This is a genomic window from Corynebacterium sp. HMSC068G04 (assembly GCF_001814885.1).
Lineage (GTDB): Bacteria > Actinomycetota > Actinomycetes > Mycobacteriales > Mycobacteriaceae > Corynebacterium > Corynebacterium hiratae.
Window position 1 is genome coordinate 75846 of the sequence record NZ_KV818319.1, and the last position, 47848, is coordinate 123693.

Genomic DNA, 47848 nt, shown 5'->3' on the forward strand with positions numbered 1-47848 from the left:
GTCCACGTGATGCGGCCGGCCTGTGTGTACTCGGTACCTAGGACCGCGACGAGTCCGAAGAACACGAAAACGGCGATTTCCCCGAACCCGCGGTAGCCGTAGGGGTTCTTGCCACCGGTGTAGAACCAGGCACCGGCGATACACACGGCGCCGACGAGGATGAACGAGGCGGCGTTGGCAGCTAGGGAGAGTGAGATGCCCGCGATAGCCGCCACGCCGAAGGAGGCGAAGGCGGCGAACTTGACGTGTTGCGGTTTGGCCAGCCCGCCGCCGGTAAGCCGCTGGGGGCCGGTGCGGTCATCATCGGTGCCGCGGATGCCATCGGAGTAGTCGTTGGCGTAGTTCACGCCGATGATAAGAGCCCAGGCCACGATGAGTGCCAGCAATGCGCGTCCCCAGTGCAGACCGTGGGCCGCGGCGGCGGCACCGGTACCAGCGATAACAGGAGCAAAAGCATTGGCCCAGGTGTGCGGGCGAGCACCCTGGAGCCAATCGGCAGGAGTGGCGGAATAGGCAGACATGCTCACTATTGTGCCACTGGTGTGGTGTGCTGCGGCAATGAGCTGGTGCGTTGGCGAAAGCGGTAGATGATGAGCACTGCAACGAAAATAACGGCATTGGTGACTGTCATTGCGGCAGAGGTAGCCGCGTCAAGGACATAGGCAACCCAAAATCCCACGACCGCGCTGATAGCGGCAACGCCACAGGCGGTCAACACCAGCGTGGGCACGCGCTGAGTAAGCAGCCGCGCGGTCATCGTCGGGAATACCATGAGAGCGATGACCAGCATGGCACCGGCAGCGTGAAAGGCGGCGGTGGCGGTGCAGGCAACCACGGTCATAAATATGATGTGAAGAACGCGCGTGGGCACCCCGCGTGCGGCACAAAAATCGGCGTCAAAAGTCGTGGCGGATAAACGCGGCAGTGTAAGGGCGAGGAAGAGAGCATTGATACCCAGCACTGCGGCCATGATGTAGCAATAGTTGGGATTGGAGAAGGCCGCGAGGTTGAGATCACCGACGAGAACGGCGTGGACATCAAGGTGCACGTGGCTCATGTGCGTAGAAATCAGGATGACTCCGGCGGCAAACAGGGCGGGAAAGACCAATCCGAGGGCGGAATCAGCAGTCACCAGCGGGCTGCGCTGTAGTGCGTCAGTTCCCAACGCCACCACCAAGGCGCCAGCGGCCGCGGTAACGAGCAAGATGGGTGAATCTAGATCTGCGGTAAAGAGGTAGCCGACGGCAATTCCGGGAAGGACGGCATGGCCGATGCCGTCGATCAGCATGGCCTGGCCTTTGAGGACAACAAAGGTGCCGGGGATAGCACAGGCCAAGGCGGTCAGGACGGCAAGGAGACAAGCGGTGGCGGCGAGGGTCATGAGGCGAGCTTTCTGCTGAGGAGGCTGATGGTGACGAGCGCCGCCTGAACCAAGACGATGACCGGACCGGTGGGCAGCGGGCCGTGTGCAATGGAGACATAGCAGCCGAGAGCAGCGGTGGCCGCGCCGAAGAACCCGGAGAGCGCGATGAAAGGTAGCAAGCGCGTGGTCCAGGGGCGGGCAGCGGCGGCAGGGCTGATGACCACGGCGACCATGAGCACTACGCCGACGACTTTGACGCCGAGCACCGTGATGGCGGTGAGGGCGAAGAAACTAGCCGCGTTGAGGAACGAGGTGCGGATGCCGGCTACCTGGGCAAAACTTGAATCAAAAGTGACTGCGGCCTGCCGGGTGTGAATGAGGAAAAGAAAAAGCAGCACGCAGCCACCGATGATGAGTGTGGACCGTACATCCGCGCGAGTGAGCGTGGAGGCATTTCCCAGCAAATAATCCTGGATTCCGGCCTTGCCAGGCAATGGTCGGCGGGAAATATACTGCATGAGCAGCATGCCCACCGAGAAAAATGTGGTTAGCGTGGCCGCCATCGCAGTGGTTTGCCCCAGGGGAGTTAACCGCGGGATGAGGTGAATGCACCCCACCGCGAGGGTTCCGGTGAGCAGGGCGCCGCAAGAAAGAAGCCAGACATTTCGCCCGTCCCAGCCAATGGCGGTGGCCACGAGGAAGGCGGTGAGCAGTCCAGGCAGGGAAGAATGCGAGATGGCATCGGCCAGCAGGCTGGTGCGGCGAACATATACCAGTGGGCCTAGCGCGCCAGCGCAGCCACCGATGAGCACGGTGCCCAGGAGTGCCTGGGTATAGGTGTAGTTCTGAAGAAGCTCGAGTGGGTTCATGATGGCAGGGAAAACATGTCGGCAATGGCGGACTCGGTAAGTACCTGCTCGGTGGGGCCAGCAGCAATGAGCCGGCCGTGGCCGACCATGAGGACCTCATCGCAAAAGTCGGCGACCTCCGCCAGGTTGTGATGCACCAGCAGGATGGTCACGCCGTTCTCGCGCAGTTCCTTGAGTACATCCATGATGGCGCGCTGACTCGCGGCATCGACACCAGCGAAGGGCTCGTCGAGGATGATGAATTCCGGCTCGCTAACGAGCGTGCGCGCCAACAACACGCGCTGGCGCTGACCACCAGACAGGGCGGAAATCGGCAGCTGCGCGTGTGCCTGCATTCCGGTGCGCGCAAGTGCTGCGTGGGCGGCGTCTTTGTCAGCGCGGCTGGGCCACTGCCACCAGCGCAGCCCGGCGGTGCGGCCCATCAGGGCGATGTCGAAGGCGGTGGCAGGGTAATTCCAGTCGATATCCGCATGTTGTGGCATATATCCGAGCCGCTGCCGAAAATGTGCCAGATCGACGCCATCGAAGGTCATCGACCCGCAGGCTAGAGGCGGAAGGAGCCCTACCAGCGTGCGGACCAGAGTAGACTTTCCCGACCCGTTCGCACCCACCAGCCCGGTGATAGTCGCGGGGGTGAGGGTGAAGGAGGCGTCGTGAAGCACCGGCGTGCGGGGATAGCCGGCGGTGAGGTTTCCTACGCTGAGCATTAGCTTAGTGCTTTCGCCACGGCGCTAGCGTTATGTTCGAAGGCTCCGAGGTAGGTATCGGTTGGGGCTTCCGGGCCGAGGGTATCGGCAAAGAGCTCTTCATCCGAGATGGTGACGGTCCAGTTGCGGGTTTCTACGGCTTCCTTGAGAGAAGTGATGGCCTGTGGGTTCGCCTGGTTATCTTGGAAGATAACGGGGACCTTCTTCTCCGCGATCGTATCCGCGAGCTCGGAGATCTCAGTGGCGGACTTGGTGGCTTCGGTGGTCACGAAGTCGGTGGCTTGGACTTCAAAGTCGAAGGTCTTGCCGAAGTAGTTGAAGGCGTCATGGCCGGTGATGAGGACGCGCGGGGAGGCGTTTTCGAGTTCCTTAGCCGCTTTGTCATGCGCGGCTGCAATCTTGTCTTCATATTCATCGGCGGCCGCGGCATAGTCTTCGGCATTGTCAGAGTCGATTTCGCCGAGTTTGGTGCCGATATGATCGACGACCTGGCTCCACAGCTCGGGGCTATTCCAGATGTGCGGGTCGTAGAGTTTTTCGCCCTTGTCACCTTGCTCGGGCCACGGCAGAAGGTCAGCAGTATCGAGCTGTTCGCCGACAGCTAGCTGCTTCTCACCGAGGGAGGAGAGCTGGTCCACCATTTGCGCCTCGAGGTGAAGGCCATTCCAGAGGACGAGGTCGGCGTCCTGCATCTTTTCAATATCGCGCGTGGTGGGCTGGTAGGTGTGCGGATCGCCGCCGGGACCGACCATGGTGGTGATGTCGGCGTCCGGGGCGATATTGGCGGCCGCATCAGCCAAGTAACCAGTCGTGGCGAAGATCGTCAGATTGTCGTCCTGGGCTTCGGCGGAGTCGCTGCTGGTGCAGGCAGTCAGCGCGGTGGCAGCCACGAGGGAAGCGAGGGGAAGCGCAATAAGTTTCTTCACGGGAAACCTCTCTTATTAAAAGTGAATGTCGATGTTCAATAGATTGAACTTGAAAGAGCATAAGACCTGAAACCTTTGGAAGCAATAGGCTGAACTACGATGGGGGTATGCACATCAGTGAGCTGCCCGAACGCACCCAGGATTACCTCAAGATCCTCTGGACCTATGAGGAGAAAGAGGGCGCTAATACCGCGATGCCGCTGGGGGACCTAGCTAAAGCGGCGGGGCAGAAGCTGCCCACCACGTCGGAGGCGGTCAAGCGCCTGGCCGCGAAGGGGCTGGTGGAACACGAACGCTACTTCGGTGTTCGGCTTGTTGAGGAAGGCCGGCGGCTGGCTGTGGCAATGGTGCGCCGGCATCGGCTCCTGGAAACCTTCCTCGTGCGCACTCTGGGCTATACCTGGGATGAGGTGCACGATGAGGCGGAAATGCTAGAGCACGCGACGTCCGACAGGCTCGTTGAACGCCTCGATTCTTTCCTGGGCAACCCCGCCCGCGATCCGCATGGTGATCCCATCCCTGCCCCGGATGGCACTGCCGAGCCGGTCTCGCGCATTACGCTTATCGACGTCCCCGCGCAGACCCCCGTCACCGTGGAGCAGGTCACTGACGCGGATGGCGAATTTCTGCGCTACCTGGATAAAAATGGAGTGCGGCCGGGAGTGGAATTGTCCGTCGTTGCCCCCTCGGTTGCGGGTGTGCTCGAGGTTGCCGTCGACGGCGGTGCGCACTTCCCCCTCGGGGAATCCGCTGCGCGCGGCATTGCCGTACGCAGCTTTGGCGAAGCGGAGGCTTAGCTGCCCCACGTGCGGGCGACGGCGAGGCGGTCAACCTTGCCGGGGCCGGTGGTGGGGAGTTCAGGCAGGCGCTTGAAATCCTTGGGGATGTGCCACCGGGGAAGGCCAACGTCATCGAGAGCCACGAGGATATCGCCGACATCCGCCCATCCGGTATAGGCGGCAACGATCATCTGCCCCAAGCGTGGGTGGGGGATGCCAACCACGCACACGCTCTCCACTCCCGGCACGCGCAGGATGTGCTGCTCGAGCTGCTCCGGGTGGAGCTTGAGCCCGCCGGTGTTCAGGATGTTGTCGAGGCGCCCGGTGACGGTGAGGTGGCCGTCGTGAAGCGCGCCGGCGTCGGAGGTAGCAAACCACGAGGTGCCGGATTCATCCACCATAAAGGCGTCTGAGTCCACGTTTCGGTAGCCCTGCGCAATCATGGGCCCGCCGAGGTAGATGCGGTTTTCCTCGCCGATGCGAACAAGAGCGCTATCGAGGGGACGGCCGTCGTAGACGCATCCACCGGAAGTTTCTGAGGAACCGTAGGTGGTGACGATATTGATGCGCAGCTTCTTCGCCGAATCCAATAGTTGCGGGTGGGTGGCAGCGCCCCCGACGAGGATGGCATCAAAGGTGCGCAGTGCCTCGATTCCCTCGAGAGAATCCATGGCCTTGGCCAGCTGCATGGGGGTCAGTCCCGTGTATGAGCGATCCCCGGTGGCGGCCAGCTCGTGCGCGGCGCGGGCGAAATTGGGGATGGAAAAACCTTCCGACAGGTCAAGGCAGAGCGGCTCCACGCCCGCGACGAGGGAGCGCACCAATACCTGGATGCCCGCGATGTGGGAGGCAGGCATGGCTAGCAGCCACTGGCCGGTGCCGCCGAGAGCCCGGTGCGTGGCATCGGCGCTGGAGACCAAGTTGGCAGCCGTGAGTTGCGCGCCCTTCGGTGTGCCCGTGGACCCAGAGGTGGCCACGACCAGCGCGATGGAGGAGTTAATGGGTTCTCCTGCGCGCATGTGGTTGCGCAGGAGCTGCGCGCGGGTGCAGTCCTCCGCCGGGACGGGCAGGAAGGTGGCTTGTCCTGCGATGGCCGCTTCCAGATCAGGGAGGATGGCGGCGGGGTCATGTGGATTGACAGGCAGAGGAGAGAGGATGGTCACGGTTAGCTAGGTTACCGCCCGCGGTGTTCGTAAGGGTTGATGAGCTCATCCTCCTGATCGAAGGGGCGCTCACCGTCCCTCTGAGCCTGCTGGATGCGGCGCAACATCCACACTCGAGACGCAATGACGGCAATGAGCGCGATGGCAGCGAGGGCAATGGCGAAATACAGCACTGTGGATTCTCCTCGAGGAATGACGATTAGTAGTAGTACGGGAAGTCATCCCAGTTGGGCTCGCGTTTTTCCAAGAAGGATTCCTTGCCCTCGACGGCTTCGTCGGTCATGTAGGCCAAGCGGGTGGCTTCTCCAGCGAAGACCTGCTGGCCCATGAGGCCATCATCGGTGAGGTTGAAGGCGAACTTGAGCATGCGCTGGGCGGTGGGGGACTTCATGTTGATTTCGCGCCCCATCTTGATGGCGGCGTCCTCCAGATCGGCGTGGTCAACCACCTCGTTGACCGCACCCATCTCGTACATGCGCTGTGCATCGTAGGTGCGGCCTAAGAAGAAGATCTCGCGGGCGTACTTTTGGCCCACCATCTTGGCCAGGTAAGCCGAGCCATAGCCGGCGTCGAAGGAACCGACGTCGGCGTCGGTCTGCTTGAAGCGGGCCTCCTGGCGGGATGCAATGGTCATATCGCACACCACGTGCAGGGAATGCCCGCCGCCGGCGGCCCAGCCGTTAACCACGGCGATGACCACCTTGGGCATGGTGCGGATGAGGCGCTGGACCTCCAAGATGTGCAGGCGGCCGCCCTCGACTTTCTCGCGGGCAGTGTCCACGGTGGATTCGTCGGCAGTTGCGTCATCATGCGCGTGCTCCGTGGCATAGCGGTAGCCGGAGCGGCCGCGGATGCGCTGGTCACCGCCGGAGCAAAACGCCCAGCCGCCGTCCTTCTGGGAAGGCCCGTTGCCGGTGAGAAGTATTGTTCCTACATCCGGAGTGCGGCGCGCGTGGTCCAGCGCGCGGTAAAGCTCATCTACCGTGTGCGGGCGAAACGCATTGCGCACCTCGGGGCGGTCGAAGGCGATGCGGACGATGCCGTCCTTGCGCTGGGGCTTTGGACCGTCACTGATGAGTCGGTGATAGGTGATATCCGTGAGATCCTCAAAGCCCTCGACGGGCTGCCAGAGCTCCGGCTTGAAAGGATTATCGGTGCTGTAGTTCTTCTGCTCGCTCATGGCACACCAGCTTAATTGGAAAGCGGTGCGCCGGAAGTATAGTCCCCATTCCCAACCCTCACCCACACTCTCGCCCAGCGCGGCGGTGATAAACAATAAACAATACTGCGGGATTATCCCCGTCAATGTGCACGTGTACTCCGTACCAGCGCGGTACACCATACAGTGGGACGGAATCGAACCTCCCTGCCTTCTTGCGCTACGAAGGCGCCTGAGAAGCACTGGACTTTTCCCTGCCCAGAAGGGGTGCGCTCGCTGCGAAAAGTGTGGGCTACCGTCGCGCGCGTGGCGCGCGACATGACGTGCCGCAAAAATGCGACACAAAGCGAAAGCGCCGCAAGAATGCGGCACAACTAGCGGCAGACCTTATTTAGTTATCAGTTCCGTATTCCAGTTCAGCTGCTGGATGCGGGTATCCAGTTCGCGGTACTGGCGGGCCAGATCATCGGCGCGCTCGCGCAACTTCGGCACGGGCACGGTGGCCACGAACTTGATCTCCGAGCGGGAGTAGCGGTCCTGGCGCGCACCCGCGCGCTCGGCCAATCCCTGGTAGATGCGGCGCTTGCGCAGCAGACCATCACGCAGCGCCAGCGCTTCCATGAGCGTGATCTCATCGTCGAACGCGGTGGCCGTGTTCGTGGCGTTGATGGCGATGACGAGCTCGTCGATGCGCTTGGTCACGCCCTCGAGTTCGCGGAGGAGATCCGTGGGGTTCTCATCCGGTTCGTCGCCTTCCTGTATGCGGACCGTCGCCGCGAGGCGGTCACTCAGCGAGTTGAGGCGCTCCTGCGCCTGGGCGCGCTCGGCCAAGGCTTCAGCAAGTAGCATGGTTCCTCCTTTAACCCTTAATGGGATTGATTGTCTGTGCAATTGTACGGCAGGCAGGAGGCTTCGCATTGGCGGCGTGACACTTCTAACAAATAGTGGCCGAAAACTTCGATGATCTGGGGCCTTATTTGATCGTTGTGTACGTTGCGCACGGTTGGTTGGTACGTTTTCGTAAATATGCCCGCAGTTTTTCGGATTTGGGGGACCTTATTTACCAAAACGTACCGCAGGCTCCGTGATTAACGTTGAGCCCGCGCGGAAACCGCTACCCAATAAACATGAACGCAAACAGCGTGTTGAGCACCGTCGCCACGATCATGGGCACGGAGGTGCGCTTGACCAGTTGGATGGGGTTGACCTTGATAGCGCCGGAGACAATGAGCACCGCGGCGTTGACCGGGGAGACCTGGCGCATCAGGTTGGAGGTACCCCAGATGGCGGTGAGCATCTGCGGGGCGTGGATGGAGGTCTGCGAAGCCAGGTTGGGCACCACCTCAGAGAAGGCGAAGTAGGGCGCGGTACCGGAACCGGTGAGTGCTGCCATCGCGGCGGTGGCAGCGACGAAGACAAGGACGATGAGGACGGCGGCGCCGGAGGAGCCCTCGGCGGCGTCGATGAGCATGTCGATGACACCCATCTGCGTAATACCCTCCACCAGGACAGCAGCAGCCACCAGCAGGGCCACGACGCCCGCAGCACCTTCGCCCATGCCTTTGAAGAAGCTGGAGATGGAATCCACAGCACTGGTGACGGTGCGCTTGCGGATGGACTCGATGATCATCGCGATGAACAGGGAGACCACGGTCACCGGGAGGATGCCGCCCTCAAAGGGGATGACACCCAAACGGTTAAGAATGGCGGAGATAATGATGAGCAGTAGCGGCATTAGCGGAAGCACGGCGTAGTAACCCGGCAGGGAGGCTGCGCGGGCGATGGCTTCCTCGGTAGCGTCATCGTGCATCGAATCGGCGCTGACCTCACCGGAGCTTTCGGCCTTGCGGGCATCCGCCTTATCGCAGTGGCGTTGCCACCACATGTGTACGAAGGCCGTGATGAGGAGCGTGGGCACCGTGGCGTAGGCGACGGCGCCGTAGACGAACTCGGTTGGCGTCATGTTGGTGAGATCGGCGCCCTGAATGAGGCCGGCCTCAAGCGGCGTGGGCACGATGGTGGAGGAGGTCACCACGATGGCGCCCACGGTCAGGGGTGTCAGGCCCGCGGCGATGAGTGCCGGCAGGAGCGTGGCCACGAGCAATAGGGATAGCGCTGCAGCCGAGGGGATCACCAGCGAGAGCAGCGTGCCCAAGATGAAGCCCACTGGAACCAGCCAGTAGGAGCCTTTGAAGCGCTTGAGCGGTGAGGAGAGCACCACGACCGTCTTGGCATCAGCACCAATGTGCCGCATATAGGACACGAAGCCGAAGAGCACCATAATCGCCATGCCGATGCCGGAGAAGCGTGCTTTGAATAGCGCATCCACGACGAGCAGCTGGTCATAGAAGGCATTGCCCGTGGCTTCGATTTCGGTGGTGCGGAAGTCCGCGCGCCCGGTGAGAGCGGCGAGCATGAGCAGGATTACGCCAACGGCGAAGATGGAGGCCGCGGCGTGGACTTTCTTATAGATGAGATAGACAACTGCGGCGATGGCCAGCAGTGCGATGAGAAGGTAAAGCATCTGAGGATCCTTCTTCTGGTTATATCCACTTACCGTTATAACCTAACACCGGCTATGACAGGTGTCGCGCTGAGCCCCCCACACGTACGATGAACCTCATGCATATTGATGACGTCCTCGACCGCGCCCACGTGGTATCCCTTCCACTCGCCGTGAAATTCCGCGGCATTACTACCCGGGAGGCGCTGCTTATCGACGGCCCCGCGGGTTGGGGCGAGTTCGCCCCCTTCCTGGAGTACGGGGCGGAGGAATCCGCCCGCTGGCTCGCCGCCGGACTGGAGGCGGCTTACGAGGGCTTTCCGACACCCGTGCGCGAGTGGGTAGAAGTCAACGGCACTATCCCCGCGGTCCCCGCCGAGCAGGTGCCCGAGGTCATGGCGCGCTACCCCGGTTGCCGCACCTTCAAGATCAAGGTGGCGGAGAAAGGGCAGAGCTTGGAGGATGACATCACCCGCGTGGCTGCCGTCCGCGCCCATATCGAAGCTCAGGGCCGCGTGCCGGTCTTGCGCGTCGACGCCAACTGCGGCTGGAGCGTCGAAGAAGCCGTTGTTGCGGCAAAGGAGATGATGCCGCTGGATTACATGGAGCAGCCGTGCAAGACCGTTGAGGAACTCAAGGAGGTGCGCACCCAGCTCATGCGCGCCGGGATTTTCGTGCGCGTGGCGGCCGATGAATCCATCCGTAAGGCCAGTGACCCTTACCGGGTGGCGGAGTTGCAGGCAGCGGACGTCGCCGTGGTCAAGCCCGCGCCACTGGGCGGTGTGCGCAAAGTACTCGAGGTAGCCTCCCACCTGCGCGAGCGCCACATGGACATCACGGTGGCCTCCGCCCTGGATACCTCGGTGGGAATCTCCATGGGGCTTGCCGCCGTGGCCGCCTTGCCGCAGATCTATGACGACGAAGACATCGACGTCACCCCGGCCGCCGCGGGCCTGGCCACCGGCTCGCTGTTCCTTGAGGATGTGACAGCACCACGCGAGCTTGTCGACGGTCACCTGCGCGCCGAAGCCCTTGCCCCCGACCCGGATCGCCTCAGCGCGCTCGCCGCGCCGGGCGAGCGCCGCGACTGGTGGTTTGAGCGCGTGCGCGAATGTTGGCCGCACCTTTAAAATCACAGCTCACGGTCCATGTCCGGAGGTCAGCGTAGGCTGGCGGGCATGACGATTTCCGTGAGAGATGCGCACCTGCACAACCTTCGCAACGTGGATGTGGACCTGCCGCGCGGCCAGCTCGTGGCCGTGACGGGGGTGTCCGGCTCCGGCAAGTCTTCGCTGGCCTTTGGCACTATTCATGGCGAAGGCCAGCGCCGCTACCTGGAATCTGTCGCGCCCTTTGCTCGACGCCTCATCGCTTCAGCGGTGGACCCGCAGGTCGGCCGCATCGAGGGGTTGCCGCCGACGGTGGCGTTGCAACAGTCGGCGTCGGCAAGCAGCGCGCGCTCCACCGTGGGCACGATCTCCGCCATGTCTAATTCCGTGCGCCTGCTTTACTCGCGCTGTGGTGACAACCCGGAGGGCCTGTACTCCGATTCCTTTTCCCCGAATACCCCGGAGGGCATGTGCCCGGAGTGCCAGGGCACCGGCGTGGTGCATGAGCCCACGGAGGCCTCCATGGTGCCGGACCCCCGCTTGAGCATCGAGGAGGGGGCCATTGCCGCCTGGCCGGGGGCCTGGGCGGGCAAGAACTTCCACGACATCCTCCAGGAGCTGGGCTATGACCTGGACTCGCCGTGGGAGCAGCTGCCGAAGAAGGACCGCGAGTGGATCCTCTTCACCGAGGAACGCCCGGTGGTGACCGTCAAGCCGCGCCGCGGGGCGGATCAGATCCAGCGCAATTACGAGGGCACGTGGCGCTCCGTGGCCAGCTACCTGACCAAGACCTATGCGGAGACGAAGTCGGATACGCTGCGTGCCCGCGTCTTGAGTTTCATGGAAACCCGCCAGTGCGATACCTGTCAGGGGCGCCGGCTGACGGCGAAGGCGCTCAAGGTCACCTACGCCGGGCTGCCGATCGACGAATTCAATGCCCTCCCGCTCAGCGAGGCCTACGAGCTCCTCAAATCCCAAAAGCCGCAACCGAATGACGCTGAAGACCTGCTCCTTAAGGCCCTCCTTCCGGCCTTTGAATCCGCACTGGAACTCGGCCTTGGGCACCTCAGCCTGGATAGGCCGACGGAAACGCTCTCGGGTGGTGAGGTGCAGCGCCTGCGCCTGGCCGCGCAGCTGCGCTCCGGGCTGTATGGCGTGACCTATGTCCTGGATGAGCCCTCTGCGGGCCTGCATCCGGTGGAACGGGGTGCGGTGCTCGACATGTGCCGTCGCTTCATCGCGGAGGGCAATTCGGTGCTGCTGGTGGAGCACGATATGGAGCTGGTCAAGCACGCCGATTGGATCGTGGACGTCGGCCCGCTCGCCGGTGAGCGCGGCGGCCAGGTGGTGTACTCGGGTCCTGTTGCTGACTACATTGCGGCCGCGGACTCCGCCGATACCCCGACTGCGCGTGCCTTGGCCCGCCCGCGCCCCACGCCCAAGGCCGAAGCGCGCTCGGCTCACGGGGATATCGCGCTGCGCCAGGTGCACTCGCACACCATCGACGGCCTCGACGTGGACTTTGGGCTTGGCCAGTTCACGGCTATTACTGGGCTCTCGGGTTCCGGTAAATCCACACTGTTGGCCGCACTCCATGACACGCTCACGGGGCCGGAGTGCCCGGAGCAGGTCAAGCGCGTGGTCTCCATTACCCAAAAGCCGATCGGCCGAACCCCGCGCTCCACGGTGGCGACGTACACCAACCTCTTCGACAATGTCCGCAAGCTCTTCGCCGCCACGCCGGAGGCCAAGAAGAAGAAATGGACGGTCTCGCGCTTTTCTTACAACGTCAAGCAAGGCCAGTGCCATACCTGCGGCGGCGCCGGCCAGATCGAGGTCGAACTGGTCTTCCTGCCCGGCTCCTATACCCAGTGCCCAGACTGCCAGGGACAGCGTTATAACGATGACACCTTGTCCATCCGCTGGCAGGGCCGGACCATCGCGGACATCCTGGACCTCACGGTGGAAGAAGCCCTAGAGGTCTTTGCAGATGAAGCGCCGATCCTCCACGCGCTGCAAACCCTGGAAGCGGTAGGTCTGGGTTACCTGCGCCTAGGCCAGGGTGCACCGGAGCTCTCCGGCGGTGAGGCACAGCGCATCAAGCTCGCCACGGAGCTTCAGCGCTCCCGCAATTCGCACCGGGGCCATACCGTCTACCTGCTGGATGAGCCCACTGTGGGCCTGCACCCGGCCGATATTGACCTGCTCATTACTGAGCTGCACTCGCTGGTGGATGCCTCGCATAGCGTCGTGGTGGCAGACCACGACCGCCACCTCATCGCTGGCGCTGACCGCGTCATCGAGATGGGCCCGGGCTCAGGCGCGGAGGGCGGACAGGTCGTGGCGGATGGCACACCGGCTCAGGTCGCGGCGGGTGAGACGCCCACCGGCCGGGGGCTAAGTGGCGCGGGTGCACGATAAGGTAAATCCCATGACCAACAACAACGGCGACAACGAGACGCGGCAGTTCGGCCGCGTCAACGGTGAGAACGAAACCCGCCAGTTCGGCGCGCCCCAGCAGCAGCCGCCACAGCGTCCCCAACAGCACTTCCCGGAGCCCGGTTCCCAGAACACGCAGGCTTTCGGCCAGTCCTATCAGCAGGGCTATGACCAGAACTATCAGCAGCCGCAGTATGACCCGGTTCCGTCGAGCTACCAGGTGGAGGAGCCGAAGAAGGGCGGGGGAGCCCTGTCCTATGTCTTCGCGGCCATCGCCGCTATCGCCGTCGTTTTCGCCGGCGTGCTGTTCTTCCTCTGGCGCGGTGCGGCCGCAGATGCCAACAAACCCGCCCCGGAACCGGTCACCGAGACCGTGACCACCGAAGTCCCCACTACGGTGACCACCACGAAGGAATCTCCGTGGGATCGCCTCCCCACTGAGATTCCTACTGAGCTGCCGCCGGAGGTCCCGACGGAGCTGCCCCCGAGCATCCAAGATCAGCTGGATCAAGGCGGATCTGACCTAGAGAGCTTGCTCAACGATCTCTTCGGTGAATTAGAGTCGGGCAACGGTGAGCCCGGTGCGGGCGGTGCAGAGAATGCCTAGTACGCCTAATACACAGCCCGTGGAGTCCTCGCAGCCGGAGTCGATGCAGCTGGCTGAAACACTCGCTGCTCAGCTCTCGCGGCACCTCACTGACGTCGTCCTCTGCCCCGGCTCGCGCAACGCGCCGCTGTCTCTGGCGCTTCTCGCGCGCAGCGATATTCGCGTGCATACCCGCCTGGATGAGCGCTCCGCCGCCTTCGCTGCCCTCGGCCTCGCCCGCGTCCAACGCCGGCACGTCGGCATCGTCATGACCTCCGGCACCGCGGTGGCCAACGCTTTGCCCGCGATGGTGGAGGCGCATTACTCGCATACCCCGCTGGCCGTCATCAGCGCGGACCGCCCCGCCCGCTTGGTGGGCACGGGGGCCTCCCAGACTATTGAGCAGCCCGGCATCTTCGGTGTGTATGCGGAGACTACCCAGGTGGAGACCACGGGTGATATCCCGCGCGTCGCCGAGCGCTTCCTGAATGATCGCCAGGTGCACATCAACGTGGCCCTCGATGCCCCGCTGGTAGGGGAGGAGCTGCCCGGTACCCCGACGGATCGTACGCAGCACCGCGCTCGTACCCCGCGCTGGTCCAACCACGGCGAGGTGGCCGTCGATCTCAGCCGCAACACCCTTGTCATCGCGGGCGACGAAGCCTGGGAAGTAGATGGGCTGGAGGACGTCCCCACCATCGCCGAGCCCACGGCACCCGCGCCCTATCACCCGGTGCACCCGGCTGCGGCCCACCTCTTCCGCCGCGCTCAGGTGTCCGCCAATGACTACGTGGTCAACACCAAGGTGGACCAGGTCATCGTCGTGGGCCACCCCACCCTGCACCGCGGAGTTCTGGCACTGCTCAGTGATCCCGATATCGACCTCATCTGCCTGTCCCGCACGGAGGACTTCACCAACCCGCGCGGTGAGTCCGCGCAGTTGGGAACCACCGTCAAAATCAGCGGCGCGCCCACCCGCGAGTGGATGAAAATCTGCGAAGGCGCGGCCCAGATGGCGGCCGACGGTGTTCGTGAGGTCTTGGCGGAGACCACCGGTGAGGACGCCACCAAGCCCGAGATCGGCTTTACCGGCCTCCACGTCGCCGCCGCGGTGGGGGACACCCTCGCCGTCGGCGACACCCTCGTCCTGGGCGCCTCCAATGCGGTGCGGGATGCTTCCTTTATCGGCCTGCCCTTCGACGGGGTCGAGACCTACTCGCCGCGCGGGGCTGCCGGCATCGACGGCACCGTCGCGCAGGCCATCGGTATTGCGCTGGCCGCTCAGTCCCGCGAGGCCGACGCACCCCGCGCCCCGCGCACCGTGGCGCTCATGGGGGATGTCACCTTCCTGCACGACGCCACCTCCCTCATCCTCCCCGAGGACAATCCGCGCCCGGAGAACCTCACCGTCGTCGTTTCAAACGACGACGGCGGCGGCATCTTCGAGGTGCTCGAGCAAGGCCGCGAGCCCCTGCGCCCCTCCTTCGAGAAGGCGTTTGGAACGCCGCATGGGGTGGGCGTCGCCAAGCTGGCGGAGGCTTGCGGCGCTGAGCACCGAGAGGTGAGCTCGGCGCAGGAGCTTCTCGATGTTCTCGCAGAGCTCAAGGAATACTCCACCGGCGTCACCGTCGTGGAGGCGCATACCACCCGGTCCTCGCGCCGCGCGCTGCAGGAGGCGCTGAACGCCAAGGTAGGCCAGTAAATGCCGCGGCGCCGGGTACGCCAGCTGATCCTGGTGCTGTATGCCGCGGCATTAGTGGGCATGGCGGGAATGGTCATCGGCCCTTTCTTGAACGACCGCACCATCAACGCCAACCCCGGGCGCGCCCTGGCCACGGTGACGGATGTCGGCACCTTGCGCACCTTCGTGGATTTCCAGGATGCCGAAGGTATCTACCACACCCCACCCACCGGGCTGCTTTATCCCACCGGGCTAGGGGAAGGCCAGCAGGTCTGGGTGCTCTACGCCAAAAGCAACCCGGACTTGGTCAAGGTAGAAGGCCGCGAATGGACCCTGTCCATCATTCCGGCGCTGTCTTCGGCAGCCGTCGCTACCCTGTTAGCGGGTGCCTTGTGGTGGGCAAGCGGGAAAATTAACCGGAATTTAGCACGTGCTTTACCAACCGAGCACTCAGGAAAGGAATGATGGGGCGCATGCGTGTTGCCATCGTCGCGGAATCCTTCTTGCCTAACGTCAATGGAGTGACCAACTCCGTGCTGCGTGTCCTCGAGCACCTCCACGAGCACGGCCACGAGGCCATCGTCATCGCCCCCGGCGCTCGGGATGGACAGGAGGAGATCCCTGATTACCTCGGGTTCACCATCGTGCGCGTGCCCACCGTGCGCGTGCCGTTAGTGGATTCGCTCCCAGTCGGCGTTCCCACCTCCGCTGTGGATGAGGCGCTACGAGAATTCAAGCCGGACATCATCCACCTGGCCAGTCCCTTCGTGCTGGGCGCTGCGGGGGCCTTTTCCGCCCGCCAACAACGTATTCCGGCCGTGGCGTTGTACCAGACTGATGTGGCAGGCTTTGCCACCAAGTACCACGCCTCCGCGCTGGCCTATGGGGTGTGGGAGTGGCTGCGCACCATCCACAATGCGTGCCAAATGACTCTCGCGCCCTCCTCACTGACCATCGCCGACTTGGAGAAGCACCACATCAAGAACGTGCGTCACTGGGGCCGCGGCGTGGATTCGGAGCGCTTCCACCCCTCGAAGCGCTCGGAGGCGCTGCGCCGCGAGTGGGATCCCACAGGAAGCAAGAAGATCGTCGGCTTCGTGGGCCGGTTGGCCGCGGAAAAAGGCGTGCACCGCCTTTCCGCGCTCAATGATCGTGAGGATATCCAGCTCGTGATTGTGGGTGATGGCCCAGAGCGCCCGCTGCTGGAGGCGCAGCTGCCGGAGGCGGTCTTTACCGGGGCGCTGGGTGGCGAGGAGCTCGCAGCCGCATATGCAAGCCTCGACATTTTCGTGCACGCCGGCGAGTTCGAGACCTTCTGCCAGGCTATCCAGGAGGCTCAGGCCTCGGGCGTGCCCACCATCGGCCCCCGCGCGGGCGGCCCGGTGGACCTCATCGAGGAGGGCTATAACGGGCTGCTTCTCGACGTTTCAACGTTCGTCGAGGACCTCCCCAATGCGGTGGACGCGCTGCTCAACCCGGAGATTCACCAGGAGTTGCGGGAGAACGCCCGGAAGTCGATTGCCTCCAAGACCTGGCCGGCGTTGTGCGAGCAGCTGCTGGGCTACTACGACGAGGTTTTGGAGAATGTCCGTGAGGTCCCGCTGACCATTTTGGGCCAGCGTCCGGAGCTGCCGCGTTGGGCCGCCCGCGCTCTGGGAGCGCGCGTCGCCTAAACTAGGCGCTTGTGTCTAAGGCAGATCTGGAGAAGAAGCCCTTCGATGTCGCGCGCATGTTTGACGCGGTGGGCAAGAAATACGACATCACCAACACGGTGCTGTCCTTTGGTCAGGATGCACGCTGGCGCCGGCTGACCCGCGAGCGGCTCAACCTGAAGCCGGGGGAGAAGGTCCTCGACTTGGCTGCCGGAACGGCCGTCTCGACGGAAGAGCTGTCCAAGTCCGGCGCGTGGTGCGTGGCCTGTGACTTTTCCCTCGGCATGCTTGCAGCTGGCGCGGAGCGCGATGTACCCAAGGTGGCCGGCGATGGAATGCGCCTACCCTTTGCGGATAACACTTTTGACGCGGTGACCATTTCCTATGGCTTGCGCAATATCCACGACTTCGAGCTGGGCCTGCGGGAGATGGCGCGCGTGACCAAACCCGGCGGGCGCCTGGCAGTAGCGGAATTTTCCAAGCCGGTCATCCCGGTCTTCGGCACCGTCTACAAGGAATACCTGACCCGCTTGCTGCCGCCGATTGCCAAGGTGGTCTCCTCCAACCCGGAGGCCTATATCTACCTCGCAGAGTCCATCCGTGCGTGGCCGGAGCAGCACGAACTGGCCGCTGCCATTAACCGCAACGGCTGGGAACAAGCAGGCTGGCGCAACCTGACCTTCGGCATCGTGGCGCTGCACTCCGCAGTGAAGCCCGCCTAGGGGCCCTAAGGCCAAAGGGCTCAGGACCAAAGGGGAGTATCGCGGCGCAACGCGGAGACCGCCCCGCCGGCCAGCCGCCAGGCGCGGGCAAGCAGATCCTTGTCCTCGTCGGTGATGAGGTTGCCCATGAGGCGCGCTGCGGCCGGCATGAGCATGCGGCCCACCGGCCCACGCATGGCCACAGGTCCGGCCAGCGGCAGGAATTGTGGGTAGGTCAGCAGGCGCGCGGCGGTGCGGGCAAGTAGGAAGGCCTCGCCATACTCGGCGCGTAGCCGGTCTGGCCACGCCAAGGTGAGGTCCTTGGTGCCGAGCATCTCCACGGCGAGCGCCGCCGTTTCCAAGCCATAGTCGATGCCCTCGCCGTTGAGCGGGTTGACGCAGGCGGCGGCGTCACCGATGAGCATCCAGTTCGCGCCGGCAACTCCAGACACCGCACCACCCATGGGCAGCATCGCCGAGGTGACGTTGCGCAGCTCGCCCAGACCCCATTCCGAACGCTGCTGCTCAGCGTAGAAATCCAGCGCCTTCTTCGTGTTGAGGCGGGCCGGGCGGGCGGCCGTAGAGAGCGCGCCCAAGCCGATATTGACCCCCTGGCCCAGCGGAAAGATCCAGCCATAGCCCGGCTGCACCACGCCCTCGGGGTCCTTGAGCTCAACGTGGGAGTGCATCCATTCCTCGCCGTCCTGCGGTGAATCGGCATAAGCGCGTGCAGCAATGCCATAGACCTCCTCGCGGTGCCAGGTGCGGCCCAACTGCTTGCCAAATGTCGAGCGCACGCCGTCGGCCACGATGACCCACCGGGCGCGCACGCGGCGCTTGCCGACGGAGAACTCGACCAGCCGGTTGCCGTCCAGCTCCGGCTGCGTTGCCGTGCCGGTTATAAGCTGCGCGCCGACGTCTCGGGCGGCGTCAACCAGCAGCGCGTCGAATTCATAGCGCGGCAGCGCCGTGCCTTCGTGCGAGGGGTAGGCCTCAGGCCACGGAGCGGTCACGGTGCCGCCGAAGCCGTGTAGCTTGAGCCCGCGGTTGCGGTAGGACGCGTTGACCTCGATGCCGAGGAGCTCCAACTGGTGCATGGCGCGCGGGGTCAGTCCATCGCCGCAGGTCTTGTCGCGGGGGAAGGGGGAGGCGTCGACAAGCAGCGTCTCATGGCCGGCGCGTGCGGCGTGGATAGCGGCGGCAGCGCCGGCGGGCCCGGCACCTACGATGGCGACGTCAACAAGGGTGGAATCGATCTGCTCCGACATGGGGACTATCATTGCACGGGATAGTGGCCACAAGTGTGTTGAGGGCCGTGCCATGGGCTACGGTAAGTAAACACTAGGATTTTTGAGCTTAAAGGAACACGTTTAATGTCACACGGCCAAACTCACGCCAAGCACGTGGACTTGGGGGATGCGCAGCTCACCGAGCGTATCAACGCCGGGATGGCTGCTGTAGAGGACCTGCTGAATACGGAGCTCGACCGCGGGCAGGACTTCATTAAAGACAAGGTGCGCCACCTCTCCCTGGCCGGGGGCAAGCGTTTCCGCCCGATGATGGCGTTGCTGGCTTCCGAGTTTGGTGAACGCTCGCAATCGCCCGAGGTGATTAAGGCGGCCACCGTGGTGGAAATGGTCCACGTGGCCACGCTCTACCACGACGATGTCATGGATGAGGCGGAGCGCCGCCGCGGCGTGGATTCCGCGAACTTTCGGTGGACCAACTCGGTGGCCATTCTGGCGGGCGATGCACTGCTCGCGCACGCCTCGCGACTGATGAGCCAGCTGGATACCCACACGGTGGAGCACTTCGCGGAGACTTTCGAGGAGCTCGTCACCGGCCAGATGCGGGAAACCATCGGTGCTGGCGAAGCCAATGCCGTGGAGCACTACACGGCGGTGATCCGGGAAAAGACCGCGGTGCTGATCGCGTCCGCCGGCTACCTGGGTGCCTACCACGCGGGTGCGGGCCCGGAGCAGTGCGAGGCCCTGCGCCAAATCGGTGCGGCCGTGGGCATGATCTTCCAGATCGTCGACGATGTCATCGACATCTTCTCCGACTCCGAGGAATCCGGGAAGACCCCGGGCACGGACTTGCGCGAGGGTGTGTTCACCCTGCCGGTGCTCTATGCCCTGGAGGAGGAAGGCGAGGTTGGCGATGAGCTGCGCGCGCTGCTGACGGGCCCGCTTGAGGACGACGCCTCCGTACAGCGCGCCATCGAGCTGCTGTGGCAGTCGGGCGGCCGCGATAAGGCGCTGGCCGACGTTAACGCGTACCTGCGCGTGGTCGAGGACCAGCTCTCCCTGCTCCCGGAGTGCACGGCTAGTGAGGCTCTGCGCCAGCTGGCGGACTATACCGTTCAGCGCGTTGGTTAAAATACCCTCCTGCCTGGCGATTTGCATGTTGGGCGGGAGTTCGTAGTAAAGTACATAACCGCACTCAAGAGTGCTTGCCAGGTTGCCCGAGCGGCCAAAGGGAGCGGACTGTAAATCCGCCGGCATTGCCTTCAGAAGTTCGAATCTTCTACCTGGCACAACATGAATCCCGCAGACGCAAAAATGTGTCTGCGGGATTTTCTTATCGCTATCGCTGGAAGTCCGCGGGGTTCTTCAACTGCTCGGCCTCAGGCAACGGCCCCGGCAGGGTGGTGCCTTCAGCGAATGGTGCACCCGGCAGATGATCGCGGCCGTGGGGCTGGGCCAACCCAGACAGATCCGGACCGGCCGGCACGATTTGGGTGGGATTAATCTCGCGGTGGACGATGTAGTAGTGCTGCTTGATCTCCGTGAAGTCGGTGGTATCGCCGAAGCCCGGGGTCTGGAAGAGTTCGCGCAGGTAGCCGTAGACATTCGGCATCTCGCTGATTTTGTTCCGGTTCGTCTTGAAGTGGCCGTGGTAGACGGCATCAAAGCGGATCAGGGTGGTGTATGCCCGGATATCGGTCTCCGTGATGTGCTCACCCATGATGAACCGGCGGTGGGCTAGCCGTTCTTCCAACCAATCGAGGACCTCAAAGACATCCGCATAGGCCTCTTCATAAGCCTCCTGGGATGCGGAGAATCCCGCGCGATACACGCCGTTGTTGAGTTTCCTGAAGATGAAGTCGTTAATTTCTTCCATCTCCTCCTGCTGCTCGGATGGCGGCAGCAGGTTGGGCGCGCCTTCTCGCTGGTACTCGGTCCACTCGGTTTGGAAGTCTCGCACCATGGAGTTGAAATCATTGGTCACGACTTTGCCGCTGGATTCCTCCACGATGGCTGGCACCGTGATGCCTCGCGGGTAGTCAGGGAAGCGTGCGAAATACGCATCCTGCAGGCGGGGGATGCGCAGGACTGGGTCGAGCCCGTCGGGGTCGAGATCAAAAGTCCAGGAGCGCTTGTCGTGGGTCGGGCCCGCCAAGCCTGAGGAGATGACATTTTCCAGTCCCAACAGGCGCCGCACGATGACGGCGCGGTGTGCCCACGGGCAAGCGCGCGCGGCGATGAGACGGTAGCGGTGGGGCTGCACCGGCCAGTCCAAAGTCTCGCCACTGCCACTCACGGAGGGCTGTGGATTGTCACCAGTGACTGAGGCGAGGATGCGGTCACCGATGTAGTTGGTGTCTCGCTTGAATTCGCCGTCCGTCGAGGCATTCTGGGCGTCGCCGGCCCAGTCCTTCGGTGTCTGTTTCTGGGTACCAGAGCTCATGTGTCCTCCCTAGAGCACATAAAGTATTTGATACATCAACAATAGCTGGATTTGGCGCGCCTGGAGTGGGGGTGGTCTACCGCGAGAGTGGTGCAAGGGTGATGCGTGTGAGTTTAGGTGCCTGAAAAGTGCGCAAAAACCCTTGTCGTACTGGCGATTTGTGTTGTTTAAGCGTTTCGGGTTAATCTTTTCAAGGCTTCAACGAGAGCACAGCGGAAGAAACTCCGTGACTCAAAGAGGCTGTGCCCCCTTAGCTCAGTCGGCAGAGCGTTTCCATGGTAAGGAAAAGGTCGACAGTTCGATTCTGTCAGGGGGCTCCATTCATGTTTCTGGAAGCTTTCAGAAAGTGAATATGGCGGTGTAGCTCAGTGGTAGAGCAAGCGACTCATAATCGCTGTGTCGCGAGTTCAATTCTCGCCATCGCTACCGGGAAAGAAAAGCGCCCGCATACGGGCGCTTTTTCACTACCGACTCCCAGCCTTATACGGCACGTGGTTTCCATGGGGAATCATCGTTCTGGTAGGGTTGTGCGTTGTCCCAAAAGGGCACGCAGAGGGGCGTGGCGCAATTGGTAGCGCAACGGTCTCCAAAACCGTAGGTTGCAGGTTCGAGTCCTGTCGCCCCTGCCACATCACTTCCAAGGAGGGAATCGCCGTGAGCGATGAAAAGCAGCCGAGCACCGGGGCTCCGCGCCCAACCGGCAAGCGTCAGCTCTCTGGCGCAGCGACCACCTCTACCGGCTCCTACACTGACAAGCGTGTTGTGCGCGTCGAGGACAAGAAGGAAGATTCCTTCGGCGGATCCGTCGGCTCCTTCCCGGGTGAGGTTGCCTCCGAGCTCAAGAAGGTTGTCTGGCCGACCGGCAAGGAAATGGTTCAGTACGTTCTGGTGACCTTCGCCTTCCTTATCGTCCTCACCGCTCTGGTGTGGGGCGTGGACGCGCTGACTGGCCTCGGAGTTGAAGCAATCCTCGCGCCTTAGTAAACTAATTACATACTTTCATCCCGCCGCCTTCCCGCTAGCTCGACTAGGGGAAACGGCGGGATACTTTTTGCCCAAGTCCGGCCGAGTACCCTGGTGGGGACGAGAAGAATAATTACCAATTTGGAGTAGCAGACAATGAGCGAAGAAAACACTGGCACTTCCCTTGAGCAGGCCATGATCGATAACGTCCAGGAACAGGCCGCGGAGGCGGTCGAGGCTACCGAGGAGGCCCAGCAGCCGCAGGAGGAGCTCTCCGCAGAGGAGAAGGAAGCCGCCGAGAAGGAAGCTGCTACCAAGGCCGCCGAAGCCGCCCTCGGTGGCGGCACGGACGAGGCTGAGGCTGAAGGCGAGGGCGCAGGGGAGGCGTCGGCAAGCGCTGACGCGGACGCCGCCGCAGCAGCCGACGCTGAGTACAAGTCCCGCCTGCGCGCCTTTACCCGCGAGCTGAAGAAGCAGCCTGGCCAGTGGTACATCATCCAGTGCTACTCCGGTTACGAGAACAAGGTAAAGACCAACCTCGATATGCGTGCACAGACCCTCGAGGTTGAGGACTCCATCTTTGAGGTCGTTGTGCCGGTCGAACAGGCCATTGAAAAGAAGGACGGCAAGAAGAAGGTAGTTAAGCGCAAGCTGCTGCCGGGCTACGTGCTGGTGCGCATGGAGCTTAATGACGCTGCCTGGTCCGTCGTTCGCGATACCCCGGGCGTGACCTCCTTCGTGGGCAACGAAGGTAACGCCACCCCGGTCAAGATCCGCGACGTGGCTAAGTTCCTCATGCCGAACGATCCGACGGTCTCTCCAGAAGCTTCCGCAGCAGATTCCGAAGGCGAGCAGGTCGTGGCTATGCCGGAGAAGGAGGCCGCCAAGGCCTACGCGCACGACTTCGAGGTGGGCGAGGCCGTCACCATCCTGTCTGGCCCGCTGGCTTCCGTCTCCGCCACCATCTCCGAGATTGACCCGGAGACCGGCAAGATGCAGGGCCTGGTGTCCATCTTCGGCCGCGAGACCCCGGTGGAGCTGTCCCCGACGGAGATCGAGCGCATCTCCTAAAAAGCGATTTTGAGCTGGGCGCACGGTGTTCTAAACTTGAACGCCGTGCGCTTTTGCGCATCTTGAAACGTTCATCCTCCGGTGGCCCACAATGCGTGAGCATCCGGACGGGGCGCTGTTATTCATCGTGGCGGCACTCCGGTACCACAGGAAAGAGGTAATTCGATGGCTCCCAAGAAGAAGGTCACTGGCCTGATCAAGCTCCAGATCGAGGCAGGCGCTGCTAACCCGGCTCCGCCGGTCGGCCCGGCACTCGGTGCCCACGGCGTCAACATCATGGAGTTCTGCAAGGCCTACAACGCTGCGACCGAGTCCCAGCGCGGCAACGTCGTGCCGGTGGAGATCACCGTCTACGAGGACCGCTCCTTCGACTTCAAGCTGAAGACCCCGCCGGCAGCGAAGCTCCTGCTCAAGGCTGCTGGCATCAAGAAGGGCTCTGGCGTTCCGCACACCGACAAGGTTGGCTCCGTGACCTGGGATCAGTGCAAGGAGATTGCACAGACCAAGTTCGAGGACCTCAACGCTCGCGACATTGAGAACGGCGCCCGCATCATCGCTGGTACCGCTCGCTCCATGGGCATCACCGTTGACGGCGTCCCGGCTAAGTAAAAATTCGATTTAATGCGCGATACGTTCTGTATCGCGCGTGGCAGGGCCAGCTTCGGCCCGCTATCACCACATCAATCCAAGAAAAGGAATTGCACTTATGAGCACCAAGTCCAAGGCATACAAGGCTGCCGCTGAGCTGGTAGACCGCTCTCGCCTGTACCGTCCGATCGAGGCCGCCAAGCTGGCCAAGGAGACCTCCTCCAAGAACTTCGACGCTACTGTCGACGTTGTCTTCCGCCTGGGCGTTGACCCGCGTAAGGCTGACCAGCTGGTTCGTGGCACCGTCTCCCTCCCGCACGGCACCGGTAAGGACGTCCGCGTGGCCGTCTTCGCTGAGGGTGACAACGCTGAGGCCGCTAAGGCTGCTGGCGCCGACATCGTGGGCACCGAAGAGCTGATCGCTGCCATCAACGAGGGCAACATCGACTTCGACGTTGCTATCGCCACCCCGGATCAGATGGCCAAGGTTGGCCGCGTTGCACGCGTGCTGGGCCCGCGTGGTCTCATGCCGAACCCGAAGACCGGCACCGTGACCGCCGACGTGACCAAGGCTGTTGCTGACGTCAAGGGCGGTAAGATTTCCTTCCGCGTGGACAAGGCTTCCAACCTGCACGCCATCATCGGCAAGGCTTCCTTCGATGCTGAGAAGCTGGCTGAGAACTACGGCGCGCTGTACGACGAGATCATTCGCCTGAAGCCGTCCTCCGCTAAGGGCATCTATGCCAAGAAGATCACCATCTCCACTACCTCCGGCCCGGGCATCCCGGTCGATGCTTCCGTGGAGAAGAACTACACCGACTAATTGATGTCTGTGTAAACGAATTTTAGGCCCCGGCTCTTGGATGAGCTGGGGCCTTTTTCGCGCTTTCTCTCTTTTGTTTATGCAGGTCACGGCCGGATATCTTTCTGACAGGTAATTGGCAGCTAAGTACGATGGCCTTTCAAGGAAAGTGCTGCATACTAATTCTTGTGCGTTTGAGAGAGGCGCATGAGAGATAGAGAGAACACCCTGAGTCTTGCAGGGCGGGCGGCGTGAGAAACCGCCTGATAAACAAGACCCCTTACAACGCGGGTTCCGGATTTCACCGGGGCCCGCGTTGTACTGTGTAACCCAAGTCAGGTACTCCACGCCGTGGACTTAAGCGGAGATGCATCAGGCCTAGGGCAAACGCGGACGCTGGATGTAGATGGTTCTAGTCAAAAGGTTTTCTTGGGGGCAAACAAACCATATGGAGGAGCGAAGAAGGTTCGTTTGGGGGCAGGTGAACCTTCTGACTGAAACCTCCTGACGGAAACCTTCTGATGGGAACCATGTGGCAGCGCACCGAGTTATTCACCGGCTATCCGCTGCCGGTTAAAAGGATTAGATGCGTGCGAAGTCCGCTTTAAGGCCGCGGCTTGCCCTTCATCCAGTACACGGACCAGATGACGTCTTCGCGCGGCACACCCCAGTCATGCACGGCTATCGAGCGCACTGCTTTGGCCAGGTCCCCTTCGCCGGATACCCACACCGAATCCGGCGCTGTATCCGCGGTGAAACGGGAGCCGAGAAGTTGTCTGGCGCGTGTGCAGTGTTCGTCGTGTGGAGCCAGGACCATGGTGAGTGAGCGGACCTTGCCGCGCCACGTCTCCTCCAAGCCGTCTTCAACTTCAGCGTCGTCTGTGATCATGGCAACGACGTCGACTGCACCCAAGGTTTCCGGTGAGAAGGCTTCGTAGTGCTCGAGGATGTGCCACAGCGCCGGTAGGGCAGAGGCATCTGCGAGTAACAGTTGTGACTTCCTAGGGGCCTGCCACAGTGCTTGCCCGGTATATATTCCGGCGGTATCCCCGGGTTGGGCATTGAGGATCCAGCGTGAGCCCGGGCCATTATCGCCATGGGTCACCACGTCGACATCGATGGTGCACGCTTCTTGGTTGAGCTTGCGAATTGTGTACCAGCGCAATGCTGGGCGAATGTCGTCGGGCAATCGGGTGACGGCGGCGCGAACATTGACATCGTCGACCGGGAAGGGCGAAAAATCCTGCTCGTCTTGGGGCATGAGGAGCCCAAAATACTCGTCAGGCCCGGCTAAGGGGTAGTCACTAAAAGCCGGCGAGTGAAAAGTTAAACGGTGCAGCCGCGGCTTGAGGCGGGTGTTCCCGGTGAGGGGGACGGGCAATAAGCGGTGATGCGTCAAGGGAATTGATCCTAGGTAGAGGCCAAATTTGAAACCATCATAACGTACAGGTTAGGCTAGCCTCAAATAATTTAGGGGTGCGAATGCTTGCATGCTCGTTCCCGTTGAAGGAAAGGTTTATTCCATGGTTGCTATCCACCGGCGCGCGAAAACCGTGCTCGCTATTGTCTCAGCGGCAGCGATTGCTTTAGCGGGGTGCTCCCGCGGAAGTGGCGAGGACAGCGCGGGTGCGGACAGTGCTGAGGAGGTGCGCGTTGCCAGCCTGGGGCTCGGTGATGCCGATACCGTGCTGGCACTCGGAATCACTCCGGTTGCTGTGGCCCCCTGGGGTGCGAAAGGGGATGGTGATCCCTCCGGAGTTGGCCCATGGGCGAAGGAGCTTTTGGGAGATGCCCAGCCCGAGGTGATCTATAACACCGCCTCCGGTTTCACGGCCGAGGTTCTAGAGCAGGTCACTGCCTCGGACCCCACACAGATCATCGCCGTGAACCAGGCAGTGGATCAGGAGGCGAAGAAATCCCTCGAGGATATCGCCCCGCTGACCGTGAAGCCCGAAGGTTTCGAGGACTGGCAGATCCCCTGGGATGAGCAAGTCAAGACCATCGCCTCTGCCTTGGATAAGGAAGAGGAGGGGGAGAAGCTCATTGACCAAGCAGAGGGCGCCTTTGAGCAGTTCAAGGACTCCCACCCGGAGCTGCAGGGCAAGCGCGCAGCCATCCTCATGCCCTATGACGGGAAGCTGGGCCTCTACACGGCAGAAGACGGCCGTGGCCAGTTCATCGAAGACCTCGGCTTTGAGATCCCCAAGGAACTGCAGGGTGATGGTTCCAGCTTCTTCGTGGACTATGCCCCGGAAAACTACTCCCAGCTCAACAATGTGGACTATCTGTTCGTCTTGGATTACAACGGTGCGGTCGATGAACTCAAGAAGGATTCCACATTCCAAGGCCTGGACGTGGTCAAGGATGGACGCGTCCGCTACCTCGACACGGACACCGGCAATGCGATGAGCGTGCCGAACCCGCTGACGATCCCGTGGGCCGTCAACAAGTTCGAAGAGCAGCTCTAAGTGCTCGCACTACCGAGGAAGGCTGACGCTATCCACGGCGTTGCGTACCCGCAACGCCGTGGCAAGGCAGACGCACTGGATTCGCGGGGGAGAAGCCGCGCACTGCTCACCACGGCCCTGGTTGTGTCGACCTTCCTCCTTTTGCTGTGCTCATTGGCGGTTGGCTCGAGGGCTATTCCGTTGCCGGATCTGGTGTCTGCCCTCCTCCGCGGAGGCGAAGCAGATATCGAGAACATCGTGTGGGATTTGCGTATCCCCCGCACGTTCGTGGCCTACTTCGCGGGAGCAGCAATCGCGGTATCGGGTGTAATCGCCCAGTCCTGGACTAGAAACCCCTTGGCGGATCCGGGCTTCATCGGTATCACCGCGGGAGCTTCGTTCCTGGTTGCCCTCGGGACGGCGCTAGGTGTCGCCACCTCAACCGGGATGCGGACAGCGCTCGCCCTCGTAGGCGCCGGCCTGGCCACAGCATTAGTGCTGGGTGTGTCCCGCAGGTTTCAGGATCCCCTGACGCTGGTCTTGGTCGGCGCAGGTGTTGCTGCTGCCTTGAGCTCTAGCGCCATGTTGATCGGCCTGTACTCCACGGATGTCCTCGACAGCATGCGCCGGTGGACCATTGGCTCCACGTTTGGGCGCGGTCCAGAAGATGTCGCCATCGCAGGTGTCGGATTGCTCATCGGGTTTATCATCGCCGCACGTGTGGCGCGCCCGCTCGATCTTCTGGCAATGGGGGAGGAATCCTCGGTTGCTCTAGGTGGTTCTCCCACGCTGGCGCGGCGCGGCGCTGCCTCGAGCATCGTTGTTCTAGCAGGATGCGCAACTGCGGCGACAGGGCCCATTGCCTTCGTCGGATTCGCCATCCCCCATCTGCTGCGCCGGTTCACGGGGCCAGAAGTTACCGCGATGATTGCCCCAGCCGCATTGCTCGGTGGTTGCTCCGTACTCGCTGCGGATATTCTCGGCCGCCTCATCGCGGGCCCCTCTGAGTTGGAGATGTCCATCGTCTTGGCCTTTGTGGGCGCACCATTTCTCATCTGGGCCGTACACCGCGGGGAGCACAAGCTATGAGTGGGCGGGTGAAGGGGGACGTCGTCAAGCAACTGCGTTCCCAGGAGCGGCAGCGCCGGGCATGGATATGGGCGGCCACCTGCTTCTTTGTTCTGGTCGCGGCAAGCTCCTATGTCCTCCTGCTGGGGCAGGGGCCCGTGGACTTGAGCCCGGGGCGGGTCCTGGAGATCCTCAACGGCGGCGGAAGCCGCAGCGAAATCCGCGTTGTCTGGGACCTGCGCATGCCGGTAGCTCTAGCGACCCTCATCGTGGGCGCCGCGCTCGGACTGGCAGGGTCGTGGACGCAATCCATGTCGCGCAATCCGCTGGCCTCGCCTGACATCCTTGGCGTGACTGGTGGCGCGTCCGTCATGGTGGTCCTCGGAACGGTATTCTCCCGGCCGTTGCTTGCCGACGGCCTCTCCATGTTCTGGTGGCGGGCCGGACTCGCGCTGTTGGGTGCGGTGCTAGCGGCCATCCTGCTGGTGGCGCTTGGGGGAATCGGCACGAGCAATCGCATCGTCATCGTCGGAATCGCGCTCTCCCTGCTGTTCCAAGCGCTGGTGGCGTATCTCTTACGCGCAGCCGAGCTCCTCCGCGCGGCGCAATCCCAGCTGTGGCTGGCGGGAACCACGGGTTTCGTGCGGATGGAGGTCATTCTTCCTCTGCTCGTGGGGCTGACTCCTTTCGTGGTTCTTGGCCTGTGGTGTGCTCGGGAGCTGCCGCTCCTTGCACATGATGATCTCTCGGCCCTTTCCCTCGGGGTCAACATCACGCGAACACGCGCGCTGCTGCTGGTGGCAGCTACGGGCATCTGCGCGGTGACCGTATCCGTGGCCGGTCCCATTGGTTTCATTGCACTTCTGGCCCCGCATGTGGGGCGCATTGTTGCCCGGACGCCCACGCCTGTGCCACTGGTCTCCTGTGCTGCAGGCGCTGCCTTGTTGAGCGCGTGCGCTGTCATTGCTGGAGCGTTGCCGATGGACGCTCCGGTGGGTGCAGTCTCCTCCATCATCGGAGGGTGCGCCCTGGTCATCTTGGTGTGGAATGCCGCACGGCGGAGAGGATAAAAGCGAGTGAAAGACAGAGAAATTACGGCCACTGGTATTCATGCTGGCTATAAGGATGGGGAAGACATCCTGTCGAGTGTTGACTTGGTGGCCCGCCCAGGCGAAATCACCACGCTTATCGGGCCCAATGGCTGCGGCAAATCCACATTGTTGAAGACCTTGTCTAAGATTCTTCGCCCGCGGCAGGGGAGCGTGCACATCGGCGAGCTGGACGTGCACGCCATGAGTCCGAAGGAAGCCGCTGCCCACGTGGCGCTTCTTCCGCAGCAGCCGACGGCGCCGGATGGGCTGCGGGTGGGCGAGCTCGTCGCGCGCGGCCGCTACCCGCACCTGGGCCGTGGTCGGGGACTGTCCGCGAAGGACCGCGACATCATCGCGCAGGCCTGCGTGGAGACTGGCATTACGGACTTCATCGACCGTGACATCGCGGCACTCTCGGGCGGCCAGCGCCAGAGGGTGTGGCTCGCGCTGGCCTTGGCGCAGGACACGCCAGTGCTGCTTCTCGACGAACCCACAACCTTCCTCGATCCAGCCCATGCCATCAGCGTTCTGCAGCTCGTGCGCAAGCAAGCCGACGCTGGGAAAACGGTCGTCGTCGTGTTGCATGATCTCATGCTGGCCGGGCAGTACTCCGACACCATGGTGGTCATGAACAACGGCGAGGTCATCGCGCAGGGAACGCCCCGCCAGGCGTTGCGGAAAGAAGTGCTGGCCGCAGCCTATGGCATCGACGTCGAGATCTGGGACGACCCACGCAGCGACGCCCCCGTCATCGTTCCGCGCGGAGTGCTCAGCGACTGACAACGTTCATGCAGGAACCCGCGTCGAAAGCTCTCAGCGGAGCAATTTGGAGTTATGACAGGTCGGGTTGTAAGGTACCTAGCGAAGTTTGAACGGCCCGCTGAGGCCGAGTCAAAGTTCACCGAAGACCGTCGGTCATCCGGATATCCGGATCGAAGGTTCCTCATCCTAGAGGGCGGCCCACGCAGGAGACACTTTGCGAATAAGCGCGGATTTCCGCGCGCGCCCTGTGCTCTTGCACGGGGCTTTTGTTATTTCGGTTGTCCATCGGGCAAGCGGAGTAGGGAAGGCCCCGGCGGAAAACACAAGAGATGTTTCGAAAGGAGGCGAAGTAGAAAATGGCAAACCCGAAGAACACCGCAGACCTGGCGGCACTGAAGGAGAAGCTCGAGGGTGCAAACTCCATCGTGCTTACCGAGTACCGTGGCCTGACCGTGGGTCAGCTCCAGGAGCTGCGTAACAACCTCGGCTTTGACGTTGAGTACTCCGTCGCCAAGAACACCCTTTTCAAGATCGCTGCCAACGAAGCTGGCATCGAGGGTCTTGACGAGCACCTGACTGGCCCGACCGCTATTGCGTTCATCAAGGGCGAGGCAGTGGATGCTGCGAAGGTCATCACCAAGTTCGCTGATGACAACAAGGCACTCGTTATCAAGGGTGGCTACATGGACGGCAACGCTCTGTCTGCCGACCAGGTTGAGGCCATCGCCAAGCTGGACAACCGCGAGACCACCCTCGCAAAGCTGGCTGGCGCCATGAAGGGTTCTATGGCAAAGGCTGCCGCCGTATTCAACGCTCCTGCAACCAAGATGGTCCGCACCGCTGCGGCCCTGCAGGACAAGAAGGCTGCGGAAGCTTAAGACGCCACTTACAGGCGCACAACTTAAACACACACACTTATCTGGCTGCCTAGTGCGGCTAGGAACAATGAGAAAGGATGCCAATCATGGCTAAGCTCACCAAGGACGAGCTCATTGAAGCTTTCAAGGAAATGACCCTCATCGAGCTCTCCGAGTTCGTCAAGGAGTTCGAGGAGGTCTTCGACGTTGAGGCCGCCGCTCCGGTTGCTGCTGTTGCTGCTGGTGCCCCGGCTGCCGGCGGTGCCGCTGAGGAAGAGAAGACCGAGTTCGACGTCGTTCTGACCGACGCTGGCGCTAAGAAGATCGGCGTTATTAAGGCTGTCCGCGAGATCGTCTCCGGCCTGGGCCTGAAGGAAGCTAAGGAGCTCGTTGAGGGTGCTCCGAAGGCTATCCTCGAGGGTGCTTCCAAGGACGACGCTGACGCTGCTAAGGCTAAGCTCGAAGAGGCTGGCGCTTCCGTCGAGCTCAAGTAATTCACCTGAATTACTAAAGCTTTCCTGCGCAGTACACTCGCTGCGCTCCAACAACCCCGTTCCGCTTTTTGCGCGGTGCGGGGTTGTTCCCGTTTTGTCGGGACCCCGATGGCCCAGCGGATTCTAAACATTTCGTGTCAGGTCTTGACACTAGGGTCAAAAAGAGACACTATTGGGGTGTGCAATTTCGGCGTAGAAGTCTCGAGCGGTTCCATCAGGATGGTGTGCCGCCGCGATATATTCCATCGGAATTGCGTTCGGTAGTGCGCCGCAAGTTACTTATGATTGGGCGGTCTGTAAATGTCACGGACCTTCGGATTCCACCAGCAAACCGGTTGGAGCGGCTCAAGGGTGACCTAGAGGGCTACTACTCAATTCGCGTCAACTCGCAGTGGCGCATCATATTCAAGTGGACACCCGAAGGAGCTGTTGACGTTGACTTTATCGACTACCACTGACGCGCATACTCATGTTGATGTTGTTCCTGTTCCGCATCCTGGAGAAATCCTTCTCCTAGAATTCCTCAAACCCTGTGGTATTACCCAGTATCGCCTGGCCAACGACATTGGCACTACCCGCTCTCAAGTGTCCAAAATTACCCGCGGTACGCTCGGTATCAGTGCCGATATGGCTTTGCGTTTGTCGGCCTACTTTGGGAACTCCGCGGAGTTCTGGCTCGGACTCCAAGAGGAATACGATCTGTGGAAAGCTCGCCAGATCACGGATGTCAGCGCTATCGTTCCGTGGAATCACAAAGAAGAAGCCGACTCTCACTCATAGAAACAGTTGACTTACGCTTATGAGTGGCTAGGGGAGTCCTCTTTCTCCTTCGCGTCTGCTTGCGCAAGGGCGCGATCGGCTCTGCGCACAAAGATGAGGGCGGGCCCGATTGCGAGGAGCCCGGCGAGCGCATTTGCCCACAAACCAGTGGTCAAGGTCCAGCGATGAGATATTGCGGCCAGAGGGGTCGACCACACACTAGAGAGTGAAACGACGGTGCTCATTTGGATATTGGTGACTCGGCCAAATGTTTCTTCGGCCATAAGCCTGTGGAGTGCGGCATAGGTTACCGCGCCGGCGGCTGGGGCTGTAAGAACGGACAGTCCTAGCGGGATGATCATCAACAGGCTGGGGCTGAGCAGGGCACCACATGCGATTGATGCAGCAACCCAGGCACATGTGCCTACCTGAAGGGCTGCGAAGGAAAACTTCTTTTGCATCCAACCCGTCGACAAAGCACCCACAATCCCGATGAGGCCGATGGACGTGCGGGCTAGTCCCGTTACCCATCCAGGGTTGTTCCCCTCCTCCAGTATGAGGACGGCCATGAACAGTGAGCCGTTAATTGCACAGTTCGACAGTGTTTGCATGGCAATGAGCCCGCGAAGTAGGGGCGAGCGAGCCACGATGGCTAAGCCTTCCTTGGTTGTGCGTAGGAGCTTGTTCTCTGCCTTCTTTGCGGGGTCTAGGTTAGCCCTGATGAAGAGGAAGAAGACGATGGTGAGGAAATTTGCCAGACCGACAAACACGAAGGGCAGAGCCACATTGACTTCTAGAAGTGCGCCGCCCACAGTGGGGCCGATGAGTCCCGCAAATTGCAGACGTGCTTGGATGAGCCCTTGTTTGGCGGCGAGCTGTTCTTCTTCAACGAGCTGGGGCAGGCAAGGGTCGGAGCAAGCTTGGCCTATTCGGTAAAAGAGCATCATGCTCCCGAGTAGCGCACCGAAGACGATGGGGGAGAAGCTTCCGGATAGAATGAGGCCCGCTAACGCGAGGTTGAGTATCCCAGCCAGCGCGTTGGTCACAATGATGAGTGGCTTGCGGCGCCACATATCCGCAAGAGAGCCGCCGATGATGCCGCCTGCCAGTGCCGCAATTCCAGTGATGGTTCCATACAGGCCGGCAAGGGTAAGACTATCGCTCAAACGTAGAGTGACCACTGGAATAGCAAGCCCGGCTCCCACCCCAGCTATCTGAGCCACGAGGTCTGACCATAGGTAGAGGCGGAAGTCTCTGTTCTTGCTTTGGGGGTCATTCTTCATTGGTTCCTGCAATCTGCCGATCCGATCTCAAGTGTGATGTGGGGCACTTATCCTTAGACTATTAAACGCTCCGGTAGCCCCCGTCAACGCCACGTGAATCTGAAACGCACCCTCCGGGGAAATGTGTTTTGAGCAAACGAATCGGTAGGATAAGCCACCATGCTGCCCAAGTCCCGCATCTTCTCCGTCCTCCTGCTCGGCCTCGGCGTTGCGCTGATCGCGGCCGGCCTGACGGCGTCGAGCTTCTTGAGCTTTAGTCCGCGCCTGCCGTTGGATATCGAGGACACGACGTGGACTTTGCAGGATGACAATGCTACCGCGCAGGAGCTATCCGCGGAGGGCGTTACGCAGTATGAGGGGCCGATGACTTATCAGCTCAACCTGGACATCCAGGACCCAGCAGACAAGGAGACGGCGACGCTGCGAGTGGGGGAGTCCGCCATCCGCGGCGGCACGGGCAACGTGGAGGACTTAAGCTTTGCCCGCGTGTGGAATTATCCCGTTGACCGCCTCAGCGGTGAGGCCACGGGCCCGGCGGCGCTCTCCCACACCATGGGCTCGCCCACGGCGGAGGTGCCCGTCGAGGGCTACTGGCTGAAGCTGCCCGCCGATGCCGAGCAGACTACCTACCCGGTCTTTGACCCGGTGCTGCGCAAGGCGGCCGACGCCGTCTTCGAAGAATCCCTCGACATCGACGGCCGCACGGTCTACCGCTACCGCCAGGAGATTGAGCCCACCAACGTGGCTACCCTCTATGCTGGCAGCACGACGACCACGCTGAGCAACGAGGATGGCTCCACCGAGCAGGGCTACCTCTTCCACGCCGCAACCCGGGACCTCTACGTGGATCAAGCCACCGGACTCGTCGTGGGCATGGACGTCGATATCAAGGACTACTGGGCCGACCGCGAGGGTAACGAGCGTGAGGTGCAGTTCGCCTTCAATGGTGCGACTTCTGAGGAATCCCGCGCGGAGCTGCTCCAGCAGGCCGAGCGCTTCCCGCGGAGTGCTGTGGGGCAGTGGGTGCGCTGGGGCGGCATCGGAATCGGTGCGCTTCTGGTGTTGCTTGGGGCGCTAGGCGCTTTCCGACGTCCCACTAGCCGCCACTCCCGCTAGCTGCGCGTGCTAGGGGCCCGCGCGTGCGGATCTACGTAGCGACACGCCGTGGGCGCGTTTCGCCTTTACAAGGCCGCCATTATGCTATAGGCTATTTCGTTGCGCTGGAATCTGGATCTTTAGTGCACATTTAGCCTTTCGAGCGGTGATGGTAAAACCGACTTGACAAGGTGATTTTGTGCATTCTAAACCCAGTCATTCCACAGCAGACCGAATGCTAAATCTACCAGCGGTTTTGCACCTCACCGGCCAGGGTGGGGCCGCAATCCGCCAGAGGTACTGGAAGGACCCATCTTGGCAGTCTCCCGCCAGACCAAGTCAGTGGCCAACATCCCTGGAGCCCCGAAGCGATACTCCTTCGCTAAAATCAGCGAGCCTATCGCCGTCCCGGGCCTCCTCGATCTACAACTCGATTCTTACGCGTGGCTCATCGGCACCCCCGAGTGGCGCGAGCGCGAGCAGGCAGAGCGCGGCGAAGACGCACGCGTGACGAGCGGCCTTGAGGATATCCTCGAGGAGCTTTCTCCGATCCAGGATTACTCGGGCAACATGTCCCTGTCCCTGTCGGAGCCTCGCTTCGAGCCGGTGAAGAACACCGTGGACGAGTGCAAAGAGAAAGACATCAACTACTCGGCGCCACTGTACGTCACCGCAGAATTTATCAACAACGACACCCAGGAGATTAAGTCCCAGACCGTCTTCATCGGTGATTTCCCGATGATGACCGAGAAGGGCACCTTCATCGTCAACGGCACCGAGCGCGTTATCGTCTCGCAGCTCGTGCGTTCCCCGGGTGTCTACTTCGACCAGACCATCGACAAGTCCACCGAGCGCCCGCTGCACTCCGTGAAGGTCATTCCTTCCCGCGGTGCGTGGCTCGAGTTTGACGTCGACAAGCGCGACACCGTCGGCGTGCGCATCGACCGTAAGCGCCGCCAGCCGGTCACCGTGCTTCTTAAGGCCCTGGGTTGGACCGAGGAGCAGATCAAGGAGCGCTTCGGTTTCTCCGAGCTCATGATGTCCACCCTCGAGTCCGATGGCGTGGCCAACACCGATGAGGCTCTGCTGGAGATCTACCGCAAGCAGCGCCCGGGCGAGCAGCCCACGCGTGACCTCGCGCAGGCACTGCTGGATAACTCCTTCTTCCGCGCGAAGCGCTACGACCTGGCCAAGGTGGGCCGCTACAAGGTCAACCGCAAGCTCGGCCTGGGTGGAGACCACGACGGTCTGATGACCCTGACCGAGGAAGACATTGCCGTCACCCTCGAGTACCTCGTGCGCCTGCACGCCGGCGAGCGTGAGATGAAGGCCCCGAACGGTGAGATGATCTCCATCCACACCGACGACATCGACCACTTTGGTAACCGTCGTCTGCGCACCGTCGGCGAGCTCATCCAGAACCAGGTCCGCGTGGGCCTGTCCCGCATGGAGCGCGTCGTTCGCGAGCGCATGACCACCCAGGACGCAGAGTCGATTACCCCGACCTCCCTGATTAACGTCCGCCCGGTTTCTGCTGCCATCCGCGAGTTCTTCGGCACCTCCCAGCTCTCGCAGTTCATGGACCAGAACAACTCCCTGTCCGGCCTGACCCACAAGCGCCGCCTGTCCGCGCTGGGCCCGGGCGGTCTGTCCCGTGAGCGCGCCGGCATCGAGGTGCGAGACGTCCACGCTTCGCACTACGGCCGCATGTGCCCGATTGAGACTCCGGAAGGCCCGAACATTGGCCTGATCGGTTCGCTGGCTTCCTACGCCCGCGTCAACGCTTTCGGCTTCATCGAGACCCCGTACCGCAAGGTTGTAGACGGCAAGGTCACCGACCAGGTGGAGTACCTCACCGCTGATGAAGAGGATCGCTTCGCTATTGCGCAGGCAGAGGTTGAGAAGGATGCCGACGGCACCCTGACCGGCGACCGTATCGAGGTGCGCCTCAAGGACGGCGATATCGGCGTGACCGACGCCGCCGGCGTTGACTACGTCGACGTTTCCCCGCGCCAGATGGTTTCCGTGGCAACCGCCATGATTCCGTTCCTCGAGCACGACGATGCTAACCGTGCCCTCATGGGCGCGAACATGCAGCGCCAGGCCGTGCCGCTGGTGCGCTCCGAGGCCCCGTACGTGGGCACCGGTATGGAGCAGCGCGCCGCCTACGATGCTGGTGACCTCATCATCACCCCGAAGGCGGGCGTGGTGGAGAACGTCACCGCGGACCTCATCACTATCATGGATGACGAAGGCCAGCGCGATACCTACATGCTGCGCAAGTTCGAGCGCACCAACCAGAACACCAACTACAACCAGACCCCGCTGGTGTCCCTGGGTGAGCGCGTCGAGGCAGGCCAGGTGCTTGCCGACGGCCCCGGTACCCACAACGGTGAGATGTCCCTCGGCCGCAACCTGCTGGTTGCCTTCATGCCGTGGGAAGGCCACAACTACGAGGACGCCATCATCCTCAACCAGCGCATCGTGGAGGAAGACATCCTCACCTCGATCCACATCGAGGAGCACGAGATTGATGCTCGCGATACCAAGCTGGGCCCGGAGGAGATCACCCGCGAGATCCCGAACGTCTCCGATGACGTTCTGCGTGACCTCGACGAGCGCGGCATTGTCCGTATCGGTGCTGACGTCCGCGCGGGCGACATCCTCGTCGGTAAGGTCACCCCGAAGGGTGAGACCGAGCTGACCCCGGAGGAGCGCCTGCTGCGCGCCATCTTCGGTGAGAAGGCCCGCGAGGTGCGCGATACCTCCATGAAGGTGCCGCACGGTGAGACCGGTAAGGTCATCGGCGTTTCCCGCTTCTCCCGCGAGGATGACGACGACCTAGCCCCAGGCGTCAACGAAATGATCCGCGTCTACGTGGCTCAGAAGCGCAAGATCCAGGACGGCGATAAGCTCGCCGGCCGCCACGGCAACAAGGGCGTTGTGGGCAAGATTCTCCCGCCGGAGGATATGCCGTTCATGGAGGATGGCACCCCGGTGGACATCATCCTCAACACCCACGGTGTGCCGCGTCGTATGAACATCGGCCAGGTTCTCGAGGTCCACCTCGGCTGGCTGGCACACGCCGGCTGGAAGATCGATACCGAGGATCCGGCCAACGCCGAGCTGCTCAAGACCCTGCCGGAAGAGCTGTACGACGTCCCGCCGGAGTCGCTCACCGCAACCCCGGTCTTCGACGGTGCCACCAACGAGGAGATCTCTCGTCTGCTGGCTTCCTCCAAGCCGAACCGCGATGGTGACGTCATGGTGGATGAGCACGGCAAGGCCCGCCTCTTCGACGGCCGCTCCGGCGAGCCCTACCTGTACCCGGTTTCCGTGGGCTACATGTACATGCTCAAGCTGCACCACCTCGTCGACGAGAAGATTCACGCTCGCTCCACCGGTCCGTACTCCATGATTACCCAGCAGCCGCTGGGTGGTAAGGCACAGTTCGGTGGCCAGCGCTTCGGTGAGATGGAGGTGTGGGCAATGCAGGCATACGGCGCTGCCTACACCCTGCAGGAGCTTCTGACCATCAAGTCCGATGACGTGGTCGGCCGCGTCAAGGTCTACGAGGCCATTGTCAAGGGTGACAACATCCCGGATCCGGGTATCCCGGAGTCCTTCAAGGTCCTCCTCAAGGAGCTGCAGTCCCTCTGCCTGAATGTGGAAGTTCTCTCCACCGACGGTACGCCGATGGAACTGTCTGGCTCCGACGAAGACGACATGGACGGCGCTCCGTCCCTGGGCATTAACCTGTCCCGCGACGAGCGCTCCGACGCAGACATCGCCTAGCTTTTGGTCCGCCGCTTATCTACGGCGGCGGGCATAACGAAACACCACCTACATACAAAGCCATCAACTTCCCCCTGACGGGGGATGAAAGGGAGACATTACGTGTTTGACGTAAATCTCTTCGACGAGCTCCGCATCGGGCTGGCCACCGCAGAGGACATCCGTCGCTGGTCCAAGGGCGAGGTCAAGAAACCCGAAACCATCAACTACCGCACCCTCAAGCCGGAGAAGGACGGCCTCTTCTGCGAGCGCATCTTCGGCCCGACCCGTGACTGGGAGTGCTCCTGCGGTAAGTACAAGCGCGTGCGCTACAAGGGCATCATCTGTGAGCGCTGTGGCGTCGAGGTGACCAAGTCCAAGGTGCGCCGTGAGCGCATGGGCCACATCGAGCTGGCCGCGCCGGTGACCCACATCTGGTACTTCAAGGGCGTTCCTTCCCGCTTGGGCTACCTGCTGGACCTGGCTCCGAAGGACCTTGAGCGCATCATTTACTTCGCTGCCAACATCATCACCTCCGTGGACGAGGAAGCTCGCCACAATGACCAGTCCACTCTGGAAGCTGAGATGCTGCTGGAGAAGAAGGACGTGGAGGATGACGTCGAGTCCGAGATCGCTGAGCGCGCTGCCAAGCTCGAGCAGGATCTGGCCGAGCTGGAGGCCGCCGGCGCCAAGGCCGACGCCCGCCGCAAGGTCCAGAACGCTGCCGACAAGGAAATGCAGCACATCCGCGAGCGCGGTGAGCGCGAGGTCGCTCGCCTCGACGAAATCTGGAACACCTTCATCAAGCTGGCTCCGAAGCAGATGATCATCGATGAGACCATCTACGAAGAGCTGGTTGACCGCTACGAGGATTACTTCACCGGCGGCATGGGTGCAGAGGCTATCCAGACCCTCATCCGCAACTTCGACCTCGAGGCTGAGGCCGAGGAGCTCAAGGAGATCATCAACAACGGCAAGGGCCAGAAGAAGATGCGTGCCCTCAAGCGCCTGAAGGTTGTTGCGGCCTTCCTGCGCTCGGGCAACGACCCGGCCGGCATGGTGCTCGACGCTATCCCGGTGATCCCGCCGGAGCTGCGCCCGATGGTGCAGCTGGACGGTGGCCGCTTCGCCACCTCCGACCTCAACGACCTCTACCGTCGCGTGATCAACCGCAACAACCGCCTCAAGCGCATGATCGACCTCGGCGCTCCCGAGATCATCGTGAACAACGAGAAGCGCATGCTGCAGGAGTCCGTTGACGCGCTCTTCGACAACGGCCGTCGCGGCCGTCCGGTCACCGGCCCGGGTAACCGCCCGCTGAAGTCCCTGTCTGACCTGCTCAAGGGTAAGCAGGGTCGCTTCCGCCAGAACCTGCTGGGTAAGCGCGTGGACTACTCCGGCCGTTCCGTGATTATCGTTGGTCCGCAGCTCAAGCTGCACGAGTGTGGTCTGCCGAAGCTCATGGCTCTGGAGCTGTTCAAGCCCTTCGTCATGAAGCGCCTGGTGGAAAACGACTACGCGCAGAACATCAAGTCCGCTAAGCGCATGGTGGAGCGCCAGCGCCCTGAGGTGTGGGACGTCCTCGAAGAGGCCATTTCCGAGCACCCGGTGATGCTGAACCGTGCACCGACCCTGCACCGCCTGGGTATCCAGGCCTTCGAGCCGAAGCTCGTCGAAGGTAAGGCCATCCAGCTGCACCCGCTGGCTTGTGAGGCCTTCAACGCTGACTTCGACGGCGACCAGATGGCAGTCCACCTGCCGCTGTCCGCCGAGGCGCAGGCTGAGGCACGCGTGCTGATGCTGGCCTCCAACAATATTCTGTCCCCGGCCTCCGGTAAGCCGCTGGCTATGCCGCGCCTGGATATGGTTACCGGCCTGTACTACCTCACCATGGACAAGGGCGAGGACGAGATCGGTGGCGCGGGAGCTTACGCTCCCGCAGACGAAAACGGACCGGCCCAGGGCGTGTACTCCTCCTACGCGGAGGCCATCATGGCTCGTGACCGCGGCGTTCTGGGCCTGCAGGCCCCGATCAAGGTGCGCATCTCCCACCTGCGTCCGCCGTCAGACATTGAGGCAGAGCAGTTCCCGGATGGTTGGCAGAAGGGCCAGGCTTGGCTCGCTGAGACCACCCTGGGCCGCATCATGTTCAATGACCTGCTGCCGTGGAACTACCCGTACCTCGAGGGCGTCATGGTCCGTAAGGGCGGCGCTGGCAACAAGATGCTGCTGGGTGACGTCATTAATGACCTCGCTGCGAAGTACCCGATGATCACCGTTGCCCAGGTTCTGGACAAGATGAAGGACGCGGGCTTCTACTGGGCCACCCGTTCCGGCGTGACCATCACCATGCACGACGTTCTGGTTCTTCCGAACAAGACCGAGGTCCTCGAGTCTTATGAGAAGGAAGCAGAGCGCATCGAGCGCAAGTACTGGGAGCAGGGTGCCCTGACCGAGCGCGAGCGCTACGACCGCCTGGTTGAGCTGTGGAAGGACGCCACGGACACCGTGGGTAACGCCGTCGAGGAGATGTACCCCGACGACAACCCGATTCCGATGATCGTGAAGTCCGGTGCTGCCGGTAACATGCGTCAGATCTGGACCCTGGCCGGTATGAAGGGCATGGTTGTGAACTCCAAGGGTGACTACATCACCCGTCCGATTAAGACCTCCTTCCGCGAGGGCCTGTCGGTTCTGGAGTACTTCAACAACTCGCACGGCTCCCGTAAGGGCCTGGCGGATACCGCTCTGCGTACCGCTGACTCCGGTTACCTCACCCGTCGTCTGGTGGACGTGGCGCAGGATGTCATCGTCCGCGAGGAAGACTGTGGCACCCGTCAGGGCGTGCGCGTCCCGATCGGCGTCGAGGTTGCCGAAGGCTCCTACGACCTGCACGAGCTGTGGGAGACCTCCGCATCCGGCCGCGTCGTGGCTAACGATGTCAAGGATGAAAACGGCGAGGTTATTGCCGAGGCAGGCGCTGACCTGACCGAGGAGCTCAGCCGCAAGATCGTCGCCGCTGGCGTTCTGGAGATCAAGGTTCGCTCCGTGCTGACCTGCCAGACCCCGGCTGGTGTTTGTGCGAAGTGCTACGGCAAGTCCATGGCCTCCGGCAAGCTGGTCGATATCGGCGAGGCAGTCGGCATCGTGGCCGCGCAGTCCATTGGTGAGCCGGGTACCCAGCTGACCATGCGTACCTTCCACCAGGGTGGTGTCGGTGGCGATATTACCGGTGGTCTGCCGCGTGTTCAGGAGCTCTTTGAGGCCCGTAACCCGAAGAACCGTGCTCCTATCGCTTCCGTCGACGGCACCGTGTCCCTGTCCGATGAGGGCAACTTCTGGACCCTGACCATCACCCCGGATGACGGTTCCGACAACGTGGTCTACGAGAAGCTGTCGAAGCGCCAGGGCTTGGCTCAGGTTCGCCGCCCGATGGAGTCCAATCCGGACGCCATGATCGAGCGCTCCCTGCGCGACGGTGACCACGTCAGCACCGGTGACCGCCTCATGCGTGGTGCGGCTGACCCGCACGACGTGCTGGAGGTTCTCGGCCGCCGCGGCGTGGAGAAGCACCTCATCGACGAGGTTCAGGCTGTCTACCGTGCACAGGGTGTGGCCATCCACGACAAGCACATCGAGATCATCATCCGTCAGATGCTGCGTCGCGGTACGGTCATTGAGGCCGGTTCCACCGAGTTCCTGCCGGGTACCCTGGTTGACCTTTCTGAGGCCAAGCAGGTCAACGCCGCTCAGGTCGCTGAGGGCGGCCAGCCGGCACAGCTGCGCAGTGAGATCATGGGTATTACCAAGGCCTCGCTGGCTACGGAGTCTTGGCTGTCTGCTGCGTCCTTCCAGGAGACCACGCGTGTGCTTACCGACGCCGCCATCAACAAGCGCTCGGATCAGCTCATTGGTCTCAAGGAGAACGTCATCATCGGTAAGCTGATTCCGGCTGGTACGGGTATTTCCCGCTACCGCAACATCAGCGTGAAGCCGACTGAGGCTGCACGCAATGCTGCGTACTCCATTCCGACCTACGGTGATTCCATCTACGGCGACGATGGCTTCGGTGAGTTCACCGGCGCTTCCGTCCCGCTGGAGGAGGACTACACCTTCTAGGACCTGGTTCGTCAACGACCTAGTCCTTTAGTCCTTCGACACCGAGGGAAACCACAGACCCGCACTTCACCCGCCAGACACTGGTGGGGAGGAGGTGCGGGTCTTTTCTATCGGTAGCACCGGACCGGGACGTCCCTTCCGGAGCCGCCGTCCTGCGCGAAACTTTGGGTTCTCTTACAATAGCGTCAACAAGGGCACAAGAACCCCAGTGCTCGTGCTCAGGAAGGTGCCGACCGATGACATTTCCGAACACTGGATTCGAAAAGCCTGCCCCGAAACCACGCGCGTGGACGGGCGTTGATGCTCTTATTGTTGCCGGCTATGTCATTGCTGGCGCGCTCCTATTGTGGGGAAGGGGAGCGTTTATTAATCGCTTGGTCATGGGAGAAGATGAGCCTCTCCCAACGCATGTGTTGCTACCGCTGCTTTCTGGGACGGCAGCGCTCTTCCCCCTGGCCGGGCTATGTGCGGCCTTAACTGTCCAGAAACCGTTGGCCGCATTTGTGGGTTATGTCATGTCGGTCATGCTGGGTTATGCATTCAATGGCGTCGTAGGCCCCAGAGTCGTAGTGGAGGTAGTAATCATTGTCCCGGTCATCGAGGCCGTTTTCTTCGGCTGTAAATATGCCCGCTTCGATTTTCTTAGCGGGAGCCTCGCCGGTTTTGCTGCGGTAGTGGTAAGCGGACTTGTGGGCATTATCGCGCTTGGTTTTGATGTGGAGCATCTTGCAACCCAGTTCGGCTGGATGCTTATTAGGCTCCTGGTCACCTTGGTCGTTGTGGTGCCGCTGGCCTATGTCATCGCAAAGGCGGTGCGGCCCGTGCTTCGACAGCAGTGACGGGGGATGGAGGTAACTACACCTTCGAGAGGGATATCCGTGTAAGACACGCCGCGAATAGCCGGTAGAGTTATCTACTCTTTACCCCCGCCGGCACCCCATGAAGAAGGGTGTGGCGGGGGTAATTTGTATGAGACCTAAATTACGAACGTAGAGCAACCTGTGAACGGCATAAGCATTGGAGCCGCCTGTGGCCTGCGGGTTTAGCAGTTTTCGTTCGCGGAATGGGCTATGACGTGCATGGACACCGTTAACCGAGAGCGAATTTTGCCCTTGCGGGAAGCGGCGGGGGGGGGGAGGGTCTCAGCTTGAGTCCAGTCTGCCTTCAGGAACGCCTAAGAAGCTTCGGAATCTGACCGGGGGCGGGCTGCTGACCGGATACATATTTTTTCTCAAGAAAGGATTCTTCATGAAAATGAAGAGTTTCAACGGATCAGCTCGTCGTCGCGGCACGACGATTGCAGCTGCCGCTCTCTCTGTTGCCATGGTGGGCCCCTTCGTCCACTCGGTAACCCCGAACTACAATGTGGCCGCAGTCGCTGGCACCCCGGCCGAGGCTGGCCAGCCGAACACCGCCGGTAATGGTGTCAAGTACCCGGGTGAGCACAATGGTGCCTACCAGTCTGTGGTGGATGAGCAGCGCTACACCTTTACCCCAGGGGCAGCCAAGGAAGGTGCGATTGAGTCTGGTGCCGATCAAGGCGCTAACGAATCGATCGAAGGTTACGTCATTCACCAGCGCGACGGTGACCTCTCGGTGTACCCGGGCACCCGTGACCCATGGAAGCCGATTCCGATGGAAGGTGTCCGCGTCTACGCTCAGTGGACTGAGAAGGGCGGTGTGACCTCGCCTGTGTACACCACCACTACCCGCGCGGATGGTCGCTACACCATTCACATGAAGCCCTTCAACAATGCGAAGGGCGAGGTAGTCAAGTTCGATGCGGACCCGAATGGCCCGCAGTACGAGAAGATCCGTGTGTGGGTAGACAACCCGGATACGGAAAACTTCACGCAGCTGTATGGCTACAACTTCGGCCACATGGGTCCGAACGCCGCTACGTACGACACCCCGGGTGGCATGGGCTGGCTCGTTGGCCCGGACCGCGTGACCAACGTTCGTTTCGCATTTGGTGAGAAGACCCGCCATGACGTGATGCACCGTGACAAGGCTGATCAGAACCCGGTGGTTGGCAATGGTCCTGGCCAGATCAAGGGCAACCTGTTCTGGCACCTGTACAATACGCAGGGCGCGTTCACTCCGAGCCTGATGAACAAGATGAACGGTGCCGATGTGCCGGCAACGGGCGTGAAGGTTTACGGTTCCTACCTGTCTGACTACGCAGTTAACGAGATCAAGACGAAGGCTGCTAAGGATCTTGGCTTCGACGAGATCCGCGGGCGTGGTTGGACCAACCGCAACGAGACTGCGCTGCAGAACTGGATCAAGCGCAAGATGGCGGAAGAGGGCAAGGACAAGTGGATTGCCGAGACCTCTGAAGCCACTGTCGACAGCAAGGGCGACTACACGCTGCAGTTCAAGGGCACCTTTGGGCGAAATACCGGGACAACCAACAACGTCGACCGTGGCTACGACGACGGCGCGCTCATCTACACCGACCTGGCGCGTGATAACGGTGCTGAGGTGACCTTCCCTGACGGTTCGAAGCACAATGCTTATAACCTGTTTGGCCAGGTTGCGCCTGCTGCAGACGTCGGTAGCTGGGAGAGGTCCGTTACTGGTCGTGGCATCAAGAACATTCCGAAGCACGTGAACTGGGACTGGCTGTTCTTCTCTACGGAGGAGACTGAGGGGCTTGGTCAGTTCACGCCGTTCTACAACAACTCCTTCCTGCCGCGTGACCAGTACGTGTTCAACGGTGAGGGCAAGTGGGCTGGTGGCATGGTCTACGGCGCCGGCGAGCACTACCTGCTGGAGAACCGTCACGTCATCTACTCGGACTACGTCGTCTTTGACGTGCTTGAAAAGGACACTCGTCAGAATCCCGCAAAGCCGGGCGACAAGGTTGATACCAAGACGGCTGGCCTGCCGATCCAGTGGGTTGACGGCCTGCAGTACCAGATCGAGTGGGTTAACGGTGACACCGGTAAGGTAGAGAAGACCTGTGAGCCGGTGGATCCGGAGCCGGCCGGCACCATTCCGTCTTGCCAGTTCGACACCACGGGTGTTAAGTCCACGACGACGTTCACTGCGTACCTGTACCCGGTCAACAAGAAGACCGGGGAGCGCGGTCAGGCTATTGCGGCCGACGCATTCACGGTTCTGGTTGGTTGGCAGCCACACTACGAGGAGACTAAGGCTAAGCCTGGTGAGGCAACCCCTTCCAAGGCTCCGACTTTCGATAACACGGAGACCGAAGACGTCGAGATGCTCACTGCTGAGGAGCTGAAGAACCAGGACGCAACCAAGGAGCCGACGAAGTTCGCGCTGCCTGAGACCTTCAAGGCTCCAGAGGGCTACACCGTCACCGTCGATGAGAAGACCGGTAAGGTTTCCGTAACCTTCCCGGATAATGCAGCCAACGAGGACAGCATCGAGGTTCCGGTCCAGGTCACCTACAAGGACGGCACGACCGCAACTGGTACTGCACGCTTCGTCGTTGAGTCCACCGACCGCGACGCCGACAAGTTCGAGCCAAAGTACGAGGACGGCAAGGGTAAGCCTGGTGATGATGCCAAGGTTGATGCTCCGAAGTTCAAGGACGGCGAGGGTAACGACACCGATACTCCGGATGGCACCACGTTTGCTCCGGATGAGTCTGAGGACAAGGCTCCGAAGTACATCGATAAGGACGGTAATGAGAAGCCGTTGCCGAAGGACAATGTAAAGGTTGATCCGAAGACCGGTGAGGTCACCGTTACGGTTCCGGAGGATGCGAAGCCTGGCGAAAAGATCACTGTTCCGGTGGAGGTAACTTACCCGGATGGTTCTAAGGACAACGTTGATGTGACGGTTACCGTTGAGGATCCGGATGCTCCGGAGCAGCCTGGTGACAAGGACGCCGACAAGTTCGAGCCAAAGTACGAGGACGGCAAGGGTAAGCCTGGTGATGATGCCAAGGTTGATGCTCCGAAGTTCAAGGACGGCGAGGGTAACGACACCGATACTCCGGATGGCACCACGTTTGCTCCGGATGAGTCTGAGGACAAGGCTCCGAAGTACATCGATAAGGACGGTAATGAGAAGCCGTTGCCGAAGGACAATGTAAAGGTTGATCCGAAGACCGGTGAGGTCACCGTTACGGTTCCGGAGGATGCGAAGCCTGGCGAAAAGATCACTGTTCCGGTGGAGGTAACTTACCCGGATGGTTCTAAGGACAACGTTGATGTGACGGTTACCGTTGAGGATCCGGACGCTTCTAATTCTGATGTGAAGGTCGATGCTATTCCTGACACGAGGGTTGCTCGTGGCGAGAAGGTTTCCATCCCAATCGAGGCTACCGACGGTGCAGAGATTTCCGTTACTGGATTGCCTGAGTTCCTGAAGCTCAACGGTAACGTCATCGAGGGCACTGTTCCTGAGGACGCTGAACTTAAGTCTTACGACATTGAGGTCAAGGCGACGAAGGATGGCAAGGAAGCAACGGATGAGTTCAAGCTGACCGTTGTTACCTCTATCTTGGTTGATTCTGATGGTGATGGTGTCTCCGATGAGCAGGAGAAGGAGGACGGTACTGATCCGAACAATCCGGATACTGATGGTGATGGCCTGACCGATGGTGAGGAAAAGGAGCACGGTACCGATCCGAACAAACCGGACACCGACGGTGACGGCATCAACGACGGTGACGAGGTCAAGGACGGTACTGATCCGACCAAGGAGGACACCGATGGTGATGGCCTGACCGATAAGGAAGAGAAGGATCTTGGTACTGATCCGACGAAGCCGGATACTGATGGTGACGGCCTGACCGATAAGGAAGAGGTCGACGGTTCCAAGAACCCGCACAAGGACAACAAGTTCGACGAGGACGGTGAGCCTGGCAACACTGATCCGACGAACCCGGATACCGATGGTGATGGCCTGACCGACCGTACGGAAATTGAGATCGGCACCGATCCGAATAACCCGGATACCGACGGTGATGGTCACAAGGATGGTGACGAGGTCAAGGACAATAAGGATCCGAAGGATCCGGATTCCTTCCCGGGCGATGACACCGACACCGATGGTGATGGTGTTCCGGATGCCCAGGAAGAAAAGGACGGTACTGATCCGAACAACCCGGATACCGACGGTGACGGCCTGACCGATGGTGAGGAAAAGGAGCACGGTACCGATCCGAAGAACCCGGATACCGATGGTGACGGTGTTAACGACGGTGACGAGGTCAACCGTAAGGATGAAGACGGTAACCCAGCTCCGACTGATCCGAAGAATAAGGACACCGATGGTGACGGCCTGACCGACGGTGAAGAAAAGGAGATTGGGACCGATCCGACGAAGCCGGATACCGATGGTGACGGCCTGACCGATAAGGAAGAGGT

Annotated in this window: 40 protein-coding genes and 4 tRNA genes (1 of these 44 running past the window's edge); 30 read left to right on the top strand and 14 right to left on the bottom strand. The window is 61.5% G+C overall.

The features are described 5' to 3' along the window. The 5 genes in view from HMPREF2993_RS05680 to HMPREF2993_RS05700 are tightly spaced (at most 5 nt apart) and all read right to left on the bottom strand, a layout consistent with a single transcriptional unit that may run on beyond the window. On the bottom strand, window positions 1–521 hold the 5' portion of the coding sequence (locus HMPREF2993_RS05680) for a 1,4-dihydroxy-2-naphthoate polyprenyltransferase (protein WP_046647783.1). The gene continues 364 nt to the left of window position 1, outside the view; only the first 521 of its 885 coding nucleotides appear in the window; the start codon lies at window positions 519–521; its stop codon lies off the left edge, out of view. A gap of 5 nt (window positions 522–526) precedes the next feature. Beyond that, window positions 527–1381, bottom strand: a complete 855-nt coding sequence (locus HMPREF2993_RS05685) for a metal ABC transporter permease (RefSeq protein ID WP_010189755.1) — start codon at window positions 1379–1381, stop codon at window positions 527–529. Continuing rightward, window positions 1378–2232, bottom strand: a complete 855-nt coding sequence (locus HMPREF2993_RS05690) for a metal ABC transporter permease (protein ID WP_070526052.1) — start codon at window positions 2230–2232, stop codon at window positions 1378–1380. Before HMPREF2993_RS05690 ends, HMPREF2993_RS05685 begins: the two co-directional genes overlap by 4 nt. Further along, the gene (locus HMPREF2993_RS05695) at window positions 2229–2939 is read right to left on the bottom strand and encodes a metal ABC transporter ATP-binding protein (protein WP_046647782.1); all 711 of its coding nucleotides are present in this window, start codon (window positions 2937–2939) and stop codon (window positions 2229–2231) included. The genes HMPREF2993_RS05690 and HMPREF2993_RS05695 overlap by 4 nt, the downstream gene beginning before the upstream one ends. Continuing rightward, on the bottom strand, window positions 2939–3865 hold the full coding sequence (locus HMPREF2993_RS05700; protein WP_070521016.1) for a metal ABC transporter substrate-binding protein: 927 nt from the start codon (window positions 3863–3865) through the stop codon (window positions 2939–2941). Before HMPREF2993_RS05700 ends, HMPREF2993_RS05695 begins: the two co-directional genes overlap by 1 nt. A gap of 107 nt (window positions 3866–3972) precedes the next feature. Between HMPREF2993_RS05700 and HMPREF2993_RS05705 the strand changes: the two genes are divergently transcribed. Further along, window positions 3973–4662, top strand: a complete 690-nt coding sequence (locus tag HMPREF2993_RS05705; protein WP_042529195.1) for a metal-dependent transcriptional regulator — start codon at window positions 3973–3975, stop codon at window positions 4660–4662. Here HMPREF2993_RS05705 and menE read toward each other — a convergent pair. The 5 genes from menE to dcuC all read right to left on the bottom strand — a co-directional run bounded on the left by menE (window position 4659) and on the right by dcuC (window position 9490). Next, entirely contained in the window at window positions 4659–5807 is a 1149-nt protein-coding gene (gene menE / locus HMPREF2993_RS05710) for an o-succinylbenzoate--CoA ligase (protein WP_070701473.1), read from the bottom strand. The genes HMPREF2993_RS05705 and menE overlap by 4 nt on opposite strands. A gap of 11 nt (window positions 5808–5818) precedes the next feature. After that, complete coding sequence (locus HMPREF2993_RS13600) at window positions 5819–5980, bottom strand: hypothetical protein (RefSeq protein WP_010189743.1); 162 nt, start codon at window positions 5978–5980, stop codon at window positions 5819–5821. A gap of 26 nt (window positions 5981–6006) precedes the next feature. Further along, entirely contained in the window at window positions 6007–6987 is a 981-nt protein-coding gene (locus HMPREF2993_RS05715; protein WP_049154843.1) for a 1,4-dihydroxy-2-naphthoyl-CoA synthase, read from the bottom strand. A 366-nt stretch (window positions 6988–7353) separates the two neighbouring features. Next, entirely contained in the window at window positions 7354–7815 is a 462-nt protein-coding gene (locus HMPREF2993_RS05720; protein ID WP_049154842.1) for a DIP1984 family protein, read from the bottom strand. Window positions 7816–8080: 265 nt separating this feature from the next. Next, window positions 8081–9490 carry a C4-dicarboxylate transporter DcuC gene (gene dcuC / locus HMPREF2993_RS05725; RefSeq protein WP_070701475.1) on the bottom strand — a complete coding sequence of 470 codons (1410 nt, stop codon included), beginning with the start codon at window positions 9488–9490 and terminating at the stop codon, window positions 8081–8083. Window positions 9491–9588: 98 nt separating this feature from the next. On the opposite strand from dcuC, the gene HMPREF2993_RS05730 reads away from it, so the two are divergent. The 7 genes from HMPREF2993_RS05730 to HMPREF2993_RS05760 are packed head-to-tail and all read left to right on the top strand — an operon-like array spanning window position 9589 to window position 17658. Beyond that, window positions 9589–10599, top strand: coding sequence for an o-succinylbenzoate synthase (locus tag HMPREF2993_RS05730; RefSeq protein ID WP_083318709.1), 1011 nt, complete (start codon window positions 9589–9591; stop codon window positions 10597–10599). Window positions 10600–10647: 48 nt separating this feature from the next. Further along, window positions 10648–12999: an ATP-binding cassette domain-containing protein gene (locus tag HMPREF2993_RS05735; protein WP_070701480.1), complete on the top strand. Its 2352-nt coding sequence runs from the start codon at window positions 10648–10650 to the stop codon at window positions 12997–12999. 10 nt (window positions 13000–13009) lie between these two features. After that, entirely contained in the window at window positions 13010–13624 is a 615-nt protein-coding gene (locus HMPREF2993_RS05740) for a hypothetical protein (protein ID WP_046647774.1), read from the top strand. Further along, the gene (gene menD, locus HMPREF2993_RS05745) at window positions 13617–15305 is read left to right on the top strand and encodes a 2-succinyl-5-enolpyruvyl-6-hydroxy-3-cyclohexene-1-carboxylic-acid synthase (RefSeq protein WP_070701481.1); all 1689 of its coding nucleotides are present in this window, start codon (window positions 13617–13619) and stop codon (window positions 15303–15305) included. The genes HMPREF2993_RS05740 and menD overlap by 8 nt, the downstream gene beginning before the upstream one ends. Then, a complete protein-coding gene (locus HMPREF2993_RS05750) occupies window positions 15306–15749 on the top strand; it encodes a DUF3592 domain-containing protein (RefSeq protein WP_049154838.1) in 444 nt (147 codons plus the stop codon). A gap of 8 nt (window positions 15750–15757) precedes the next feature. Continuing rightward, complete coding sequence (locus HMPREF2993_RS05755; RefSeq protein ID WP_046647903.1) at window positions 15758–16957, top strand: glycosyltransferase family 4 protein; 1200 nt, start codon at window positions 15758–15760, stop codon at window positions 16955–16957. Window positions 16958–16968: 11 nt separating this feature from the next. Then, the gene (locus tag HMPREF2993_RS05760) at window positions 16969–17658 is read left to right on the top strand and encodes a demethylmenaquinone methyltransferase (RefSeq protein WP_046647771.1); all 690 of its coding nucleotides are present in this window, start codon (window positions 16969–16971) and stop codon (window positions 17656–17658) included. Window positions 17659–17678: 20 nt separating this feature from the next. Here the strand turns inward: HMPREF2993_RS05760 and HMPREF2993_RS05765 are convergent, their stop codons facing one another. Further along, window positions 17679–18917 (bottom strand): geranylgeranyl reductase family protein, encoded by a 1239-nt coding sequence (locus tag HMPREF2993_RS05765; protein ID WP_049154837.1) that lies wholly within the window; start codon window positions 18915–18917, stop codon window positions 17679–17681. Between the two features lie 93 nt (window positions 18918–19010). On the opposite strand from HMPREF2993_RS05765, the gene HMPREF2993_RS05770 reads away from it, so the two are divergent. Then, window positions 19011–20015, top strand: coding sequence for a polyprenyl synthetase family protein (locus tag HMPREF2993_RS05770; protein WP_046647769.1), 1005 nt, complete (start codon window positions 19011–19013; stop codon window positions 20013–20015). Between the two features lie 76 nt (window positions 20016–20091). Then, window positions 20092–20173: transfer RNA gene (locus HMPREF2993_RS05775), tRNA-Tyr, on the top strand. 50 nt (window positions 20174–20223) lie between these two features. On the opposite strand, the gene HMPREF2993_RS05780 is transcribed toward HMPREF2993_RS05775, so the two are convergent. Beyond that, window positions 20224–21327, bottom strand: coding sequence for a glutathione S-transferase C-terminal domain-containing protein (locus HMPREF2993_RS05780; RefSeq protein ID WP_070516465.1), 1104 nt, complete (start codon window positions 21325–21327; stop codon window positions 20224–20226). A gap of 244 nt (window positions 21328–21571) precedes the next feature. Here HMPREF2993_RS05780 and HMPREF2993_RS05785 point away from each other — a divergent pair. From HMPREF2993_RS05785 to rplA, 7 genes are all read left to right on the top strand, one after another. After that, window positions 21572–21647 (top strand) — tRNA-Thr (locus HMPREF2993_RS05785). Window positions 21648–21681: 34 nt separating this feature from the next. Beyond that, window positions 21682–21753, top strand: a tRNA-Met gene (locus tag HMPREF2993_RS05790). Between the two features lie 127 nt (window positions 21754–21880). Continuing rightward, window positions 21881–21956: transfer RNA gene (locus HMPREF2993_RS05795), tRNA-Trp, on the top strand. Window positions 21957–21981: 25 nt separating this feature from the next. Beyond that, window positions 21982–22308, top strand: a complete 327-nt coding sequence (gene secE / locus HMPREF2993_RS05800) for a preprotein translocase subunit SecE (RefSeq protein ID WP_046647902.1) — start codon at window positions 21982–21984, stop codon at window positions 22306–22308. 138 nt (window positions 22309–22446) lie between these two features. Continuing rightward, complete coding sequence (gene nusG, locus HMPREF2993_RS05805) at window positions 22447–23361, top strand: transcription termination/antitermination protein NusG (protein ID WP_049154835.1); 915 nt, start codon at window positions 22447–22449, stop codon at window positions 23359–23361. A gap of 165 nt (window positions 23362–23526) precedes the next feature. Continuing rightward, the gene (gene rplK, locus HMPREF2993_RS05810) at window positions 23527–23970 is read left to right on the top strand and encodes a 50S ribosomal protein L11 (RefSeq protein WP_010189723.1); all 444 of its coding nucleotides are present in this window, start codon (window positions 23527–23529) and stop codon (window positions 23968–23970) included. Between the two features lie 97 nt (window positions 23971–24067). Further along, a complete protein-coding gene (rplA, locus tag HMPREF2993_RS05815) occupies window positions 24068–24772 on the top strand; it encodes a 50S ribosomal protein L1 (protein WP_010189722.1) in 705 nt (234 codons plus the stop codon). Between the two features lie 583 nt (window positions 24773–25355). Here the strand turns inward: rplA and HMPREF2993_RS05820 are convergent. Continuing rightward, entirely contained in the window at window positions 25356–26150 is a 795-nt protein-coding gene (locus HMPREF2993_RS05820) for a siderophore-interacting protein (protein ID WP_070701484.1), read from the bottom strand. A gap of 124 nt (window positions 26151–26274) precedes the next feature. Here HMPREF2993_RS05820 and HMPREF2993_RS05825 point away from each other — a divergent pair, with 124 nt between their 5' ends. The 8 genes from HMPREF2993_RS05825 (at window position 26275) to HMPREF2993_RS05855 (ending at window position 32250) form a co-directional block, all read left to right on the top strand. Continuing rightward, on the top strand, window positions 26275–27219 hold the full coding sequence (locus HMPREF2993_RS05825) for an ABC transporter substrate-binding protein (protein ID WP_046647765.1): 945 nt from the start codon (window positions 26275–26277) through the stop codon (window positions 27217–27219). Then, on the top strand, window positions 27220–28287 hold the full coding sequence (locus tag HMPREF2993_RS05830; RefSeq protein ID WP_083306509.1) for a FecCD family ABC transporter permease: 1068 nt from the start codon (window positions 27220–27222) through the stop codon (window positions 28285–28287). Beyond that, entirely contained in the window at window positions 28284–29336 is a 1053-nt protein-coding gene (locus HMPREF2993_RS05835; RefSeq protein ID WP_070513381.1) for a FecCD family ABC transporter permease, read from the top strand. Before HMPREF2993_RS05830 ends, HMPREF2993_RS05835 begins: the two co-directional genes overlap by 4 nt. 6 nt (window positions 29337–29342) lie before the next feature. After that, window positions 29343–30137, top strand: coding sequence for an ABC transporter ATP-binding protein (locus HMPREF2993_RS05840; RefSeq protein WP_070513377.1), 795 nt, complete (start codon window positions 29343–29345; stop codon window positions 30135–30137). A gap of 338 nt (window positions 30138–30475) precedes the next feature. After that, the gene (gene rplJ, locus HMPREF2993_RS05845; RefSeq protein ID WP_010189711.1) at window positions 30476–30997 is read left to right on the top strand and encodes a 50S ribosomal protein L10; all 522 of its coding nucleotides are present in this window, start codon (window positions 30476–30478) and stop codon (window positions 30995–30997) included. 86 nt (window positions 30998–31083) lie between these two features. After that, window positions 31084–31470, top strand: coding sequence for a 50S ribosomal protein L7/L12 (gene rplL / locus HMPREF2993_RS05850; protein ID WP_046647762.1), 387 nt, complete (start codon window positions 31084–31086; stop codon window positions 31468–31470). A 224-nt stretch (window positions 31471–31694) separates the two neighbouring features. Continuing rightward, window positions 31695–31928, top strand: a complete 234-nt coding sequence (locus HMPREF2993_RS13110; protein WP_231913979.1) for a type II toxin-antitoxin system RelE/ParE family toxin — start codon at window positions 31695–31697, stop codon at window positions 31926–31928. After that, entirely contained in the window at window positions 31906–32250 is a 345-nt protein-coding gene (locus tag HMPREF2993_RS05855) for a HigA family addiction module antitoxin (protein WP_230308966.1), read from the top strand. The genes HMPREF2993_RS13110 and HMPREF2993_RS05855 overlap by 23 nt, the downstream gene beginning before the upstream one ends. Window positions 32251–32267: 17 nt before the next feature. Here the strand turns inward: HMPREF2993_RS05855 and HMPREF2993_RS05860 are convergent, their stop codons facing one another. Beyond that, entirely contained in the window at window positions 32268–33512 is a 1245-nt protein-coding gene (locus HMPREF2993_RS05860; protein WP_070701486.1) for an MFS transporter, read from the bottom strand. 159 nt (window positions 33513–33671) lie between these two features. On the opposite strand from HMPREF2993_RS05860, the gene HMPREF2993_RS05865 reads away from it, so the two are divergent. The 5 genes from HMPREF2993_RS05865 to HMPREF2993_RS05885 form a co-directional block, all read left to right on the top strand. Further along, window positions 33672–34628 (top strand): cell envelope lipid trafficking protein PgfA, encoded by a 957-nt coding sequence (locus tag HMPREF2993_RS05865; protein ID WP_046647759.1) that lies wholly within the window; start codon window positions 33672–33674, stop codon window positions 34626–34628. Window positions 34629–34922: 294 nt separating this feature from the next. Then, window positions 34923–38402 carry a DNA-directed RNA polymerase subunit beta gene (locus HMPREF2993_RS05870; protein ID WP_046647757.1) on the top strand — a complete coding sequence of 1160 codons (3480 nt, stop codon included), beginning with the start codon at window positions 34923–34925 and terminating at the stop codon, window positions 38400–38402. 102 nt (window positions 38403–38504) lie between these two features. Beyond that, entirely contained in the window at window positions 38505–42500 is a 3996-nt protein-coding gene (locus HMPREF2993_RS05875; protein WP_070701488.1) for a DNA-directed RNA polymerase subunit beta', read from the top strand. A gap of 236 nt (window positions 42501–42736) precedes the next feature. Beyond that, entirely contained in the window at window positions 42737–43339 is a 603-nt protein-coding gene (locus HMPREF2993_RS05880) for an ECF transporter S component (protein WP_070701490.1), read from the top strand. 415 nt (window positions 43340–43754) lie between these two features. Then, the coding region (locus HMPREF2993_RS05885) for a YPDG domain-containing protein (RefSeq protein ID WP_168166769.1) at window positions 43755–47848 on the top strand (4094 nt) is incomplete at its 3' end.

What these genes read in the sequence shown, in the direction of transcription:
- rplK (WP_010189723.1), top strand. Translation starts at nt 23,527, where the DNA reads ATGGCTCCCAAGAAGAAGGTCACTGGCCTGATCAAGCTCCAGATCGAG.
- HMPREF2993_RS05780 (WP_070516465.1), bottom strand. Translation starts at nt 21,327, where the DNA reads ATGAGCTCTGGTACCCAGAAACAGACACCGAAGGACTGGGCCGGCGAC.
- HMPREF2993_RS05765 (WP_049154837.1), bottom strand. Translation starts at nt 18,917, where the DNA reads ATGATAGTCCCCATGTCGGAGCAGATCGATTCCACCCTTGTTGACGTC.
- HMPREF2993_RS05695 (WP_046647782.1), bottom strand. Translation starts at nt 2,939, where the DNA reads ATGCTCAGCGTAGGAAACCTCACCGCCGGCTATCCCCGCACGCCGGTG.
- rplL (WP_046647762.1), top strand. Translation starts at nt 31,084, where the DNA reads ATGGCTAAGCTCACCAAGGACGAGCTCATTGAAGCTTTCAAGGAAATG.
- HMPREF2993_RS05690 (WP_070526052.1), bottom strand. Translation starts at nt 2,232, where the DNA reads ATGAACCCACTCGAGCTTCTTCAGAACTACACCTATACCCAGGCACTC.
- rplJ (WP_010189711.1), top strand. Translation starts at nt 30,476, where the DNA reads ATGGCAAACCCGAAGAACACCGCAGACCTGGCGGCACTGAAGGAGAAG.
- HMPREF2993_RS05865 (WP_046647759.1), top strand. Translation starts at nt 33,672, where the DNA reads ATGCTGCCCAAGTCCCGCATCTTCTCCGTCCTCCTGCTCGGCCTCGGC.
- HMPREF2993_RS05735 (WP_070701480.1), top strand. Translation starts at nt 10,648, where the DNA reads ATGACGATTTCCGTGAGAGATGCGCACCTGCACAACCTTCGCAACGTG.
- HMPREF2993_RS05755 (WP_046647903.1), top strand. Translation starts at nt 15,758, where the DNA reads ATGCGTGTTGCCATCGTCGCGGAATCCTTCTTGCCTAACGTCAATGGA.
- dcuC (WP_070701475.1), bottom strand. Translation starts at nt 9,490, where the DNA reads ATGCTTTACCTTCTCATCGCACTGCTGGCCATCGCCGCAGTTGTCTAT.
- rplA (WP_010189722.1), top strand. Translation starts at nt 24,068, where the DNA reads ATGAGCACCAAGTCCAAGGCATACAAGGCTGCCGCTGAGCTGGTAGAC.
- HMPREF2993_RS05685 (WP_010189755.1), bottom strand. Translation starts at nt 1,381, where the DNA reads ATGACCCTCGCCGCCACCGCTTGTCTCCTTGCCGTCCTGACCGCCTTG.
- menD (WP_070701481.1), top strand. Translation starts at nt 13,617, where the DNA reads ATGCCTAGTACGCCTAATACACAGCCCGTGGAGTCCTCGCAGCCGGAG.
- HMPREF2993_RS05740 (WP_046647774.1), top strand. Translation starts at nt 13,010, where the DNA reads ATGACCAACAACAACGGCGACAACGAGACGCGGCAGTTCGGCCGCGTC.
- HMPREF2993_RS05880 (WP_070701490.1), top strand. Translation starts at nt 42,737, where the DNA reads ATGACATTTCCGAACACTGGATTCGAAAAGCCTGCCCCGAAACCACGC.
- HMPREF2993_RS05770 (WP_046647769.1), top strand. Translation starts at nt 19,011, where the DNA reads ATGTCACACGGCCAAACTCACGCCAAGCACGTGGACTTGGGGGATGCG.
- HMPREF2993_RS05750 (WP_049154838.1), top strand. Translation starts at nt 15,306, where the DNA reads ATGCCGCGGCGCCGGGTACGCCAGCTGATCCTGGTGCTGTATGCCGCG.
- HMPREF2993_RS05705 (WP_042529195.1), top strand. Translation starts at nt 3,973, where the DNA reads ATGCACATCAGTGAGCTGCCCGAACGCACCCAGGATTACCTCAAGATC.
- HMPREF2993_RS05825 (WP_046647765.1), top strand. Translation starts at nt 26,275, where the DNA reads ATGGTTGCTATCCACCGGCGCGCGAAAACCGTGCTCGCTATTGTCTCA.
- HMPREF2993_RS05730 (WP_083318709.1), top strand. Translation starts at nt 9,589, where the DNA reads ATGCATATTGATGACGTCCTCGACCGCGCCCACGTGGTATCCCTTCCA.
- nusG (WP_049154835.1), top strand. Translation starts at nt 22,447, where the DNA reads ATGAGCGAAGAAAACACTGGCACTTCCCTTGAGCAGGCCATGATCGAT.
- HMPREF2993_RS05835 (WP_070513381.1), top strand. Translation starts at nt 28,284, where the DNA reads ATGAGTGGGCGGGTGAAGGGGGACGTCGTCAAGCAACTGCGTTCCCAG.
- HMPREF2993_RS05720 (WP_049154842.1), bottom strand. Translation starts at nt 7,815, where the DNA reads ATGCTACTTGCTGAAGCCTTGGCCGAGCGCGCCCAGGCGCAGGAGCGC.
- HMPREF2993_RS05860 (WP_070701486.1), bottom strand. Translation starts at nt 33,512, where the DNA reads ATGAAGAATGACCCCCAAAGCAAGAACAGAGACTTCCGCCTCTACCTA.
- HMPREF2993_RS05715 (WP_049154843.1), bottom strand. Translation starts at nt 6,987, where the DNA reads ATGAGCGAGCAGAAGAACTACAGCACCGATAATCCTTTCAAGCCGGAG.